Source organism: Streptomyces sp. NPDC001744, assembly GCF_042892575.1.
Classification (GTDB): domain Bacteria; phylum Actinomycetota; class Actinomycetes; order Streptomycetales; family Streptomycetaceae; genus Streptomyces.
In genome coordinates this window covers 55687-113357 of sequence record NZ_JBIAUG010000009.1, presented here as the reverse complement: position 1 = coordinate 113357, position 57671 = coordinate 55687, and the positions used below count along the sequence as shown (strand labels likewise).

Below are 57671 nucleotides of genomic sequence, written 5' to 3'. Positions count from 1 at the left end.
CTCGACCTGGCCTCGGTCAACCAGTACCTGGCCGGTACCGGGGACGGGGTCTCGACCCTGCCGGCCACCGAGTGGTGGCTGACCACCGCTCCCGGAAAGACGGACGAGGTCGCCGCGGCCCTGCGGGCCCGCCCCGACGCGGACCCGTCCCAGGTGCTCGTACGGGACGAGATCGCCGCCGAACTCCTGGGCGACCCGCTCGGCGCGGGCCCCCACGCGGCCCTGATGGCCGTGGCCGCGGCCGCCGCCGCGCTCGCCGCCGTCGGCTTCGCGGTCGGTTCGGCCGGCGCGATGCGGGAACGGTCGGCCGAGTTCGGGGTGCTGCGGGCGCTCGGCACGCCGCAGCGGCGGCTCGCCCGGCTGATCGCCGCCGAGCAGGGGTTGCTCGTCGTCATCGGCCTGCTCGTCGGCATCGGACTCGGGGCCGTCCTGGTCCGGGCCGTCGTCCCGCTCGTCGTCCTCACCGGCCAGGCCGCCCGGCCCGTCCCGCCGGTCCTGGTCGAGCTGCCCCTCGGCCGGGTCGCCCTGCTGGTCGCCGGGGTCGCCGTACTCCCGCTGGCCATCGTCGCCGCCATCGCCCTGCGCCGCACGGACCCGGTCGTGACCCTGCGTCACCAGGGGGTCCAGTGATGCCGGGGCCGGACAGGAACGGGAAGGGGTCCCCGGGCGCGGACGGTAGGCCGGGCGCGGACGGAAGGCCGGGCGCGGGCGGAACCCCTCCCCCGGCCCCGGAAGGCCCCCGCGGGAAGCGCGCCCCCGCCCCGCACGGGGACGGCACCGACAAGTCCGACGCACGCAGGAAGGCCCCCGACATGCTCCGGCACCGGCCCCGGTCCTCCGGGTCCTCCCGGCCCGACGGACCCGGCAGACCCGTCCCCACCGTGGCGCCCTGGGTGCGGACCCGGCTGCGGACCGCGCCCTGGGCCGCCGCGTCGCTCGCGCTCCTCGTCCTGGTCACCGCCTACCTCGCGGCGGCGCTGCCGCGCGCCGTCGACCGGTACGAGACGGAGGGCCTCCGGCACGACATCGCGTACGCCGCGCCCCGCAACAGCGTTCTCGAAGTGACCTCGCCGGTCCCCCTCATCGGCCCGTCCCGGTACGAGGAGGTCCTGTCCCCGGCCGTCCTGCGGAAACAGCGCGACGCGCTGCGGACCCTGCTGCCCGCCCCGATCCGGACCGACCCCGGTCAGAGCGTCCACGGCATCCGTACGCTCGACCGGCTCACGGCGCTCGATCCGTGGCTGCCCAGCCCCGACGGCATCCCCCCGGAGTTCGTGCTCTCCGGCCCGTCCGACCTGACCCGCCACGCGACGCTCCGGCAGGGCCGGCTCGCCGGGGGCACCCCCTCCCGCCCGGAGGCGGTGGTCACCCCGGGGACCGCCGAGTCCCTGCGCCTGAAGCCCGGTTCGGTCGTCCACGTGCCGAGCCGGACCGGCGGCGAGCAGATCGCCGTCACGGTCACCGGCATCGTGGAACCGCGCGGCCCCGAGACCGCGTACTGGGCGGTGGAGCCGCTGCTGCGGACCCCGGCGCTGGCCACCATCTTCATCAACGGCGAGGTGAAGCGCTACTGGCAGGCGGCGCTGGTCCTCTCCCCCGTCTCCGCGCCCGTGGTGTCCGCCACCACCGGCGAACAGGAGACCTTCTTCCGGTTCATGCCGACGGCCGGCCACCTCACCGGCCGGGACACCGACCGGCTCGCCGCCGCGCTCGACTCCGCCGCCGCCGGCCCCGACCTGGTCAGGATGCGCGAGGTCATGGGGGGCAACGGCGCCCTCGCCACCGGTCTCGACGAGATCCTCGGCTCGTACCGCTCGATGCGCGACGCGATCGACTCGGTCGTGGCCGTCGCCGTCTTCGGCATCGGCGCGGTCGCCGCCGTCGTCCTCGCCATGACCGGCGGCCTCTTCGCCGCCCGCCGCGACGGCGAGCTGTCGCTGCTCCGCTCCCGGGGCGCCTCCCTCACCGGCATCGGCCTGCGGCTGCTCGGCGAGACCTCGGCGGTGGTCCTGCCGGCCGCCGCCCTCGCCCTCGTCCTCGCGGTCGTGACCGTCCGGCCGCCCACCGGCGGGACGGGCGGGGTACCCCTCGGGCCCTCGCTGCTCGCCGCCTCGGTCGTCGCCCTGGTCGCGATGCTGGTCCTGCCGCTGCGGGCGGTCGTGCTGCACCGGCGCCCGCGCCCGCACGGCGGCCGTGACGACCTGCTGACCGCGCGCCCCTCCCGGCGCCGCACGGTCCTCGAACTCACCCTGCTCGTCCTGGCCGTGGGCGCGGTCGTCTCGCTGCGGCTGCGCGGCACGGGCGACGCGGACGACCACCTGGTGAGCGCGGCTCCCGTCCTGGTCGGCCTGATCGCCGCCACGGTGCTCGTACGGGTCTATCCGCTGCCGCTGCGGTGGCTGGGCCGCCCGGCCCGGCGGCTGCGCGGGGCGGTCGGCCCGCTGGCCCTGGCCCGCGCGGGACGCTCGCCCTCGGCGGGGACGCTCCCGCTGCTCGCCCTCGTCCTCGCGCTGACCACGGCGGCCTTCGGCGGCTCCGTCCTCGCCGGTGTCGCCGACGCCCGCGACCGGGCGGCGCTCCTGGCGACCGGCGCGGACGCCCGGATCGGCGGCTCCGTCGAGTGGACCCCGCTGCCGGCGGACCTCACCGAGGCCGTGCGCGGCACGGCGGGGGTGCGGGACCTGGCGCCCGTGCAGATCGAGTACGGGGTGGACCTGCCGTCCCACGAGGGCACCTCCGCCCCGCCGATGAGCACGGTCCTCGTGGGCGTCGACCCCGCCTCGTACACCCGGCTCGCGGAGCGGACCGGTTTCGGCCCGTTCCCGGCGGGGCTGCTCGCCTCGACGGGGAAGGGCGGCGAGGGCACCACGGGCGACACCGACCGGGTGCTGCCCGCGATCGCCTCGCCGTCGGTCGCCGAACGGCTCGGCCGCGAACCGCTGGGGATCGTGGCGGCGGCCGGCACGTTCAGGGTGAAGGTGGTCGGCGTCCGGCCGTCCACCCCGGCCCTGCCCGGCGAGGACTTCCTCCTCGTCAACGGCGCCGACCTCACCCGCCGGGCGGCCACCGCGCTGCTCGTCACGGGGCCGGTGGACGGGACCGCGCTGCGGAACACCGTGAAGGCGACGTCGGACGCCCTCGCGGTGGCGACGCGGAGCGAGAAGCGGAACACCTACGTGGACTCGCCGCTCCAGTCGGGCGCCGAGCGGATCTACCTGGGCGCGATCGGCGTGGGCGCCGGCTACGCCGTGGTGGCCGTGCTGCTCTCCCTCCTGCAGAACGCCCCGGAGCGGAACACCCTGCTCGCGCGGTTGCGGACGATGGGCCTGACCCGCGGGCAGGGGCGGCGGCTGCTCGGTCTGGAGGCGCTGCCGCAGGCGTTCCTCGCGGCGATCGGCGGCGCGCTGGTGGGCTGGGCGACGGTGCCGCTGCTCGCGCCGGGCATCGACCTGTTCCAGCTGGCGCTCGCGACCGCCCCGGGCCTCGCCCCGCTCGACGGCGCCCCGCTGCGGGCGGACACGTGGTCGCTGCTCGTGCCCGCCCTCGCCGTCGTCGTCCTGACGGGGCTCGCGGCGGCCGGGCAGGCGTGGTGGGCGGGGCGCAGGGGCTCGATCAAGGAACTCAGGGCAGGAGACGCACGATGACGGAGACCGGGACCCGGGACGGGGCGGCGGGGACCGCCCCGGACGCCACGCTGGAGGAGCTGGAGCGGCGGGCGACGGCACGGCGCGACCGGCCCTCGTACGGTCATGACGCGCTCATCGCCTGCGACCGGCTGGTCCGCATCTTCACCACGGACGGGGTGGAGGTGCAGGCGCTCCAGGGGCTCGACCTCCTCGTGAAGGAGGGCGAGCTGATGGCCCTGGTCGGCGCGTCGGGTTCCGGCAAGTCGACGCTGATGAACATCCTGGCGGGCCTGGACGTGCCGACCGCCGGCGCGGCCCGGGTCGCGGGGTGCGACCTGCTCGCGATGGACGGCCGGGCGCGGCTGCGCTACCGCCGCGAGGTCGTCGGCTTCGTCTGGCAGCAGACCGCCCGCAACCTCCTGCCGTACCTGACGGCGGCCCAGAACGTGGCGCTGCCGATGCAGTTGCGGGGCCGGTCGAAGGGGCGGCAGAAGGCGGAGCGGGCCGAGGAACTGCTCGCCATGCTGGGCATCGCGGAGGCCCGCGACCGGCGGCCGCACCAGCTCTCCGGCGGGCAGCAGCAGCGGGTGGCCATCGCGGTCGCCCTGGCCAACAACCCGGCCGTGCTCCTGGCCGACGAGCCGACGGGCGAGCTGGACTCGGCCACCGGCGAGCAGGTCTTCGCGGCCTTCCGCCGCGCCAACGAGGAGCTGGGCACGACGATCGTGATCGTCACCCACGACCAGGCGGTCGCCTCCGAGGTGCGCCGTACGGTCGCCATCCGCGACGGCCGCACCTCCTCGGAGGTGCTGCGCCGCACGGAGGTGGACGACCAGGGCCAGGAGTCCCTGGTGGCGCGGGAGTACGCGATGCTCGACCGCGCGGGCCGCCTCCAGCTCCCGGCGGAGTACACCCACGCCCTCGGCATGGAGCACCGCGTGGCGCTCGAACTGGAGCAGGACCACATCGGGGTCTGGCCGGACGACGCGGAGCGCTGACCGGCCGGGGCGCGCGGGCTCCGGTGAAACCGGGGGGCGGCGGCGCGCGTCCCACTCCCCGGAGGTGATGTCCATGTCATCCACGGAGCCGAGGGGCCGGGCGAAGCCGGCGGGACGGGCGGAACCGGGGGGCTCGCCGGAGCCGGCGGACCCGGCGCGGAAGGTCCGGTCCTGGGGGGTCGTGGCCCTGCCCGTACTCTGCGCGGCCGCGCTCTACGCCTGGTCGGCCTGGTGCTTCGGGGGCGACTCCGCGCCGCCCGTCGCGGTCGCGGTCGCGGCCGGCGGGGCGGCCGTCCTCGCGGCGGGGGTGGCGTACCACCGTCTCGTCGACGGGGCCATGGGCCTCTTCGGCGCGTTCGCGCTGGTCGCCGCGCTCCTGCTGACGGTGGCCGTCGCCGACCGGACCGCCGCGCGCGGGGCGGTCGCCGACTGCGCCGTCGTGAACGTCCGGGAGGAGAGCTCCACCTCGGTCGGCGAGGGGGGCGCCACCAGGACGCAGTACGTCCACGCGCTGCGCTGTCCGGGCGGCTATCCCTCGTCCCTCACGGAGGACCGCCGCCTCGCCCCCGACGGCGGGAAGGTCCGCGTGTCCTACGACCCCCGGAAGCGGGTGGAACCGGTGCTGGAGGGCGCCCGCACACCATGGGTCCAGGCGGTCCTCGCCGTGCTCCTGCTGGCCGCCGCCACGGCGGGGGCCCGGCGGTTCAACCGGTGGAGCCGTCCGGCGGCGTGAGTCCGCCCGCCGGCCGGGCCGGACGCCCGGGGGCGACGGACAGGGACACGGGAGCGGTGCGCAGGGCGATCGAGCCGTACGGGGTGCGGAGCCGCAGCCACGGCCCGGAGGCGAACAGCGCGACGGCGGCGTCCGGGTCGGAGGGCGGCAGGAAGCCGAGGGAGTGCGCGGCGTGGACGGCCCGCAGGGGCAGACCGGTGGTGCCGAGGGTCCGGGACCAGATCTCGCGGCCGATCCGGTCGCGTTCGGACCGGGTGCGCCGCTCCCCGGGCAGCTCCTCGTCCCGGGCGCGGAACTCGGCGACGGCCGCCGCCACCGCGCCCCGCATCCCGGCGGCGTCCGGCAGTCCGGCGACCGGCCGCCAGCCGGCGCGCGGCGGCAGCACGCCCGCCCAGGGCGGCCCGGTGACGGAGTCCGGCACGACCGCCTTGCCCGCCGACTCCTCGATCCCTTCGAGGAGTTCGCCGGCCGAGACGGTGACGTCGAGGTCCGCGGCGTCGGCGAGCCGGGCCGTGCGGACGGCGAGCACCTCGAACGACGGGGGCCGCCCGAAGACGGCCAGCGCCCCGCCGCCGCCCTGGAGGCGGACGGCGGCGGCCCGGTCGTAGTGGACGAGCCGGGTCAGGAAGGCGGCGAGGGCCGCCGCCTCCCTGGCGTCGGCGAAGTGCAGCGGCGCGAGGACGGTCATGCGGTGACGGTCATCCCGTCGTCCACGTACTCCTCCAGGAAGGAGCGCTCCTCGGCGGTGATGCGCCGGGGCCGCTGCGCCTCCAGGTCGAAGGGCACGACGACCGTGGACGCCCGGACGTACACGACGTCGGGGTCCTTGATCTCGTACGCGATCGTCAGCGACGCCGCGCCGATCTTCGTGACCCACGACTCGACGGTCACCGGCTCGTGCCGGTGGACCAGCGGCCGCAGGTAGTCGATCTCGTGCCGGGCCACGACGGATCCGCCGGAGAACGAGGGGGAGCCGTCCCCCGGCGCCAGCCGGAACATGAAGTCGATCCGCGCCTCTTCCAGGTACCGCAGGAAGACGACGTTGTTGACGTGCCCGAAGGCGTCCATGTCCGACCAGCGCAGGGGGCAGCTGTAGAGGTGCCTGGTCACCGACCTCAGCCTCGGGTCAGCTTCTTGTACGTGGCGCGGTGCGGACGGGCCGCGTCCGGGCCGAGGCGCTCGATCTTGTTCTTCTCGTACGACTCGAAGTTGCCCTCGAACCAGAACCACTTCGAGTCGCCCTCGTACGCCAGGATGTGCGTGGCCACCCGGTCCAGGAACCAGCGGTCGTGGGAGACGACCACGGCCGCGCCCGGGAACTCCAGGAGCGCGTTCTCCAGGGACGACAGGGTCTCGACGTCGAGGTCGTTGGTCGGCTCGTCGAGGAGGAGCAGGTTGCCGCCCTGCTTGAGGGTGAGCGCGAGGTTGAGGCGGTTGCGCTCGCCGCCGGAGAGCACGCCGGCCGGCTTCTGCTGGTCCGGGCCCTTGAAGCCGAACGCGGAGACGTACGCCCGGGACGGCATCTCGACCTGGCCGACGTTGATGTAGTCCAGCTCGTCGGAGACGACGGCCCACAGCGTCTTCTTGGGGTCGATGTTGGCGCGGCTCTGGTCGACGTACGAGATCTTGACGGTCTCGCCGACCCGGATGGAGCCGGAGTCCGGGGTCTCCAGACCCTGGATCATCTTGAAGAGCGTGGTCTTGCCGGCGCCGTTCGGGCCGATGACGCCGACGATGCCGTTGCGGGGCAGGGTGAAGGAGAGGTCGTCGATGAGGACCTTCTCGCCGAACGCCTTGGAGAGGTTCTCGACCTCGACGACGACGGAGCCCAGGCGCGGGCCCGGCGGGATCTGGATCTCCTCGAAGTCCAGCTTCCGCATCTTGTCGGCCTCGGCCGCCATCTCCTCGTAGCGGGCGAGACGCGCCTTGGACTTGGCCTGGCGGCCCTTGGCGTTGGAGCGGACCCACTCCAGCTCTTCCTTGAGGCGCTTCTGGCGCTTCTCGTCCTTCCGGCCCTCGACCTTGAGGCGCTCGGCCTTCTTCTCCAGGTAGGTGGAGTAGTTGCCCTCGTACGGGTGGGCGCGGCCGCGGTCGAGCTCGAGGATCCACTCGGCGACGTTGTCCAGGAAGTACCGGTCGTGGGTGATGGCCACGACGGTGCCCTTGTACTGGGCCAGGTGCTGCTCCAGCCAGTTCACGGACTCGGCGTCGAGGTGGTTGGTGGGCTCGTCGAGCAGGAGGAGGTCGGGGGCCTCCAGGAGCAGCTTGCAGAGCGCGACGCGGCGCTTCTCGCCACCGGAGAGGTTGGTGACCGGCCAGTCGCCGGGGGGGCAGCCCAGGGCGTCCATGGCCTGCTCCAGCTGGGCGTCGAGGTCCCACGCGTTGGAGTGGTCCAGGTCGTCCTGGAGCTTGCCCATCTCCTCCATGAGCTCGTCGGTGTAGTTGGTCGCCATTTCCTCGGCGATCGCGTTGAACCGGTTGAGCTTGCCCTTGATCTCGGAGACGCCGTCCTCGACGTTCTCCAGGACCGTCTTGGACTCGTCGAGCTTCGGCTCCTGCATGAGGATGCCGACGGAGTAGCCGGGCGAGAGGAACGCGTCGCCGTTGGACGGCTGCTCCAGGCCGGCCATGATCTTCAGCACGGTGGACTTACCGGCGCCGTTCGGGCCGACCACACCGATCTTCGCACCGGGCAGGAAGCTCAGCGTCACGTCATCGAGGATGACCTTGTCGCCGTGCGCCTTGCGCGCCTTGCGCATGGTGTAGATGTACTCAGCCAAGAGAAACCGTCCGGCAAAGAGTGAGTGGGCAGATACACCCATCTTGCCTGACCACCGCCCCCGGGTGGAAACCGGTGATCCGGGGAGCGGACGGCGGGAGGGGCGCCGCGGGGCCTTCCGGGGCCCGGACGTGCGACGACCCCGGCCGCGGGCGCGGTCCGGGGTCGTGCGGGGGTCACGGAACGGGCGTCGTGTGACGCACCTCACTCCGCGGGAGGAGCTTCGGCCGGGTGCCGGGCACGGGCCCGGCACCTGCGGCCCCGGCTCACTGGCCGGCGGTCTTCTTCTTGCGGAGGAAGAACACCGCGCCGCCGCCGATCACGACGAGCGCGGCGGCGATGCCGGCGATCATCGGGGTGGCGTTGGAGCTGCCGGTCTCGGCGAGGTCGCCGCCGCCGGTGGTGCCGGTCGTACCCGTGGTGCCGGTGGTGCCGCCCGTGGTGTCACCGCCGGTGGTGCCGGCCGGGGCGGACGGGGAGGGCGTGGCCGTGGCGGAGGGCTCGGTGCCGGGGGTCTCGCTGGGCTTCGGGCCGGGCGTGGCCGTCTTGCAGTCCAGGACGCCCTCGAAGGTCTTCTTGAACTGGTTCGGGCCCGTGATGGTGAAGTTGTACGCCTCGTCCTCGGCCAGCGGGACCGGGATGGTCTTCGTCTCGCCACCGGCGACGGTGTACGAGGTGCCCTTCAGGTCGAAGGTCCAGTCCTCGTCGCCCTCGTTGGAGGCGACGACCTCCAGGCCGCCCTTGGCGCAGTCCTTGGCGACCGTGACGGCCGGGACCGCACCCTTCTTCGCCCAGGTCGCGCTGGCGGCGGCGGTGACGGTGGAGTTGCTGGAGCCGGCCAGGATCATGGTCTGGCTCGGGTTGTCACCGGCGGCGACGAAGGCGCGGCCGAGCGGGACCTGCGTGGTGACCGCGGCCTTGATCTCGGCGCCGCCGTCCGCGGTGCCCTTCGGGACGTCGACGAAGATCTCGTCGCCGTCCTTGGCCGTGGTGACCGCCTTGCCGTCCTTGTCGACGATGCCGACGCCGGCGGCGGCGCCCGGCGCCACGGACAGGGCGACGGGGTTCTTCTCGTCGCCGCTCTTGGGAAGACCGGCTCCGACCTTGATCGGGCCGAGGCGCTCACCGGGCCTGCCCGAGACGGAGGACGGGGACAGGTTGAGCGAGGGCTTCGGCTCCGCCACCGCCTGGGCGTTCTCGATCAGGTACGTGGTCAGCTTCTGCGCCTGCTTGTTGGTCGGCTTGGCCTCGACCTTGTCCGAGAAGTGCCAGATCGCGGCCTGCGTGGCGGCGGCGGCGGTCTTCTCGTTCAGGCCCTTGGCCTTGACCTTCTCCGCGAGCGACCCGACCGGGACGTTCGGGTAGGAGTTCTTCAGGATCCAGAGGATCTTGCCCGCGTCGGGGTTGTTGTGGAGCGACGACTGGTCCCAGCCGACTTCCTTGTACTTGTTCTTGTAGACCGCGTCGGTCCGGAAGTCGATGCAGTAGGTCTGCAGGGTGCCGCCGTTGTCGACCTTCATCTCGAAGAGGCCGCCGTCGGGGGTGGAGACCTCCTCCTTGCCGTTGACCTTGTCGATGACCTGGACCTCGGCGTAGATCTTCAGGTGACCGAGCACCGCGGTGGCACCGCCGTTGCCGGCCGGGCCGTCTTCGGCCGCGGCCGGTCCCGCGGTGGCTATCGCGCCGGTGGCGACGAGCCCCGAGACCAGAGTGGCAGCGGCGAGGCGGCGCGCAGTGCCCCGCCCACGAACTGAAAACATGGAATTCCCCTCCGGGCGAGCGGCTCCGCGAACCAGCGATGATCCGCGTGGGGGGAGCGCACGCCAACAACTCACAGACTCGATGGGCTCACGTGCCGCATGAGTACTCGGGAATCCTAGGGACGAAAGGCCCCCTGGTGCCCGGGCATACGACCAGATAACCATTCCGAATCGGAATCGTTATCACGGACGGTTGACGGGTCGACAAATCGCTATGACGCAAGGTCAACCGGTCGTCACCAAACGGGATTTCACGCCCGATTCCTCCCTCTCCACGGCCTCCGTCGGCACCGCATCGATTCCGGCCGTTTCCCCCGCTTCCGTCCCCACCCCGGACACCGGTCCGGCCATCGCCTCCGCGGCCGCCTTCCCGGCCGCGCCCGGCACCGCTGCCCCGGCCGCGCCCGGCACCGCTGACACCGCCGCCACCGCCGTCGTCCACGGGTCCGGCTCGGGAACGGGAGGACGACCGGGGCCGGCATCGGGGAGGGGGCCGGAGTGCGGCTCCCGGTCCGGCCGCGACCGCCGTTCCGCCCTCGCCGCGCGCCGGAAGGCCGCCGTCCCCCGGTTCAGGTCGTGGCCCACGGCCAGCGCGTCCACGTCCACGAAGGTCTTGCGCTGCCCGTCGCGGTCGTCCTCCCGCACCCTCAGCCGGCCGTGCACCACCAGGGGTTCCCCGACCGAGACCGAGGCGGCGAGATTGGCCGCGAGGGAACGCCAGGCCGACACCGTGTAGAAGCTGGTGGCTCCGTCGGTCCACGTGCCCCGCTCCCGGTCCCAGCGGCGCGCGGTCACCGCGAAACGGAACCGGGCCGTCCCGCCCGTCACCGTGTCCCGGTACTCCACCGCCGTCGCCACGTTGCCGACGAGCGTCACCGTCGTCTCGTTCATGATCCGCCTCCATCCGTCCCCGCGAGGACCGTCCTCCGGATGGACACCATGCTGGAGCGGACCGGCACATCCCGCTCACGCCTGTGGACAACTCCGCGCCGGGGGACAACTCCCTCGCCCGGAAGGGTGAAGCGAGGCGGGAGGAAGACGGAGACGGAGACCACGGGGGCGGGGGCGCGGCAGACCGCGCCCGCACGACGGGGCCCGCCCGCACGACGGGGCGCGGTAGGGCGTGTGTCGAAAGTCCCGTCCGCCCGGCACACACGCCCTACCGCGCCCGCGCCCCCGCCCGCGTGGCACCGAACCGCGTCGTACCGGAGCGGCTTCCGCCCACGATCCGGGCCGGTGGCCGCGTACCCACCACCGTGGCGTACTGCTCGCGCACCTCCCGGTACCGCACCAGCTCGGCGGCGACCGGGTCGAGCACCCGGGCCCGGCCGCAGGCGGCGGCCGCCTCGCGCAGACGGCGTTCGGCCTCCTGTCCGTACCGGCGGGCCGGCCCCCGCACCGCGCCCTCGCAGGCCCATTCGACGAGCGGGCCGCCCGCGATGCCGGCGATCATCACGAGGACCGGCGGAAGCAGCCCCGGTTCCACGACGCCGATGATCTGCCCCAGCAGCCAGAGCGCGCCGAAGATCTGCAGAAGCGTCATCAGCGCCTGGACGAGGACGGCCGCGGGCCACCACGCGGGCCGGGGCGGCCGGGCCACCGGGTCCCCCATGGAGACGGCGAGTTCGTCCAGGGCCTCGGGCAGCCCCTCCGCGCCGCGCGCCGCCGCCTCGCGCACCGCCTGCGCCCACGGCGCCGGGAGCCCGCGCGAGGCGTCGTCGGCGACGATCCGCACGGCCTGCTCGACGCGCTGGCGCGCCGTCAGCTCGTCCTCGACCGGGGAGACGAGGCGCGGGTCGGTGGAACCGTGCGCGCGCAGCCGCTCGTACCAGCGGTAGAGCCGCAGCCAGGGGGTGCCGCAGGCACGGATGGCACCCCGGCGCCAGACCCGCTCGGCGGCCTCGCCGGCCGCCTGGGCGCCGACGGCGACGGCGAGCCGGTCGGTGAAGGCGTCCCGGGAACGTTCGTCCAGGCCGGAGCGTCCCTCGGTGACGTACGCCGGGCGCAGCCGGGTGGCGGCTGCGTCGATGTCGGCGGCGAGCCGGCGCGCGGGGGCGGTCTTCTCCTGGACGAACCCGGCGACGAGTTCGCGCAGTTCGGGGACGCCCTCGCCGGTCAGGGCGGAGAGGGCGAGGACGGTGGCACCGGGCTCCCCGTGCTCGCCGAGCGCCATGCCGTCCTCGTCCAGGAGGCGGCGCAGGTCGTCCAGGACGAGGTCGGTGGCCTCGGTGCCGAGCCGGTCGATCTGGTTGAGGACGACGAAGGTGACCTCGGCGTGCCCGGCGAGCGGGCGCAGGTAGCGCTCGTGGAGGATCGCGTCGGCGTACTTCTCGGGGTCCACGACCCAGATGACGGCGTCCACGAGGCCGAGGACCCGGTCGACCTGGTCACGGTGGGAGGTGATCGCCGAGTCGTGGTCGGGCAGGTCGACGAGGACGAGGCCCTGGAGCCCGGTGTCGGCCGTGCCGCCCGCGAGGGGCCGGCGGCGCAGCCGGTTGGGGACGGCGAGCCGGTCGAGCAGCCCGGCCGAGCCCTCGGACCAGCTGAGCGCGAGGGGGGCGGACGTGGTGGGGCGGCGCAGCCCGGTCTCGGAGACGGGGACGCCGGCGAAGGCGTTGAAGAGCGTGGACTTGCCGCTTCCGGTGGGTCCCGCGATGGCGATGACGGTGTGCCGGGAGGAGAGCCGCTGGCGGGCGGCCGCCTCGTCGAGGACCCGTCCGGCCTCGGCGAGGACGTCGCTCTCGACTCGGGCGCGGGAGAGGCCGACGAGTTCGTGGAGGGCGTCGAGGCGGGCGCGGAGGGGGCCGCCGAAGTGCCCGCCGGGGGGAGGCAGCGCGTCCTCCTCGTCGTCCGCTCCCCCGCCCGTCCCGCCCGGGGGCTCCTCCGGGGCGATCGCGCGTTCGGCCGCGCGGCGCGCGATCAGTCCGTCGTCCCAGCGGCCCCGGTCCCGGTCCCCCTCACGGCCGCCGTCCGGGCGCCCCCGGCTCCCGCGACCGTCGCCCGACCGCTCACGACCCTGTCCGGGACCCTTTTCGCGGCCACCGTCCGCGTACTCACGGTCCCGCCCGGAAGCTCCTTCGCGACCACCGTCCACACGCTCACGCCCGGAAGCTCCTTCGCGGTTCCGTCCGGAATCCTTTTCGCGGCCCCTTCCGGAATCCCTTTCGCGATCGGCCGCCGACCGGCCGCGATCATGCCCGGCACCCGCTTCGCGCCCCTCTCCCGAACGCTCGCGACCACGTTCCCGGCCGGGGTTCTTCTCCCGGCTGTCGTCCAGCAGCACGTCATTTCTCCTTCTGCAGTACGGAGAGCGCGGCGATCAGCTCCGCCTGCGGCTCGGGGGTCACGTCGAGCGCGTCGAGGGGGGCGAGGCGCCGGTCGCGCTCGGCGTGCAGGACGCGGTCGACGTACGCGAGGACCAGTTCGCCGCCCTTGTCGCGCAGTCGCAGGGCGGTCCGGGCGCCGAGGAGTTCGGCGAGGCGTTCGCCCGCGGGCCGGGCGCGCCGTCCGCCGAGGAGGGAGGCGGCGAGAAGGGCGGCGACGGTGTCGGCCTCGGGGAGGACGCCGCGGGCGCCGGCGGGGCGTTCGACGTTCCGTACCTCCTCCTCGGCCAGCTCTTCGAGGACGCGGCGCCAGCGGCGCACCTCCACGCCGATCCGTTCCCCGGTCTCCCGGTCGGCGCAGCTCCGCACCGGGCCGAGGGCGTCGGCTGCGGGTTCGTGGCGCCAGCCGTCCCGGACGCGCTCCTCGGCGGCGGAGACGGCGCAGTGGAGGAGGGCGGCGAGGGACTCGGCCAGGGCGTCCAGGAGCTCCTCGGAGGTGCTGTCGCGGGGGTAGGCGCGCCAGCGGGTGCGGGCGTCGCCGGCGAGGACGGCGCCGCGGCCGAGCTGTTTGCGCACGCGCCGGCCCTGCTCGCGGTAGGCGGTCTCGACCACGCCGCCGAGGCGGACGGCGGCGGCGTACTGGGCGGCGACCGCGCCGGCCAGCTCGGGCAGCCGGGTGTCGAGGGAGTCGATGACGCCGGAGGCGGTCCGGTCGGCGGCCTGCTGGTGGGCGGCGGGGTCCCCGGCGCGGTGGGCCAGCCAGCCGCGCAGGGCGGCGACGGCGCTGTCGGGCAGCAGTCCGCTGCCGCCGCCGGTCGACTCGGGCAGCTCGGGGATGGTGAAGCGGGGCACGTCGCCGAGCCCCGCCCTGTCGAGCAGCGCTCCGTACTGACGGGACACCTCGCCGATGACCTGGTGGGGGACGCGGTCGAGGACGGTGACGAGGGTGACGTCGTACTCCTTGGCGGTACGGAGCAGGTGCCAGGGCACGGCGTCGGCGTACCGGGAGGCGGTGGTGACCATGACCCAGATGTCGGCGGCGCACATCAACTCGGAGGCGAGGAGACGGTTCTCCACGACGAGGGAGTCGATGTCGGGCGAGTCGAGCAGGGCGAGGCCCCGGGGCACGGCGGCGGCCGTCTCGACGCGCAGGGCGTTCTCCTCGGGAGCGGGTTCCTCGACGGGGTGGTCCTCGTCGGCCTGGGGCAGCCACACGCGGGTGAGCTGCGAGAGGACGCGCGTTCCGGCGAACCAGTGGTGGTCCTCGGGGTGACACACGAGGACGGGCGTCCGGGTGGTGGGCCTGAGCACCCCGGCCTCGCTGACGCGCCGCCCGACAAGGGAGTTGACGAGCGTGGACTTCCCGGCCCCGGTGGAACCGCCGACGACGGCGAGGAGCGGGGCGCCGGGGTCCTTCAGGCGGGGGACCAGGTAGTCGTCGAGCTGGGCCAGCAGTTCGGTCCGGTTCTGGCGGGCGCGTGGTGCGTCGGGGAGGGGGAGCGGGAGACGCACGGCGGCGACACGGTCGCGCAGGGCGGAAAGTGCGTCGATCAGCTGAGGCCGTTCGTCCAAGGTCACCACATGCGAAGAATGCCCAATTTATGAGTGTTTTTGAAGCGTATGGGGGCCCTGCGCGCCGAGGAAAAGGACGGCGACCGGAACCTCGGGCATAACGAGTGCACAACACCCGCCCCGAGCGATGCGAAAAGCGCTGCGCGAATCGCACCTGCCTGCGATTATCGTTCCGCTTCACCGAACCTCCACATCGTGCCACGCAGGTGAAGCAACCGGGCCAAGGCGAACGGAGCCCTATCCTTGTCCCGGCGAGGCCCCACCCCACCCACCAGGGGCTCCCGCCGCACGATCACCACCCGGCCCCCGTAGCTCAGTGGATAGAGCAGGTGCCTTCTAAGCACTTGGCCGCAGGTTCGAGTCCTGCCGGGGGCGCAAGATCGGGGCCCTCCTTCGGGAGGGTCCTTTTTGCTGGCCGGGGGAGGTTTCGGCCTACGGGGGGCGCCGACGACGAAGTATGCGTTCCGCTCCGTCAGGCCGCTACCGGATGCGACCGGGCAGAGATCTACGGGGCAACCGGGAGGTCCCCCGCTCGAACGAGCAGCCGACGCGTGTCCACTCGGCACCGCACGACTCGTGAGGGCTCGCGCCGAGAAGAGCGTCGCGGGCGGTCGTCCACGTCGGCACGGGCGCGGGGCCGTATCCGGTCCTGTCGGCTCCTTCCTCGCCCGTCTCCGGCGAACTGTGTCCGTCGGGACCGAAGTCAGCCGCTCTGCCGTCCGGCCCAGTCGCACAGCGGTGACCCTCGGCATTCCTGCAACGGACACCGAAACCGTCCCGTTGCGCGTGAGTTGCCCCCCTCTCGGCTGGGACACTTGCTCACATGAACGAGGTGCGCTGCGAGCGATGCGACAACGTCATCGGCATGGGATGTGCCTGCCCTCCTGATGGCAGCGTGCCCAAGGCGCGCCCGGAGGAACGGCGTGTTCGACAGGAGTGGCGGCAGTTCCCCGGCAACGCCATCCTGATCAAACAGAATGGCAAGGCGCACGTTCCGGGCGCCTGCGACCACATGGCAGAGGACGAGGTCCGGCCCCCGAGGTGGGGCTGGATTCTCGATTCGTCCCCCGGAGACTGGGACCGCATCAGCGAAGGCAACCCGGCCGCCGCCACCGGGGGAAACACGCAGCTGCGGGCGACAAGCCGGTGCATGACGTGCATGGGGACCCTCGGCGGCTGACAGTCTGCGCTGCGGGACGGCCCGGAGGGCCGACGGCTTGCCGTCGGCCCTCTTTCCTTCCGCGGTTCTGGGCACGCCGGACGCGGCACGGATCGGTTCGATGGCCAAACGACCGGGTTCGGTGCCAACGGACAAACTGACACAGCGGAGGAGCTCGGCCGCAGCCGAGTTCCTCTGCTCCGGTGGCACAGCCGCTTCCCGTGCCCGCCGGGCGCGGATGTGATGATCCTTCCCCTGGCCACCTGGCTCGACAGCACCGACTTCGCCCGCTACGCGCTCATCCCGGAGGAACTGCTCCCGGCATGGGAGGGGAACGGGGCAGAGGGCGTGATCGACGAGTACGTCTCGTCCTTCCGGCCGGCCGGTCGCGACGTCCTGACGCTCGGCGCCGAGCCGCTGTCCGTCACCTGGCTCGCCGAACCCCTCACGTTCGCACGCTGGTACGAGGCCGACGACGACACCGGTCTGCTGCCCGCGGTCCACGCCGCCATGGCAGCCGACGGACGGGAGGACGCCCTCTCCTCCGAACTCGGGGGCGGTACGTCCTGACCGACGCCGCCTACGAGGCCGACAGGATCCTCGAATCCCCGCAGGACGCACAGCAGCGGCCGGAGGCGCTTCGCGTCGAACTGCCGCCGGGCCGTCACCGCGTCCAGTCGCCGACCGTCGCTCCCGACCCGGCGTCGCGGTTCACGCTGGAACGGCTGCTGCCCGAGTGACCGGGGTGCGGGCGCTCGTCGTTCCCGGTGCGGCCCGCTGAGGCCCGGGGCCGCGTTCCGCCGGGGTTGAGTGACTGTCCCCTCGCACGTGAGTACGCGTACTCACGCGCGAGGGGCGGTCCGATCAGAAGCTGTGCACATGAGACGACTTCCCTTCCCGGCCCGCCCGTTCGCCCGTTCCTCGCGCCGCCCCCGGCTCACCCTGGCCATGACGGCTCTCGCCGTGCTGGCGCTCGGCGCGTGCGGCACCGAGAAGACGACCGTCGGCGGAGAGCGGACCGTGCGGACGGAGGCCGTGGAAAGCCGGCAGCCCGCTCCGGCCCTCGCGGAGATCCAGGAGCGGATCGAGCGGACGTGCCCCCCTCCGGGCGCCCCGGCCGGGGCGCCGCCGAGCCCGGCGGCGGCACCGCACGGCACGGAGGCGCCGGCCGACGCGCTCGTGCCGACCGCGCCCACGGCGGGACCGGACGTGGAGCTGAGCGCGCGTGACTGGTGCGCGAGCAACCTTCACGAGGAGCGCATCGCCGATGCCCTCCTGGAGCTGGCGGACCCCACCCCCGCGAAGGTCGGGGCGATCCTGAACGGCCTCGGCTACGCCGGCGAACGCGTCCACGGCGTGAAGCAGTCCGGTGCGACCACGCAGTTCTTCCTGGACCTGCGCGAGAAGGGCGGGCGGCTCTGCCTGAAGGGCACGGCGGCCGGCCGGGAGACCGTCGTCGACAAGTGTGTGGCCCCCGCGACCGGCCCGTTCACCCCCGGAGGCGGCGGCCGGTGACCACCGGCCCGGCCGGGGCCGTACGGGAAGAGCCGTACGGGAGCGGGGCCGTACGGGAAGGGCCGTGCGCCGGGCCGCGGGTCGGCGGGGCGCGGGGCGTCCGCAGGCGTCACCGTACGGGCAACCGGGTGTCATCGGAGCGGCATCGGAGCGGGTGATGGCGGAGGCATAACGGATCGAAGGGGCGGGTTCCTAGGTTTCTCGTCGCCGGCCGAGAACGACCGGTTCGAACAGGCGAGACGGCAACCGGCCTCAAGGGACCGGACCGTGTGCCGCCGGTGACCCGAAGGAACCGAACGTGCGCAGAACCGCGCTCCCCGCAGTGGCGGCAGTGTCACTGGCACTGCTCCTCCCCCAGTCGGCCGTCGCCGAGGAGATCCCCTCCCCGGCGCTGGAGACCGGGGAGACCAAGCTGATCGGTCCGGGCATGTACCAGTCGGCCGACGACAGCTTCCAGATATCCGAGAACGACGTGTCGTACGGCCTGATGAGCCGCACCCACACGGTGGACGGGAGCGGTCCGGGCGTCGCCCAGGCCCAGGACGCCCCGGCCGCCCGCGCCGACCTCGGGGTGTTCGGTCCCAGCTGGGAGGCCGAGTTCGTCGGCGGACAGCTGAACCGCAAGCTGGTCCCCGGCTCCGGTTCGATCACCACCACCGACCTGGACACCGCCGAGTCCGTCCGCTACGACCTGACCGACTCGGTGGCCGGCGCCAACGGTGGCGGCATCAACACCTACAAGGCGTCCGACGGTTCCACGCTGGTGGAGAACGTGCAGTGGGACGACCTCGCGGGCGTGCTGAGGACCACGGTCACCGAGACGCTCAACGTCGACCTCACCCGGGTCGCCTCCGACGACGACGTGCCGCTGGACTCCACCGGAAACCCGATCCCCGCCGCCTCCCTCAAGCCGTCCTACACCTGGAAGCAGGTCGGCGGCAGCGGCGACACCTGGCGGGTGACGGCGGTCGGCAACACCGCCTTCAAGCAGACGACGGTCACCTACGACAGCACCGGCCGCGTCTCCACCGTCAAGGACCCGGCGCGTGCCGACACCCCCGCGCAGACGGTGAGGGTCAACTACGCGACCGCCACCACCGCCGCCGGCCAGACCCTCGGCGATGTCGCGGGCCAGGTCAAGGACATCACCGTCACCGTCGGCCAGACCGTGCAGACCCTGGCCCGCTACTCGTACGACGGTTCCGGCCTGCTCCGCAAGGTCGTCGATCCGGCGTCCGGCGGCCAGCTCAACACCTACAGCTACGACGCCTCGGACCGGGTGGTCGCCGCCTCCGCCGAGGACGGCGCGTCCTGGCAGCTGACCTACTCCGGTGACACGGCCGCCCCGCAGTCGGTGGAGACCACCGGCATCCGCCCGGAGGCCGGCAGCGCCGTCCAGGGCGCCCCCAGCCTGGCCCAGGGGGAGGGCGTCGCCCCGGCCTCCGAGGACTTCGCCGGCGGTGAGATCACCTCCGCCCAGGCGTACCCGAGCTACTGCTCCCGTCCCGAGACGTGGATGTGGTACCAGTACAGCGGCTGCGCGACCAAGGTCGCCCACTACGGCTGGCGCAACCCGAGCTGGAAGAAGACCCCGACCGGCGCCTGGGTCATGGGCGTCTACAAGGACCACTGCACCAGCGCCTCCGACAAGCCCGGCGGCTGGGACTTCCGTACCGCCTGCGACTCGCACGACTACGGCTACGGCACCATCGGCAACAGCTACAAGGGCTACCGCTACTACCTGGACCGCAACAAGGGCATCGCCACCGACGTCGCGTTCTACAACATGCTGTACTACAACACCTGCCCGGCGTACTTCTGGAAGAGCGCCTGCCGGTCCACCGCGTACACGTACTACGTCGGGGTCTTCTACGGCGGCCACCCGAAGAACGGTGCCGACGCCACCTGACGGGCGGCGCGTTCGCAGGGGAACCGGGCGGCCGGGCGACCGACGCCGCCGCCCGGTCCCCGCCGCGGGGTCCGATCGCACGGCCCCACACCCCTGAACTTCCGGCCCTGGACTCGCGGGCCTCATCAGCGAGTCACCCCCTCCCCCCTTTTTTTACCGCCGCGGCACCGCCCGCCCGGTGCCTACTCCCTGGAGCATGTCGTGAAGAGATCCGCTGTGGCCGTCGCGATGGCCTCGGGCCTGTTGCTCGGTGCCCTGCCGGCGGGCCTGGTGCCCCTGGTCGGGGCGGCCCCGGCAGCCGCCGCCGACGGGGTCCCGGTGGACCCGGCGCTGGAGACCGGCACCTCGGGCGGCGGCACGGTCCGGGTGAACGTGGTGACCCAGACCCGTTCCGACGTGGCCACGGCCGCCACCGCGGGGGAGACGGAGGTGGCGTACGACCGGCTGCCGATGGTCACCCTCACGGTGGACCGGGCGGGACTCACCGCGCTCCGCTCCAACCCGGACGTGGTGAGCGTGACGGAGGACGTCCCGGTCGCCCCGATGCTGGACAACTCGACGGTCCGGATCGGCGCGGACAAGGCGTTCGCCGCCGGCGCCACCGGGGCGGGCACCGCGGTCGCGGTGATCGACACCGGTGTCGCGAAGAACCATCCCTTCCTGGGTGGCCGGGTGACGGCCGAGGCGTGCTTCTCGGTGAACGACGAGAGCTACGGCGCGACCAGTCTCTGCCCGAACGGCGAGGCGTCCCAGGAGGGCGCCGGCAGCGCCGACGCCGACACCGGCAGCTGCGCGGAACTGGGCGCGGCCTGCTCGCACGGCACCCATGTGGCGGGCATAGTCGCCGGCAACGGAAGCGGTCTGAGCGGCGCCCCCGGGCGCGGGGTGGCTCCGGGCGCGAACATCGTGGCCCTGCAGGTGTTCTCCCGCTTCGACTCCGACGACTACTGCGGCGCGGGCAACAGCCCCTGCGTACTGAGCTTCACCAGCTCGCAGATCAAGGCGCTGGAGAAGGTGTACGCGCTGAAGCAGTCCGGAACGGACATCGTCGCGGCCAACATGTCGCTGGGCGCGGGTCGTTGGACCACGGCCTGCGACACCGACCCCCGCAAGTCCGTGATCGACAGCCTGTACTCGGTGGGCGTGGCGACGGTGGTCGCGGCCGGCAACAACGGGTACGGCGACGCGGTCAACGCCCCCGGCTGCGTCCCGTCGGCGGTGACGGTCGGCGCGACGACCAACGACGACCAGGTGGCCTCGTTCAGCAACCGCGGCCCGCTCCTCGACGTGATGGCGCCCGGCGCGGCCGTGGTGTCCTCGGTCCCGGGCGGCGGCTACGCGGCGAAGAGCGGCACCTCGATGGCGGCCCCGCACGTGGCGGGAGCCCTGGCGGTGCTGCGCCAGAAGTACCCGGCGGAGAGCGTCGCGAACCTGGTGGCGAAGCTGACCGCCACCGGTACGCCGATCACGTACACCGGGGCCGTCACCCCCCGGATCGACCTCGGCAAGGCCGTTCTCGGCACGGTCGCCCCGGAGCCGGCGCCGGCCGCCCGGCCGCGTCCCTCCCAGGTCTTCGACGACACCGACCGGCCCATCCCGGACCCGGGCACCCTGGAGGCCCCGCTGACCGTCACCGGGGTCCCGGGCAACGCGCCCAAGGCGCTCCGGGTCGAACTGGAGGGCAGCCACGACTGGCGCGGCGACCTCAGGATCGACCTGGTGGCCCCCGACGGGCGGCTGTACCGCCTGAAGTCCACCTCCTCCACCGAGACGGGCGGCGCGCTCGGCGCCTTCACCGTCGACGCCTCCGCCTCCCCCGCCTCCGGCACCTGGAAGCTCCAGGTCCAGGACGCCTCCGCCGGCGGGAAGGGCACCCTCCTCGGCTGGTCGCTGAACTTCCCCACGCCCTTCGCCATGACCGGCAACCTCAGCGTCCCGGACGGCGGATCGGTCACCTCCGGCCTCGCGGTGGCCGGCATCGGCGGCAAGGCCCCGGCCGCCCTCCAGGTCGCGGTGGACGTCACCCACGAGTGGCGCGGCGACGTCCGGATCGACCTGCTCTCCCCGGACGGCCGGACCTACCCGCTGCGTACGACCTCCACCGCCGCCACCGAGAACGGCGGGGTGCTCCGCGAGACCTACCGGGTGGACGCCTCCGCCTCCCCTGCGGACGGCACGTGGACGCTGAAGGTCTCCGACCCGTACACCGGCTCCGTCGGCACCCTCAACGCCTGGTCGATGACGTTCCCCGCGTACGAGGTGCAGACCCCGCACGCGGTCCCGGACCCGGGCACCGTCGAGGTGCCGGTCACCGTCACCGGCATCGCGGGCAACGCGCCGAAGAACCTCCAGGTGTACCTGCACGCCACCCACACCTGGCGCGGTGACCTGGACGTCCACCTGGTCGCCCCGGACGGCAAGGTGTACCTGGTCAAGGAGTCCGTGGAGGAGGAGGGCAACGGCGTGATCCAGCAGGTCTTCACGGTGGACGCCTCCGCCTCCCCGGCGAGCGGGGTGTGGAAGCTCCGGGTCGAGGACATCTCGGCCGGCTCCTCCGGGACGCTCGACCACTGGACCCTGAAGTTCTGACCGGTCCTGCCCGACCGCTCCGGACGCCCCCGTCCCGCCCCCGCATGCGCGGCCCCCGGCTCCCCCGGCCGGGGGCCGCGCCCTTTCCCCAGGTCGAGAGGGAGGAGGAAGGGAGGGGAGGAGGAGGGGAGGAGGGGGACGGATAACGGACCGATAAGGACTCGAAGCCCCGCTCTCCTAACGTCTGCCGATGTCGGAGCGAGTCGCCCGGGGAACGGACCGGCAAGGGGCCGGGGTCCGGTGGGCGAGGGACGAGAGGGAGTGGGGACATGGAGAACGGACGTCTGGTCAAGGCGGTCGTGGCGATCGCGGCGGTCATCACGGGTGTCGCACTGGCCGCCGGTACCGCGGTGGCAGCCGGTACCGCGCCGATCGGTGGGACGGGTGGGACGACGGTGTCGGCCGCGGCCGGCGGGACGACGGTGATCGTGCGGACCGAGCCCTGGGACTGAGCGGCCGCCCGGTCACACCTCCTGCGGGAGCACCGGGCCCGCTGCCCGCGCCTCCCCGAGTTCGGCCCGGAGCAGGTGCAGACGGCCCATGAGGACGGTGCTGCCGGTCTCCTCGGCCAGGGCCAGGGCGGCGGTGAGGTCCTCGCCGGCCCGGTCGGCGCGGCCGGCCCGCAGACGGGCCTCGGCCAGACCCAGCAGGACGTAGGCCATGCCCAGCCGGTCGCGCTTGACGCGGACGATTCCGGCCGCCTCGGTCAGGGCCTCCTCCGCCTCCGGCAGCCGCCCGGCCGCCAGCAGGGCCCGCCCCAGCCGGTGGAACGCCTGGGCCGCGCCCCGGGTCGCGCCCAGCCCCCGGGCCAGCGCGACCGCCTCCCGGCCGAGGCGTACGGCCTCCTCCGGGTCCCCCGCGTCCAGGGCGATCTGGGCGAGGTTGTTGAGCGCGTGGGCCTGCGCGGAGAGGTCCCCGGCGGCCCGCAGCGCGGGCAGCGCCCCGTCCAGGAGCGCGCGCGCCGCGTCCGCGTCGCCCCGCTGGCGGACCACGACGGCCATCTTGCAGGCGTTCAGCGCGGCCCCGTAGACCTCGCCGCCGGCCCGCAGGACGCCGTCCGCCTCCTCCAGGAGCCGGACCGCGGCCTCCGACTCGCCCCGGTAGAGCAGGGCGGCGCCCAGCTCACCGAGCATCACGCCCTCGCCCTGCCGGTCCCCGGCGGCCCGGGAGGCCGCCAGGCCCTCCTCGCAGAGGCGGCGCCAGTCGTCGGTGTTGCTGCGGATCTCGCAGAAGCCGACGGTGGAGGCGGCCAGGTCCCAGGCGAGCGCGGCGAGTCCCAGCCGGGCGGACTGGGCGACGGCCGCCACCAGGCAGTGGCGTTCGGAATCGAACCAGTCCAGCGGGCGGTCCAGCAGGTCGTCCAGGAGGTCCCGGTCGACGTGCGGGCGGGGAGCAGGGCCGTGCACCACGGAGTGGTCACCGCCGTACTCGCGGCGGTGGGCGGCCTCGGCGACGGTCAGCCAGCTGTGCAGGGCCCGGTCCCGGGCCGCCTCCGCGGCCGGGCGGTCGGGGTCCTCCCGGGCGCGTTCCCGCGCGTAGAGGCGGAGCAGGCTCTGGAAGCGGTAGCGGTACTGGCCGGTGGCGTCCGGGCCGGAGACCTCCAGGAGGTGGGCGTCGGTGAGTTCGTCCAGGTACTGCTCGGCCGTCTCCACCGGGCAGTCCAGGAGGGCGGCGACGGCCCAGGCCGGCACGTCGGGAACGTCGAGCAGGGAGAGCCGCCGGTACACGGAGGCGAGGCGCGGCGACAGGCAACCGTGGCTCAGTTCGAAGCTGGCCCGGACCCGGCTCCCGCCGAGGCTGAGCTCGTCCAGGCGGCGGTGTTCGTCGGCGAGCCGGTCGGCGAGGCGGCGCACGGTCCAGTGCGGGCGGGTGGCCAGCCGGGCGGCGGCGATGCAGAGGGCGAGCGGCAGTCCGTCGCAGAGTTCGGCCAGCCGCGCCGTCTGCGCGCGGGAGGCGGCGGTACGGCCGCCGGTGACGATCCGGTCGAGCAGGGCGGTGGAGTCCGCCCGGTCCAGCACCCCGAGCGGCACCCGGACGGCGCCGTGCCGCAGGACCAGCTCCTCCATGCTCTCCCGGCTGGTGACGAGCACGCAGCAGCCGCCGTTGGCCGGCAGCAGCGGGGCGACCTGCGCGAACGAGGAGGCGTCGTCCAGGACGACGAGGACCCGGCGGCCCCGCAGCAGCCTGCGGTAGAGCGAGACCCGGGACGCCTCGTCGTCGGGCAGCCGTTCGCCGGGCGCGCCGAGCGAGCGCAGGAGGCGGCCCAGGACCTCGCCGGGGGCGGCCGGGGCGGACCCCAGGTCCGCGTGGAGGCAGCCGTCCGGGAAGGAGGCGGCGGCGCGGTGCGACCAGTGCACGGCCAGCGCGGTCTTGCCGATGCCCGCCACCCCGGTGACCAGGGCGACCCGGGGCGGCTCGCCGTCGGGGCGGCCGTCGAGCAGGGCGTCGAGGACCTCGGTCTCGGCGGTGCGGCCGGTGAAGGAGGGGATGTTCGGGGGGAGGTCGGACGGGACGAGGAGCGGGACGGGCCCGCGGTCGGCGGGGGCGGGGGCCTCTGCCGGGGAGACCGCCGGCGTGGTCTCCGGCCGGCCCTCCGGCTCCCCGGCCGTGGCGGACGCGACGGACTCAGCGGGCCCGGTGGGCCCGGTGGGCCCGGTGGGCCCGGTGGGCCCGGTGGGCCCGGCGGGTACGACGGGCCCGGGGACGGTCGGCGGGGCCGCGATGGCCGGGTCCTCGCGGAGGACCGCGTGGTGCAGTTCCCGCAGCGCGGCGCCGGGTTCGAGCCCCAGCTCGTCGATGCTGAGCCGGTGCCCGACGCGGAAGGTGTCCAGGGCGTCGGCGCGGTGGCCGGAGCGGTACTGGGCGAGCATCAGCGAGTGCCGGGTGCGCTCCCGCAGCGGGTGCTCCCTGACCAGGGCGGCCAGTTCGGCGGTGAGCTCCTGGTGGCGGCCCAGGGCGAGCCGCAGCTCGGCGTGGCCGTCCAGCGCGGTCAGCCGCTGCTCCTCCAGCCAGCACGCCTCCTGCTCCAGCGCGTAACCGGTCAGGCCGTCCAGGGCGGGGCCCCGCCACAGGGCGAGGGCCCGCCGGTAGGCGTCGGCGGCCTCCGCCGAGCGGCCGGAGCCCGCCAGCGCGGAGGCGTGCCCGGTCAGCGAGAGGAAGTCGGTGAGGTCGAGCGCGTGGCCCTCGGTGTCGAGCCGGTACCCGGGGTGGGAGGTGACGATGGCCTCGCCGTCGGCACCCGCCTCCCGGAACAGCTTGCGCAGCTGGGCGACGCAGATGGAGATCTGCGTCCGGGCGGTGGGCGGCGGCGAACCGTCCCAGACGGTCTCGGCGAGCTCGTCCACCGAGACCGTGCGGCCGTGCCGCAGCAGGAGCAGGGCCAGCACCGCGCGCTGACGGGCGCCGCCGAGCCGGATCTCCCGGTCCTCGCAGGTCAGCCTGAGCGTCCCGAGCAGACCGAACCGCATCGACGCCAACCCGGGCCCCCCTCCCTGAAAGTTGTCATGATCATAATGTGTGGAACAGGGGTTCGACAGAGGGAACGGGCCCCTTCCGGGCGGCCCGGACCGTCGATAAGCGGTCGATACCGGGAGGATGAGCCGTCCGCCTACGGTCGCTCCCCATGACGCCCATCCTGGAGACAGCACTGCTCGGGCCGGTCCGCGTCCGGGCCGTGCCGGGAGACACGGAGAACGCCCTGAACGGCGCGAAGCCCCGCACGGTCCTCGCCGCGCTGCTGCTCGCCGAGGGACGGGTCGTCCCGGACGGCCGCCTGATCCGCGCCCTGTGGGGCGAGCGCCCCCCGGCCCGCTCCGTCGCCCAGCTGCACACCTACGCCTCCCGGCTGCGCGCCCCGCTCGACGGGGCCGCCCGGGTGGAGCGGGTGGGCCGCGGCTACCGCCTGTCGGCCGCCCCCGGGCGACTGGCCTGCGACCACCGCCTGTTCGCGGAGCGCGCCGCGCTCGGCGGCACGCTGCTGCGCCGGGGGGACGCGCGACAGGCCGCCGCCGTCCTGCGTTCGGCGCTCGGCCTCTGGCAGGGCGAGGCCCTGGCCGACACCACCGAGCAGCTGGCCCAGGAGGAGCGCCCCTGGCTGGAGGAGGCCCGGCTGACCGCCCTGGAGGACCGGGCCGAGGCGGACCTCGCCACCGGGCTGCCGCACGGGCTCGTCGCCGAACTGACCGGGCTGGTGGCCCGGTACCCGCTGCGGGAGCGGTTCCGCTGCCTGCTGATGACCGCCCAGTGCCGTGCCGGCCAGCCCGCGGCGGCCCTGCTCCAGTTCCACTCCGGCCGGGAACTGCTCGCCGACCGGCTGGGTGTCGGCCCCGGGCCCCTGCTCACCCGCGCCTTCCAGCAGGTCCTTGCGGGCGAACTCGCCGCCTGAGCAACGCGGTCGGTCCCCTCAGGCGAGAATCAGGGGAAGCGCCGCCGGGGCGTCCGGCACGCGGACGGGGTCTTCCAGCGCCGCCAGGACGGCGTCCACGGCCTCGTACGTCCACTCCGGGTGCCCCTCCCCGTCCGCCCGCCACAGCCAGAGGAGGGCGGCCCCGGCGTAGCAGAGCGCGTAACGGGCGGCGAGGCGGCCGGCGACGGGCCCCTCGGAGGGGTCCCCGCACTCGGCCAGCTCCCAGTGCAACCGGTCGGCGGCCTCGGCGAGCCGGTCCGCGCGGGCGGCCATCGCGCTCCCCTCCGACTCCCGGCTCAGCGCGGGCAGGGACTGCACCAGGACGCAGCCGCGCCCGTCGTCCGCCCCGGCGGCCGGGTCCTCGTCCGTCCCGTCGGCCGGGTCCGGGGCGGCCGTCTCGCCGGGGAGTCCGGCCGCCGCGCGGAACAGGGCCCCGCCGTCGGTCCGTTCACCCGCGAAACCGCGCACCAGCTGCGGAATCCGTTCCAGGAGGGCGGCGGGCGGCCCCTGGAGCACGGCGGAGGTCACCGCCGCCTGGCCGGGCAGCAGCCGTAAGGTGCCCTCGGCGTAGTCGAGTACGGCGTCCCATGCTGCCCCCATGCTCGCTCCTCCCACCGGACCCCGGGGTCGCGGGGTCGAAGGACCAACGTCGCGGAGGAAGCTGCACGGATTCTGTATTTTCTCCGCACTCACCGCCGCCTCCGGCCGGCGCGCGGGCCCGAAGGCCCGAAGGTCCGACGGCGAGGCCGACGAGGACGGCGGACCTCGCCGTTGCGCGGCCGACGCGGAACAGGCCCCGGACGCCCTCCGGAGCCCGCTCCTCGCGGAGGTGAACGATCAAGCTATCCCAGCCGGATGCCGCCGTCCGGACCGCGTCGGCCACTCGGCTCATTGCCGTCGGCAAACAGGCCGAAACCGATCAGCGGCACCGCGCCGGAGTCGGTGCCGCGCCGGAGTCGGCACCGCGCCGGGGTCGGCGCCGCCGAGGGGTGGCCCGGCCCCGCCCACGCCGGAACGCCGACGCCCCCATCGCAACACGCCGGGCACGGATAGGGTGTTGGCGTAACGACATCGCGCTCGTCCAGGAGGTCACGAGTGGGGCCAGAACCTCCGGCGATTCGCGTCCCGGTCGGGGAGGGGTCGGACCGGTGGGCGAGCCGAACGGCTCACCGGCGGGTCCTGCTGGTGGTCCACAACGTCACCTCGGCCGGCCGCCTGCTGGATCTGCTGCCGCTGTTCCACGACGACTTCCGGGTCCAGGTACTGGTCACCTCGACGGGCTCGTCCGCCTTCCAGGGCGGCATCCGCGAACTCTTCCGCGACCTCCAGCTGCCCGAACTGCCGTGGCGCCAGGCCCTTTCGACTCCGGTGGACCTGGCCGTCTCGGCGAGCTTCGGCGGCGAAATCGACCTGATTCAGGGGAATTTGACCGTACTTTCGCACGGGGTTGGATATACTAAGAGACTGGGCAAGCCGGGAGCCGGGAGCCGGGAGCCGGGAGCCGGGAGCCGGGAGCCGGGAGCCGGGAGCCGGGAGCCGACGTTCGGTTTGTCGCCGGAGTGGCTGTTGTCCGACGGGAAGCCCTTCGCCGACGGTCTCGTCCTCTCCCACCCCGAGCAGCTGGAACGCCTCGGCAGGATCTGCGCGGAGGCGGTGCCCGCGGCCGTGCTCGCCGGGGACCCCTGCTTCGACCGCATGCTCGCGGCGCGCCCGTACCGGGACAGGTTCCGGCGTGCGCTGGGGGTGCGCCGGGGGCAGCGGCTCGTCGTCCTGAACTCCACCTGGAACCCCGAGGGGCTGTTCGGCAGCGGCGGGCAGGACGTCCTGCCCGGTCTCCTCCCCCGGCTCACCGCCGAACTGCCCGCCGACGACTACCGCCTGGCCGCCGTCCTCCACCCGAACATCTGGTACGGGCACGGCCCCGGCCAGGTCCGCGCCTGGCTGGACCGGGCCCGGCGCGGCGGGCTGACCCTGATCGACCCCGTGCACGCGTGGCGACAGGCCCTGCTCGCCGCCGACCTCGTCCTCGGGGACTTCGGCGCGGTGTCCTACTACGCCGCCGCCCTGGGCACCCCCGTACTGCTGGCCGCCGACGGGGCGGGCCTGCTCGACGACGAGGCACCGCTCGCGGAGTTCGTCCGGCACGCGCCCCGGCTCGATCCGTACGGCCCGCTGCTCCCCCAGGTGGAGCGGGGGATAGCCGCTCACCGTCCGGACCCCGCTCCGGCCGGGTTCGTCACCTCGGAGCCGGGTCGGTCGGCCGCACTGCTGCGCCGGCACTTCTACGCCCTGATGGACCTTCCCGAGCCTCCCGGCCCCGCGTCCCTGGAGCCGCTTCCGCTCCCCCCGTACACCCCGGGGAGGACGACGGCTCCCCTGCGCGTACGGACCCGTGTGGAGGGGACGGACCTCGTGGTCGAGCGGTCCACCGGGCATCCTCCCGGGGCCGCCGGCGACGCGCACCTCGCCGTGCACGAGGAGACCCGGCACCCCGGTGACCTCGACGTGGCGGACGTGATCACCCGCGACGGACCGGCGGACGACCCCCGGCTGGGCGGTCCCGGCGCGTGGGCCGACGAGGTGCTGCGCCTGTACCCGCACTGCTCGACGGCGGCGTACGCGACGGGCCCGGACACCTGCTTCGTACGCGGCCGGGGGCACGGCGCGTTCCTGCTCGCCGCCGGGCCGGGGGCGGACGCCGACCCGGCCGCGTACGCCTCCGCCCTGCACGCGTGGCTGGCGTACGGCGGAACGGTCCCCGCGCGTGGAGTCGTCCTCCGGATGCGCACGGCCGGGGGCCCGCACCCGTTCCTCGTGACCCCGGCCGTCTGACCCCGCCGTTCGGCCCGGCCGCCCGGCCTACCGGTCCGCGGACACCGCGCACCGCCGCCGCAGACCGGCGAGGTAGGCGCGGTGCGGGGCGGCGGAGGCCGGCAGCAGCGTCTCGGCCTCGGCGATCCGGGCCAGGGCCGCCGTGTCGTCGCCCGCCTCGTGCAGGGTCTCGGCCAGGTCGGTGAGGGCGCGGGCCCGGTTGTACGCCTCCGGCGGCGCGCCGGTGCGTCCGGCGAAGAAGTCCACGGCACGCTCCAGGCACCGGCGGGACTCGTCCGGCCTCCCCATGCCGCGCAGGGCCCGGCCCCGGTGGCGTTCGACCAGCGCGAGGGCCCTCGGGAGATCGGCCACGCCTTCCTCGCCGGGCCCGATCCTCCGGTAGACGGCCTCCGCCTCGGCGAACCTCTCGTACGCCTCCTCGTACTCCCAGCGGTTGAGGCTCAGCAGGCCCAGCAGCTCCACGGCCGACGCCTCGCCCCGCAGGTGGCCGGCGGCCCGCTCGTACGTGACGGCCGCGCGGGCCGCACGGGCCGCCTGTTCCCACCGGCCCGTCTCGCCCAGGCAGTGGGCCAACTGGATGTGGAGCGACGCCGCCATCCGCTCGTCCGCGCGGTTCTCCTCGGCACACCGCGCCGCGTCCCGGAGCGCCGGGAGCACCTCGTCCCAGTAGCACGCCTTCAACTGGAGCGGCCACAGGGAACGGGCGAGCCACAGAGCGGTGTCGGTCCGCCCGTGCTCCTCGGCCACGACGACCGCCCGGGCCACGTTGGCGACCTCGGCGGCCAGGACCGCGAGACCGTCGGGGACGGATCCGGAAGCGGCCCGGTACTCCTCCGGCACCTCGGTCCGCCAACTCTCCGGCAGGGCCGCGCGGGACGCGGGCAGGACGAGGCCGAGCAGGGCGTCGAGCACCCGGACCACGGCGTCCGCGCACGCGCCGAGGCCGTACTCGGCGGTGGCCGTCTCGGCGAGCTGCCGTCTGATCTCGGGACGGAAGCGGTACCTCAGGTCCGGAAGGGGTTCCAGCAGTCCGACGTCCGCCGCCTCGTCGAGCAGCCGGGCGGCCGTCGCCTCCTGGACGTCGGCGGCCGCCGCCGCGATGCCCGCGCCGAAGGAGGGCCAGCCGCCGAGCGCGGTGAGCCGGCACAGGCGCAGCGCCTCCGGACCGAGCCGGAGCGACGCGACGTGCGCGGCGGTACGGACCGGGTGGCCGGTCCACGGCCCGGTCCCGTCCCCGGGCGTGGGACCGGGCTCGTCCCGGGTGAGCAGCCGGGCCTCCGCGTGGAGGGCGAAGGCGTTGCCCCGGCAGCGTTCGAGCACCTCCGGCAGGCACGCCTTGACGCGTGCGGCGTGCTCCGGCCCGGCAACCTTCCGCACGAGCCGCCTCGCGTGCCGGTCGGTCAGCGGCGGTACGGCGACGCGCTCGGCCTCCAGCAGCAGCGGCGGCCCGGAGACGACCACCACCAGCAGGACGTCGGGGGTGGAGGGCACGAGGGCACGGACCTGCGCCGGCGAGGCCGTGTGGTCGACGACCACGAGCGCCCTCCGCCCCGCGGTGAGCTGCCGGTACAGCCGCTCGCGGCCCGCCTCGGTGGCCGGTATCCGCTCGGCGTCCACGTCCATCTCGCGCAGCAGCCGCAGCAGGACGCCCGCCGCGTCCGGGCCGCTCTCCCCGGACGTGCCGCGCAGATCGACGTAGTACTGCCCGTCCGGGAACCGGTCGCGCGTCTCCGCTCCCAGCCGGAGCGCCACCGAGGTGGAACCGCTTCCCGGGGGACCCGACAGCAGGGCCACCCGGGGCCGGCCCTGCCACGGCCGCTCGGCCTCCCGCACCAACTGCCTGAGCGCCTTCTCCTGGTTCGTGAACGCCCACGGCGCAGGGGGCATCGCCCCCCGCGACGGCTCGACCGCCGGGTCCGGGGAGCTCTCCAGCATCAGCGCCCACTCGCCGGCCCGCCGCGGATCACCGCTCAGCCGCGCGTGCACGCGCCCCGCCAGCGCCCGGCGCTCCTCCGCACCGGACGGCAGCGGGGTCTCCCGCCCGAGCGTCCGCCGCACCAGCGCCCCCGCCGACAGGGACAGGTTCTTGCCGATCTCCCCCGCGGCCCCGTTCCCCACACTCAGCAGGAACGTGGTCAGCGCACTGAGCGCCACGACCTCCAACACGTCGGCCCCTCCCCCTGCTCGCCGGCCCCGTCATCGCCGGACTGTATCGCCGCGGCTGCGGATCGCGGAAACACCCGCGCCGCGGCAACTCCCCTGACTGGCGCGATACATGTGGTGCCCGAGTACATCGGAACCGGAAAGGCGAACCGTCCGCCACCAAGAGAGCCGACTCTGTCACTTCGTCGCACCGGAACGACGCCGTACGGCACACGAGCGGGCAGCATCGCTCACTGCCTCCGGGAGGCGGAGTTCCCCGGAACCGCTGCCGTACGGGAGGGCGGCGCTCCCCCGTCCCGCAGACCGGCCGCCTCGGTCACGGGGGGCTCAAGCGGGCATCCTCAGTACGAGAAGAGGGGCGGTGGTGGGCCGGGGGGAGCCTCCGGAGGGTTCGAGGGTGAGGCCGAGGGCGGTGGCGCGGGCGGGATCGCCGTCGACGAGGACGGAACCGTCCCGGCGGACGAAGCCGGCGGGTCGCATGGTGCCGTCGTGCTGGAGCCACAGCTGGTAGGTCTTGCCCGGCGCGGGGGCCGGGAGACCGGTCGCGGTGAACACGGCCTCGTTCCGGCTGCTGGAGGTCACGAGGGTGGCGAGCGCGCCGTTGGCGGCTCTGCCGTGGACGGTGCCGGCGTCGGGCGCGGCCAGGACGCCGCTGAGGGTGTCGAGGCTCTGCTGGACCTGCCGGGCCTCCTGCCGTGCCCGGTCGGCCTCCTGGTGCTGCCGGACGGCGAGTCCGGCGAGGACCGCGGCGGTGACGAGGCTCGCCGCGAGTCCCAGCGGCAGGGCTCCGCGGCGCAGCCGGGCGCCGGGACCCGCCGCCGTGGGCGGGGCGTGCAGCCGCGGGGGCAGCTGCCGTACGCCGTCGACGGCGTCCAGGGTGCGCCGCTTCAGCGCGGCGGGAGGTTCCTGGGCCGTGGCGGCGGCGAGGCGGGCGGTGGTGGCGTGGAACTCCGCCACCTCGTGCCGGCACGCCTCGCACCGGTCGAGGTGGCGGGTGAAGGCGCCGGTCTCCCCGGTGTCGAGGGCGTCGAGGGCGTAGGCGCCGGCGAGGGTGTGGATGTCGGACGCGTGGTGTTTCACGTGGTCACCCCCATGCAGTCGCGGAGCCGGACGAGCCCGTCGCGCATGCGTGTCTTGATGGTGGGAAGAGGAGCGCGCAGGGTTTCGGCGACCTCACGGTAGGTGAGTCCCCGGTAGTAGGCCAGGGTGACGGCCTGGCGCTGGAGTTCGGTCAGGCCGCGCAGGCACCGGCGGACCTGCTCGCTCTCCAGCCGGGTCTCGACCTGCTCGGCGACGTCGTCGTAGGGGGTGTGGTGGTCGCGGACCGCCCGGGCGTGTTCGCGGTCGGTCGCGGCCTGGGCGGAGCGGACCCGGTCCACCGCCCGGCGGTGGGCGATGGTGGCGGCCCAGGCGGTGACCGGGCCGGCGTCGCTCCGGTAACGGGCCGCCCGGCGCCACAGGTCGATCATGACCTCCTGGGCGACCTCCTCGGACTGCGCGGGGTCGCGCACGATCCTGAGCACGATCCCGAAGACCGTCGGGGCGAGCGCGTCGTAGAGGACGGAGAAGGCTTCCTTGTCGCCCTGGGCGACCCGCCGCATGACCTCGGGGAGTTCGGGGGCGGCGGCGCTCCCCGCGGCGCGGCGGAAGGGGAGGGGCCCGTTCACCGGATGTCCCCCGCCGGGTGCGGCCGGGCGGGGCCGCCGGGCGGGGCCGGTCGGGGCGGGGCGGTCCGTCGCATGCTGGTCCTTCGTCTCTGGAGCCCGGTCCGGCGGGCGGGGGCGCCCGGTTCTCGGAGCCGGGGGTGTCTGTGAACGTTCTTCGGAGCGGGCACGCGTGCGGATGGGTGCCGTTTCGTCACCCTCGGGTCCGCCGCTCGTCCGATCGGGGGAACGCGGCCGTCCGGACCCGACCGGGTGCGGGGCCGCCTGAGGCCTTCGCCGCGTCTCCGCTCCCAACGAGCCCCGCCGTCAAGGAACATGACGACCACCACTCCTTCGGATGAGGGACCCATCCGCGGCACGGTGGTCTCCGAATCCCCTCCGTGAGCAACTTCCGCACCATCATCGGCAGGGCGTGGCCCGGCGCGACGGCCGGTCTCGTCGCGGGGTCCTGCGCGCTGGCCGTGGCCGAGCTGGTGGCCGGTCTCGTCCGTCCGGCGGCCGGGCCGGTCACGGTGGTGGGCGGGGCGGTGATCGACAGGACACCGGCCGCGGTGAAGGACTTCGCGATCCGCGCGTTCGGCGAGGACGACAAGACGGTCCTGCGGCTCGGCATCCTCGCCGCCCTCGCCCTCGTCGCGGCGGGCCTGGGCCTGGTGGCCCCGCGCCACCGGCGCGCGGGCGCGGCCGGGATCCTGCTGTTCGGCCCGGTCGGGGCGGTGGCGGCCCTGAGCCGCCCGGACGCCGGCCCCCTCGACGTGCTGCCGTCCGTGATCGGCGCCCTGGCGGGGGCCGCGGCGCTGTACCCGCTGGCGGCCAGGGCGTCCCCCGGAAGCGGCACCGCCCCGCCGGAAAGCGGGGGCGGGGGCGGCTGGGACCGGCGCGGTTTCCTCACCGCCGCCGCCGTCACGGCCGGGGCGTCCGCGGGCGCCGGCGTTCTCGGCCGGCTCCTCGACGGACGGCAGGCCCGGAGCGCCGTCGCCTCGCGCGACGACCTCGTCCTGCCCCCGCCCGCCTCGCCCGCCCCGGCGCCGCCCGCGGGCGCCCGGTCGGCGGTCCCCGGCGTCAGCCCCTTCGTCACGCCGAACGCCGACTTCTACCGCGTCGACACCGCCCTCGTCGTCCCGAGGGTCGACGCCGGCGCCTGGCGGCTGCGGATCCACGGCGAGGGCGTCTCCCGCGCCCGCGTCTACACCCTCGCCGACCTCCTCGCCCGCCCCCTGGTCGAACGGGACATCACGCTCACCTGCGTGTCGAACGAGGTCGGCGGTCCCTACGCGGGCAACGCCCGCTGGCTCGGCGTCCCCCTGGCCGGTCTGCTGGCGGAGTGCGGGGTGAGGCCGCCGTCGAAGGGCGGCAGGGCCGACCAGCTCGTGGCCGGTTCCGTGGACGGCATGACGTTCGGCTCGCCGGTGGAGGACGTCATGGACGGGCGGGACGCGATGCTCGCGGTCGGCATGAACGGCGAACCCCTCCCCTTCGAGCACGGCTTCCCCGTCCGCATGCTCGTGCCCGGCCTGTACGGCTACGTGTCGGCCTGCAAGTGGATCGAGGACATCGAACTCACCACTTTCGACGCCTACGACCCGTACTGGGTGAAGCGCGGCTGGGCCCGCCGGGCGCCGGTCAAGACCCAGGCCCGGATCGACACCCCCGGGCCCTTCGCCCGCCCGGCCGCCGGCGCGGTCACGGTCGCCGGCGTCGCCTGGGCCCAGCACCGCGGCATCGACCGCGTCCAGATACGGGTCGACGGTGGCCCATGGGAGGACGCCGAGCTCGCCGCGCAGGACACCGCCGACACCTGGCGCCAGTGGTCCCACCGCTGGAACGCCACCCCCGGCGGTCACACGATCACCGTCCGCGCCGTCGACGGCACCGGGCGGGTCCAGACCGCACGGCGCACCCGCACCGTCCCCGACGGCGCCAGCGGCCGGCACAGCGTCTTCGTCACCGTCACCTAGACCGCCGCCGAGCCGCCGGATCACTGCCGGACCCCTCTCCGGTCCACCACCAGGCCACCGTCGGCCCCCTCCGGTCCACCACCGGACCGCCTCCGAACCACCGCACCGGCCCCGTACGCGCCGGTCGGACAGCGGCACCCCGATCCACCGGAAGCCGCCCGGCTTCCGCCCCGGAGCCCTCCGGGGCGAGGAAAACACCGAGGAGCAACTCGCATGAACACCCTGCGCATCCGCCACGGCGCGCTCGCCGTGACCGCCGCCGTCGTCCTCCCCCTCTCGCTCACCGCCTGTTCGGACTCCGGCAGCGACACCAAGGCCGCGCCCCCCGCCTCGGCCGCCGCCGACCCGGCCACCGGCACGTCCCCGCAGAAGGACGCGACAGCGATGGACGAGCCTTTCGGTCCGGCCTGCGCCGGCGTGCCGAAGAACGGGGCGGGCTCCTTCGACGGGATGGCCAAGGACCCCGTCGCGACCGCCGCGTCGAACAACCCGGCCCTGTCCACCCTGGTCACGGCGGTGAAGCAGGCGGGTCTCGTCGACACGCTCAACAACGCGCAGAACATCACGGTCTTCGCGCCGACCAACGGCGCCTTCGCGAAGATCCCGAAGGCCGACCTCGACAAGGTACTCGCCGACAAGGCCACGCTCACCAAGATCCTCACCTACCACGTCGTCGGCGAGAGGCTCGCCCCGAAGCAGCTGGAGAACGGCTCCTTCGGGACCCTCCAGAAGGGCATGATCACCACGAAGGGCTCCGGTGAGGACTACACCGTCAACGACACCTCCAAGGTCGTGTGCGGCAACGTGAGGACGGCCAACGCCAACGTCTACATCGTCGACACCGTCCTCATGCCGGAGTAACGGCCCGCCCGGACACCCCGAGCGGCCCGGTCCCCGCCCGCGCCGGGGCCGGGCCGCGGCGGCCACGGCGGTCGCGGCGGTCGCGACTGCCGTGGCGGGTACGGGGGCGACTGCGTCCGCGTCCGCGTCCGCCGGAGTGATCCGCGCCACTCCCCGTCACAGGGAACGGCCGGGCGGTGTCTTGATGCCGAACCCCCTGGAGCGGAGGAGACATCATGAGCGAGAACACCGGAAGCACGAAGAACACCGACGTGGTCGTGATCGGCGGCGGGTACGCCGGTGTCATGGCGGCCAACCGCCTGACGCTGCGCGGCGACGTGGCGGTGACGCTCGTCAACCCCCGCCCCTCGTTCGTGCACCGGGTACGCCTGCACCAGCTGGTGGGCGGGACCGGCGAGGCCGTCGTCGAGTACCGGAAAGTACTGAACGGGCGGGTCCGGCTGGTGGTGGACACGGCGGTACGGATCGACGCGGCCGGGCGCACCGTGACGCTGGCGGACGGCGGGACCGTCGGCTACGACTACCTGGTCTACGCGGTGGGCAGCGGGAGCGCCGGTCCCCGGGTGCCCGGGGCGGCCGAGTTCGCCCTTCCGCTCGCCTCCCTGGAGGAGGCGGAACGGCTGCGGCCCGCGCTCGGCGCGGCGCCCGCGACGGCCGGGGTGGTCGTGGTCGGAGGCGGCCCGACCGGCATCGAGACCGCCGCCGAACTGGCGGAGGCCGGGCGCGCCGTGACCCTGGCCTGCGGCGGGGCGCTCGGACCGTACCTGCACCCCCGGGGCCGGCGGTCGGTCGCCCGGCGGCTGGCCCGGCTCGGGGTGACCGTGCTCGACGGGCCCGGTACGAGGGTGACGGCGGTGACCCGTGACGCCGTGCGGCTCGCCGACGGCCGCGAGCTGCCGAGCGCGGTGACCGTCTGGACGGCCGGGTTCGGCGTGCCGGACCTGGCGGCGCGCAGCGGGCTGAGCACCGACGCCCTGGGCCGGCTGCTCACGGACGAGACGCTGACCAGCGTGGACGACCCGCGCGTCGTGGCGGCCGGGGACTCGGCGGCACCGTCGTGCCTGCCGCTGCGGATGAGCTGCCAGGCCGCGATCCCGCTGGGCGCGCGGGCCGCCGACACCGTGCTCGCCCGGATCGCGGGGGAACGGCCCGGCCCGCTCCGCGAGTTGTTCGCCGGGCAGTGCGTCAGCCTGGGCCGGCACGACGGCATCTTCCAGTTCGCCCGCGACGACACCGCGATGTGGTTCCACATCGACGGCGGTCCCGGCGCGAAGCTCAAGGAGACCGTGTGCGCGGGCGTCGTCAAGCACCTGGCCGGCGAGGCGGCCGAACCCGGCTCGTACCGCCTGCACCGCCTCCCGGGCGGTACGAGGCGCCGCCGGCTGCTGCGGGCCGGAGAGGCGGAGCTTGCCCCCGCGCCCCTCCGGGAGAAGGATCGCGGCGCGGACGCCCTCCGGGAGGGCGCAGACGGACGGAGCCGGGCGTGAAGGGGGCGGGATCGGACGTGAAGGACGCGGAACCGGACGCGGAGGGAACGGACGAGGAGACGTACGGCGGGAAGCGCGAAGAGCACGACATGAACACGGGCGCGGGCACGGGCGCGGGCACGGGCGCGGGCGCGGGCGCGGACACGGGTGATCGCGCCACCGATTCCGCGACCGAGGCGTTCGTCGCCCATCGCAATCTGCTCTTCACCGTCGCGTACGAGATGCTGGGATCGGCGGCCGACGCCGAGGACGTCCTCCAGGAGACCTGGCTGCGCTGGATCGAGGTCGATCCGGAGGGGGTCCGCGACCGGCGCGCCTACCTGGTCCGGATCACGACCCGGCAGGCGCTCAACCGGCTGCGCGCGACGAGCCGCCGCCGGGAGGCGTACGTCGGCCAGTGGCTGCCCGAACCGCTGCTCACCGCGCCGGACGTGGCCGAGGACGTCGAACTCGCGGAGAGCGTGTCGATGGCGATGATGCTCGTCCTCGAAACGCTGTCGCCGACCGAACGCGCCGTCTTCGTCCTGCGCGAGGTCTTCGACGTCGCGTACGACGAGATCGCCGCCGCCGTCGGCAAGAGCCCCGCCGCCGTCCGCCAGATCGCGCACCGGGCCCGCCTGCACGTGGACGCGCGCCGCCCGCGCCGGGTGGTCTCCCCGCGCGAGGCCCGGGCGGCCACGGAGTCGTTCCGGCGCGCCCTCGAGACGCGGGACCTCCAGGGCCTCCTCGACGTGCTCGCCCCCGACGTCGTCCTGGTGAGCGACGGCGGCGGCGTCAAGCGGGCCGCGGTACGGCCCGTCGTCGGCGCCGACAAGGTGGCCCGCTTCTACCTCGGCGGCTCCCGCAGGGCCGGGTTCACGGTCACCTGCGAACCCACCGAGGTCAACGGCAGCCCGGCGCTCGCCGTCCTCCTGGACGGGGAGTTCGACGGCGTCATGACGATCCGGGTCGAGAACGCCCGCGTCACGGCCCTGTACTACGTCCGCAACCCCGAGAAACTGAGCCGCGTCACGTCCGAGACCCCGCTCACCCTGCGGTGAACCGGTCCCCGCCCACCAGCGGGCCCGGTGGACGGGGACCCCCTCAGCTCCCCCGCCCCGGCCGTACCGTCGAGGCGCACCGGGGTGGGGCCTCGCCTTCCACTGGACGACTGTTCCTGGTCAATACCCCCTCGGGGGTGGCCCGTTACGATCGGATCGAGCTGCCTCGGGCGGGTCGGAACGGGGCTGGTCCCAACCAGGCCGACGTCGCCGTCCGCAGCAACGAGTGGCCCCCGCGCATGGAGCCGTGCGCACCGGCCCGTGCGGTGTTCGCCGGGTACGCGGCGGAGCACGGCGGTCCCGCGGAGTTGCGCGTGCTCCTCGACGCACCCCACGTGCCCGCCAAGGCCAACCTGCTGCTGCGCCGGCTGGACACGGGCGGGGCCGGCGCCCGTTGCGTGCCCCTGCCCGATCCGCTGCGCGGGGGCGCCTCGCGGTAGGAGGCGTCCCCGCGCGGTGGAGGCGGAGGGCGGGTGGAACGGCAACCGGTGCGACGGGCGTCGTTCGGCCAACGGGCCAGGTTCGGCCAGCGGCCAGGTTCGATCAGCGGCCCGGTTCAGCGGACGGGGCGGTTCAGCCTCACCTCGACGAGGGTGGTCTCCACACCGCTGTCGACCAGGCGGCCCCGGGCGTCGAAGGCCCCGGGGCCGTCCGTCATGCCGAAGTCGTTGTCGTTGAGCAGGACCAGGGTCGAGGAGCCCTCCACCGCGACGCCCTCGATCTTGCCGGGGACGCCCTTCACCGTGTTGAGGTCGATCACCAGGTCCTTCTTCAGGACCACGCGCGCCGCCGCCCGGTCGTCGAGCTGTTCCAGGGTGGGCGCGTTCGCGGTGTCCCAGGGGGAGCCCAGGATGTCGTCGGAGCGGCGGAGGCGGACCTCGTAGAGGCGGGCGGCCTTGTCGGTGCGCTCCTGGACGAGGAGGCGGTCGCCGCCGAGCGCGACGAGCGCGGACAGCTTCAGTTCGGAGGTCTTGGTCTGGCCGGGCTCGACCGTGCCGACCGGGTCGAAGCGGTAGGCGTACTCGGCGGTGACCCGGTTCTCGCGCGGGGAGAACCGCAGCAGGCGGGTGGTGCGGGACTCCTCGCCCGCGGCCTTGTCGGGGTTGAGCAGCGGGCTCTGCAGGCCGAGGACGAGATCGCCGCCGGGGAGCAGCGCGAGGCCCTCGAAGCCGCGGTTGACCTTGCGCTGGAGGAAGACCGCGGGCAGCGACTCGACCACCGGGTAGTCGGTGCCGGTGAGGTTCAGGCCCTTCGGGACGTGGCGGGCGAGGACCCGGCCCTTCGCGGAGACGTGCACGAGGGAGGGGCCGTACTCGTCCACCAGCCAGAAACCGCCGTCCCGGTCCCGCACGATGCCCTCGGTGTCGAGGCCGTTCGGGTTGTACGGGAGCGGGGTGGAGGCGTCGTACGTGTACGGGGCCTCGTCGCGGCCGGGCTGGTTGGGCAGGCCGGTCACGGGGGCGCCGTGGGCGGTGGTGATCGGGACGGCCTCCAGGACCCGGAGGCGGCCGCCGGTGGCGCGGACCTTCACGATGGCCGGGTCGAAGCCGGGCACGGGGAAGGTGCGGCGCTTGTCCTTGCCGACGGCTATCTGGCCGTTGGGGCCCCGGTCGGTGACGGTCCAGTACTCGCCGCGCCGCCCGGCCGGGTAGAGGTCGCTGCCGATGCCGCCGAGGTCCACGCCCCGGTCGTCCGTGACGCTGCCCCGGACCAGACCGTTGCTGAAGGCGGCCAGCGGGACGTCGGGCAGGGTCGCGGTGGAGACGACGCGGCCGGCGGGGCCGGTGTGGCCGCGGTGCGCCGACGCCCCGTCCGCCGTGCCCCCGACCACCGCGAGGGCGAGCGCGGCGGACAGCGGCAGGACCACGGCGGCGGGTCGGCGGCGCGGAAGGCGCGGAATCATCTGGGTGAACTCCCTTGGACACATGGTGGTCGTCGGTGACGACGACCCCATGGTCCTTTTCCGGCCACAACGCGGGGCGACGCGCCCGCGACGCCGGGGCGAGCCCCGGGTGAACGCCCGGGGTGTCCGGGGCGACGCCTCCGGGGCGGCGCGCCGGAGGCGGGGCCCGGCCACCGGGGCGTTCCCGGCGCGCGCCTCAGTAGCGGTCGAGGATCAGCCGCGTCTTGAGGATGTCGCCGTGGTACAGCCAGCCCTTGGAGTCGGCGAGGGCGACGGCGTCCGCGTGCAGGTCCGCGGCGTCGGCGGCGGAGTCGGTCTTGAGGGACAGTTCCACGACGTACTCGGTGCCGGTGCCGTCCGCCCCGACCACCGGCAGCACCTCGATGCTCGCGTCGTCGGAGGCACCCCACGCCCCGCCGTACACCTTGGCGGTGACCGGTCCGTGGGCGCGGGACTGCTGGAGGACGCCCTTGCCCCAGCCGGCGCTCCCCCAGTCCGCCAGTTCGCCGGGGACGTCGTTGACCAGCCAGCCGCGGCCGGTGGTGCTCGTGGGGAGGGTGGTGCCCGCGTAGCCCTTGGCGCTGTGGCTCTTCTCGGTGCTGAAGCTGAGGGTCTGCTTGGCGTAGCCCCAGTCGACCTCGGCCTTGTAGGCGGTGTCGCCGCTGTCGAACCCGGCCGCCTCGGCCGCGTCGAGCGCGGCCCCGATGTCGCCGTTCGTGACGGGGAAGCGCTTCTTGTACGTCTCCTCGAACGACGACCCGTCCTTGTGACGGAGCCGGACGCTCCACCCCTGGGCGTCGAGGGCGAGACCGTCGGTGTCGTAGTAGGCGTACGAACGGGCCTTGGCGGAGCCGGTGATGCCGAAGGCCGCCTTCACGGCCGCGCTCGGCGCGTGGGAGGCGTCGAGGGCCGCCGCCGTGAGGTTGATCTTCACCTCGTACGTCGGGACGGCGGGGGCGGCGTGCGCCGGGGCGGCCGGGACGAGGAGCGCCGCGGCGGCGGCGAGGACGACGGCGGAGGCGGCGGGGCGCGGGGCCCGCGAAGTGAGGGTCATGCGGTGATCCTCACGCGGCCGGGTGAGGATCGCGTGGCGCCGGGGCGTGGCGCCGGTGAACCGGGGGCGTCCGGGAGCGGGCCGGGGGTACGGACGGGAGCGACCGGGCACGACGGGCGGGAACGGCCGGGGTCCGGCGAGCGGGAACGGGCCGGGGCACGGCGGGCGGGAACGCACCCGAGCCCGGCGAGCGGGAGCGGGCCGGGGCACGGCGGGCGGGAACGCACCGAAGCCCGGCGGGCAGAAGCGGACCGGAGCCCGGCGGGCGGGAACGCACCGGAGCCCGGCGGACGGGCCCCGCTACCGCAGCAGCAGGTTCGTGCCGACGTCCCGGGGGACGGCCTCGCGGATCGGTGTGCTGCCGGGGCCCGGGCGGCGCATGCCGGGGATCGGGACGTGCCGGGTGCGGTGGAGGAGGACCGTCCCGTCCTGCCGCCAGGCCTCCGTGTAGCCGTGGGCCAGGAGGAGTGCGACGCGCCGCCGCTGGTCGCCGGTCGACGCGAACGGGAAGGTCCTGTTCTCCGTGCGGAGGAGGACCCAGTCGGCGCCCCGGGGGGTCTCGTCGGCGATCACCACGTGCGTACGGGCGGTCAGCCGGGGGGCGACGGCGTTGTCCGCCTCCACGGTCGCGCCGTCCGGGACGAGTTCCGCCCCCGCGGCGAGCGGGCGTTTGTCCGGGGACGGCCGCCAGGAGTCCGGCCGGACCAGGAGCCCGAGGCCGAGGAGCACGGCCGCCGCCGAGGAGAGGACGACCGCGGCGGCGGTCCAGCCCCGGACGGCGGCGGTCCGGCCCCGGGCGGCGGCGGACGCCCCGCCCCCGGCCGGGCCGGGCGCGGCGCGCTTCCCGTACGCCCTCCCCAGCGTCTCCAGGGCCGCCGTGAGGAGGACCGGCCAGAGGAAGGCGTCGTAGTGGTTGATCACCGGCCAGTGGTTCGGGTTGTCGGAGAGGACCCGTTCCGCGAGGAGGGGCACGGCGAGCAGGAACGTCGGGGAGCCCAGCGGGAGCAGGGCGAGGGTGCCCAGGATCCAGACCGTCATGACGACCTTCACGAAGGGCGTGACGGCGACCTGGAGCAGGACCCGGGGGGCGGTGGCGACGTGGGCCAGGGCCGCGCCCGGGTCGGCGCCGAGCCGCCCGTACGACCAGTAGTAGCCCTCCGGCCCGCCCATCGCGGGCAGGAACCAGGTGATCGCGGCCGCCGACACCAGCGGCCCGGCCACGGCGAGGACGGCCCCCGTGGCCCGGCCCCGGCGGTGGCCCTCGCGGTGCGCGCGCACCGCGAGGACGAGGCCGAACGCGCCGGCGACCAGGCCCATGTCCTCCTTCGCCGTGCACAGCGCCGCCGCCCAGCAGGCCGCCGCGCCGTACCGGTGGGCGAGGCCCCGCTCCAGCATCAGGAGCGTGAACGGCACCGCGAAGGCGACCTCGTGGAAGCCGTTGTACGAGGCGTTCAGGAGCGGCCAGCCCACCGCGTACACCAGCGCGCCGAGGTCGGCGGCGCGGCGGGCGGCGGCCGGTCCGGCGTCCGCGAAGGAGTGCCGGGCGACGCGCCGGACCACCGGCACGCCGGCCGCGAACAGCGCCGCCTGCGCGAGGATCAGGACCCGGGGGTCGTCCCACAGCCAGTAGAGCGGCGCGAGGAGCGCGAGCGCGGGCGTGAAGTGGTCGCCGAGGAGCGAGAACCCGGGCGGGAACTCGTGGTGGGTGTTCTTGATCGGTGACCGGGGCAACTCGAAGTGGGCGTAGGCCCGTACCGCCTGGTCGAAGATGCCGAGGTCGAAGCCGGTGGCCCGCAGCGCGGTCCACGACTGCAGGCCGAGGCCCGCGCAGACGAGGAAGCAGAGGAGGGTCGGGGCCGCGCCCCGGCGGCGGAGGAGCGGGAACGCGCCCCGACGGCCGGCGGCCGGGGCCGCGTCCCCGCCGCCGGGGGCGGGGGCCGCTCCCCGGCGGCGCGGGAGGCGCGGGAGCGGGACCCCGCCCCGGCGGCTCCGGGGCCCGTCCCCCGTCCCCTCCGGCGGTCCGGGCGTCTCCCCGCGCGGACGCGGCACGCCGCCGGCGGTCCCGCTCGGCGGGCCGGGCGGGGTGGACGGGGGCGCGAGTTCCATGGGACCGACCCTAGCGGTGTGCCCCACCGCCCGCCGGGGAGGCAGAATCGGGCCATGGCGATCACCGCACGCACGCTCAACCGGGCCACTCTGGCACGGCAGTTGCTCCTCTCCCGTGAACCGGTCGGTGTCGAGGAGGCCGTCCGGCGGGTGGTGGCCCTCCAGGCGCAGTTGCCGGGTTCGCCGTACGTGGCGCTGTGGAACAGGGTCACGGACTTCGACCCGGAGGAGCTCGACCGGGCCGTGGACGGCTTCCGGGTGGTCCGGTCGACGCTGATGCGGCTGACCCTGCACCTGGTGCACGCCGGGGACTACCGGTCCTTCCGGGAGGCCATGGAGCCGACGCTGCGCGGCTCGCGGCTGCACGATCCCCGGTTCGTCGCGGCGGGGTTCACCGCCGCCGACGCCGACGCGCTGCTCCCCGGGCTGCTCGCGCACGCCGGGGAGGCGCGGACCGGGGCCGAGCTGCGGGAGCTGGTCGGGCGGGGCCGGGACGGGCCGGTGGAGTCCGTGGTGTGGCGGATGGTGCGGCAGTACGCGCCGCTGTGGCACGTGCCCTCGGGTCCGCCGTGGTCGTTCGGGACCGCGCCGTCCTTCGTCGCGGCGGCCGGACCGGTCGCGCTCGCCGACCCGGAGGCGTCCGCGGCCGGCCTGGCCGTCCTGATCCGGCGCTACCTGGAGGGGTTCGGCCCGGCGTCCGTGGCGGACATGGCGCAGTTCACGCTCGCGCCCCGGCGCCTGGTGCGCGAGGCCGTGCGGACCCTGGAGGGGGAGCTGGAGCGGAGGGAGGGGGACGGCGGCACGGTGCTGTACGACGTGCCCGGGGCGCCGCTCCCCGACGAGGAGGTCCCGGCCCCGCCGCGCCTGATGGCGATGTGGGACAGCACCCTGCTGGCGTACGCGGACCGCGCCCGGATCATCCCGCCCGCGTACCGCCGGCAGGTGATCCGCGTGAACGGCGACACCCTGCCGACGCTCCTGGTCGACGGGTACGTGGCCGGGGTCTGGCGGCCGTCCGGCGGGGGGATCGAGGTCTCGGCCTTCCACCCGCTGCCCGCCGGGGTCTGGGAGGAGATCGCGGCCGAGGCCGGGGCGCTGGCCGGGCTCCTCGCCGCCCGGGACCCGCTCGTCCACCGCCGCTACGACCACTGGTGGGCCAAGGGGCTTCCGGCGGCCGAGACGCGGGTGCTGCCGGGGCGCTGACGGGCGGGGCCCGGCCCCGGGGCGAGTGCGTACGAGAAGGAGCGCGGGGGCGCGCGGAGACGTACGGCCGCGCTCTCCGGAAGGCGGCGGGGCGAGACGTACGGGCACGGCTCCCGGACCGGGGCGTTGACCGCGGCCGGCCCGTATCGCCTCGCTCCGCGATGGTCCGGCCACGCAGGGCGACGGGTCAAAGCCGGGACGGCGAGTCCGTCAGATCCGCCGGGGGCGTTCCGGACGGCCCCGGCGGGGTCCGCCGGGAGGTGGCGGGGAGGGCTCTGACCTGCGCGGAGACGGGGGTAGGTGGTCCGGCCACCATCCGGGGGCCGATTCGGGTGCCGGGTACACCTCGCCCCCGGGGGCGGCGGCGGGCGACGGTGGTGGGGCAGCGGGAGGGAGCTGCTCAATCTTCGGGCAGGAGTGTCGTGAGTACATCCGTCGCAAGCAAGCGCAGTGCCGTCACCGGGGTCGTCGCCCCGGCCGTGCCCCTGGGCGTCGCCGGGCCGGCCGGCCCGCGCGGGGACGTCTACGCCGAGCTGTGTGCCACGCTCTTCTCCGGCTTCCCGCGCCGCGACCAGCGCCTGAAGGCCGAGCAGTACCTGCACGGCCTGCTCACGGCGCAGGGCCGCAAGTCGATCCGGAACATCGCCGCGCAGATCGGCGGACCGGCGGTCGAGCAGAGCCTGCACCACTTCGTCTCCAGCTCCACCTGGGACTGGCAGCCGATGCGGGCGGCGCTCGCCCGGTACCTGGAGCGGTCCGGTCACCCGCAGGCGTGGGTGGTGCGGCCCATGCCGATCCCGAAGGCCGGCGAGCACTCCGTGGGCGTGGTCCGGCGCTTCGACCCGGAGCGCGGGCAGGTCTTCCACGGCCAGCAGGCGTTCGGGGTGTGGTTCGCCGGGGAGGAGCTGAGCGTCCCGGTCAACTGGCGCCTCTTCCTGCCGGACCCCTGGGTGAACGACCGCACGCGGCGCGACCGCGCCGAGGTTCCCGACGAGGCGGGCGGGGAGACCCTGGAGGAGTGCGCGGTCGCGGCGGCGCTCGACACCGCCCGCTGGCCCGACGTCACCCGCAGGCCGGTCCTGATCGACATACGGGGCGGGGCGGGCCGGTCGGCCCTGGCCAGGCTCGCCGGGGCCGGGGTGCCGGTCGTGGCCCGGATCGGGCCGGGTTCCCGGCTGGCGATCGCGGACCGTTCGCTGCCCGGCTTCGGGGCGGGCCCGCTCCCCGCCGCCCAGATACTGGAGTCCCTCAAGGGGCTGCGCAGGCCGGTGAGCTGGGTGGACACGGTGGCCGGCACGCGGACCTCGCGGACCTCGCTGGCGGCGGCCGTCCGGGTCGCGCTGCCCTCGCCGGGCGGGGAGCGGATGCGTCCGCTGGTCCTGCTCGGTGAGTGGGACGACCCCCGGCGGCCCCCGTCCCGGGTGTGGATCAGCGATCTGACGGGTTCTCCGGTCGGTTCCCTGCTGCGTCTGACGAAGCTGGCCCGCCGGGTGGAGCGGGACTTCGCGGAGATCGGGGAGGGGGCGGGGCTGCGGGACTTCGTGGGCCGCTCGTTCCGCGGCTGGCACCGTCACATCACCCTGGCCTCGGCGGCCCACGCGGCGACGGTCCTGGCGGCCGGACGGGCCGCGGACCACCACCGCGGGTCCGGGTACGGCGTCCCCGGCTACGGGGCGCGGCGCTCCGCGAGCTGAGGGCCGGGGGCCCGCCCGGCCGTCAGGGGGCGGGCTCCGGCGGGGCGGCCGGCGGCCGGGGCCGTTCGGGGGCGACCCGGCCCCGGGCCAGGACCTCCCGGGTGCGCTGGAGGCGCAGCGCGAGCTGCACCTCCAGGACCTGGCCGGGCTTCTGCCATTCGGGGCCGAGGAGTTCGCCGATCCGCTCCAGGCGGCGGGAGACCGTGTTGGGGTGGACGTGCAGCGCCTCGGCCGCGTTCGTCGGGCTGCCGCCGGAGGCGAAGTACGCCTCCAGGGTGCGCGTGAGGTCGGTGAACCGCTCGGCGTCGTAGTCCAGTACGGGCCCGATCGCCGCCTCCACGAAGCCGTCCACGTCGTTGTCGTCGGAGAGCAGCAGCCCCAGGAAGCCCAGGTCCTGCACGGAGGCCGCCGAGCCGGTCCCGCCGAGGGCGCTCATCGCGTCGAGGCAGCGCCCGGCCTCCCGGTGCATCCGGCCGACGCCGTCGGGGCTCCAGCCGGGACCGGCGGAGGCGACGGAGACGGGGTGCCCGAGCAGCGGGGACAGTTCGGCGGCGACGGCCTTCGCGGCGGCCGAGGCGTCGACGCCCGGCAGCAGCAGCACGATGCAGCCGCCCTGCACGGTCTTCAGACCGGAGAGGCGGTACGCGTACGAGGACGCCCACACGACCGCCCGGCCCTGTTCGCCGCCCTCCGGCCGGGCGAGCACGAGGACGTGCGGCCGGCGCAGGTCGACGCCGAGGCGGCGGGCCCGCTGGGCGATCTGCTGCGGCGCGTGCGGCGGGTCCGCGATGAGGTCGTCGAGGAGTTCGTCGCGGACGGGTCCTTCGGCGACGGCCGTGGAGCGCCGCATGAGGAGGAGGAAGGCGACGGCCTGGGCGGCGAGTTCGAGGAGCCTCTCGTCCTCGCCGGTGAGCCCGGTGGCGGCGTGGACCACGAGGCCGCCGAGGTCCTCGGAGCCGGCGATGACGGGGGCGACCCAGGTGTCGTCCCCCGCGGGGATCGGCCGGCGGCGGGCGTGGGCGTCGAGCGACGCCTTCGCGACGGCCTCCTCGTCCAGGCCGGGGATGTCCCCGGCGGCGGCGAGGCACCGGCCGCCGGGGTCGCGGACCAGCACGGTCGCGTCGAGGGCGTCGGCGGCGGCCTTGGCCACGTTGCACAGGTCGCCGCCCGCGAGGACGAGGTTCATGATGCGGCCGTGGGTCTCGCTGATGTGCCGCACGCGGGCGAGCCGGGTGCGCGCCCGCGCGCTGTCCCGTTCCAGTTCCGTGAGTTCGGCCCGGGTCCGGTCGAGGAGGCCGGCCTTCTCGACGGCGAGGGAGGCGAGGTCGGCGAGCGCGGCGAGGAGCCCGATCTCCTCGGAGGTGTGGTGGCGGACGCGCCGGTCCGCCCCGAACAGGGTGCCGACGACGGTGTCGCCGCTGCGCAGCGGGACGGCCACGATCGCGTGCAGCCCCTCGGCGCGCAGGGCGGACTCGGCGGCCTCGTCGAAGGCGGGGGCGTGGACGCCCGCGTCGAGGGAGCCGGAGGGGGCGAACCGCTCGTCGGCGAGGTAGTCCGGGGTCCAGACGGGTTCGCCGTGCAGCTGGACGGCGCCGCCGAGCCCGTACCCCTCGGCGATCCTGAGCCCGGGGGCGAGGCGCGGGCCCTCGGCGCGGCTGGCGCGGGTGCCCTCGGTGGTGTGGACGTAGGAGGCGCCGTGCGGGCCGCTCAGTGTGATGTACGCCAGGTCGAGGCCGAGGAGCCGGCGGGCGCGACGGGTGATGACGCGCAGCAGGCCGTCGAGGTCGTAGGAGAGGGTCAGGTCCCGGGCGGTGTCGGCGAGGGCGGTGAGTCCGGCCTCGCGCCGCGCGGCGTGCGCGCGTTCGGCGTGGACCCGGCCGGCGAGGGCGACGGCCCGCTCCAGGCGGTCGAGGCCGTCGTCGTCGAGGCCGTCGCGCCGGGCCCCGTCCAGGAGCGCGTCGAAGCGGGCGGGCGGGGCCTGCCCGGCGAGAAGTTCGAGGACCGTGAGCAGCGCGTCGGCACCACCGGTCCCGTCCGCGCCGTGCGTGGTCATGGTCCGGACCCCCGTGATCGAGCGAAATCGGGCACCTGGGAGGAAACCCGTCCTGCCCGCCGAAACTAATTCGGCTTCGGAGACGGGTCAACGGTGAGTTGCGGCACTTCATTCCGTTTGGCGCTCCGGGGGCGGCCGCGCGGCGTCCGGGACGACCGCCCGGCGGCCGGGCGGCGGGGCGTCCGCCGGGTCGTGCGCCGGTTCCCGGCGGGCCGTGCGACCGGGCCGGGGACGGCTCCCGCCCGGGGGTCAGCCGAAGGCGCCGGCCGGGACGAGCCGGGGCCTGGCGGGGGCGTACTGGCCGGGGACGCGGAAGCCGAACACGGGGCGCGCCTCGGCGTCCCGCACGGCCAGGACCGAGCGCTGGAGGCGGCGCAGCCGCGCCGAGGGCTCCATGCCGCCCTCTCCCTGGAGGGCGAGGCGCAGCCGCTCGTACACGGTGAGGGCCTCGTCGTGCCGGCCGCAGCGGGTCAGGGCGGCCATGAGGTGTGCGTGGAGGGGTTCGTTGGCGGGGTGGCGGGCGACGAGGCCGGTGAGTTCCGGGACGAGTTCGGCGTGCCGGCCGAGGCCCAGCTGCGCCTCGATCCACTGGTCGAGGACGCTGAGCCGGGAGGTCTTGAGCCGCTCGATCTCCCTGCGGAGGCGGGGTCCGGCGGCGACGCCCGCGTACGGGTCGCCGCGCCACAGGGTCAGGGCCTCGCCGAGGCGCAGCGCGGCGCGCGGGAGGTCGCCGGCCTCCATGGCCCGGTAGCCGGCGCCGGCCGCGCGCTCGAACTGCCAGAGGTCGTGGGCGCCGCCGCCGGTGTCGAGCCGGTAGCCGCCGGGCTGGGAGACGAGGATCGCCTCGGCGGTGCGCCGGTCGGACCAGCCGGGTCGCGGTTCGGCGGGGGCGGCCCCGCGCAGGGCGCCCGCGATGAGCGCGCGCAGCCCGGCTATGTGGGACTGGAGTTCGGCGCGGGCCCCGCGCGGCGCGCCGGACGGCCACAGCTCCTCGGTCAGGACCGTCACGGGGACGACCTGGTCGGCGCTGGCCGTGAGCAGGGCGAGCAGCTGGCGGGGAGCGGCGGCCGTCGGGGTGATCGACACCCCGTTCTCACGGACCGACAGTCCCCCCAGAATCCGGACGTCCACCTTGCCCCCTCAGTGCCTGTGCGGTGCCTGCGCGCGGGATGACTCCCGATGATTAGAAAAGACCCCCGTAGGCATGTCAATAAGAAACCGTGAGGTACGGAACCGTGCTCCCGGATATCGGGGTCATTCACCCCCTATGTCCGCCTATGAAGGCGACACGTTTTCGTCACTGGCTCAGATCGCGCCGTCTCGAAAGATGGTTTCCGGACTCGCAGGTACGCTTTCGAGCGATCTCCGTGGGACACGGAGGGGCCGGGGAAGGCCGGTTCGCGCCAGGAACAGCCGCCACGGTCGGTTTCGGGCCGGGGCCGGGAGCCCGGCCCTCGCCGGCCGGAGCGGGAGCGGCCGGCGGCGACGCGGCGGGCGCGCGGGTCGCGTCGCGGGCCGGGTGACGCGGGCCGGGCGGGACTTTCCGGACACGGCCTAGAGCACGGCGGCGGTGAGCAGGCCGAAGGACAGGACGATCAGGACGGTGCGGGCGCGGTGGAAGCCGTTCCACCGCGCCTCGAAGGCGGTCCGGACCGCCGACGGATCGCCCTCGGGGGCGCCTCCGGGAACGTTCCCGGAGGCGGCGAGGGCCGTGTTGAGGGGGATGTTGCCGCCGAGGGTGACCAGGTGGTTGAGGACCGCGCAGACGAGCCCCGCGAGGACGAGCCGTCCCTGCGCGTCCGTGCGTCCGTCGACGGGGACGAGGAACGCGGCGGCGGGGAAGGCGACCGCGCCGAGGAAGACGGAGAGGAACGCCGCCCTCGGCACGCACTCGTTGATCCCGCGCATCGCCGTGACGAACTCGGCGTCCGCCAGCCGGGCGAGCGCGGGCATGATCCCGGTCAGGAAGATCAGCATGAATCCGGCGTAGAGGCCGGTGGAGACGACGGCGAGGGCGAGGAGGAGGGTGGGCATGCGGTCATTCTGGCCGCCCCCCGCCCCCTTTGTGATCCGTACGCGTCAATCCGGGAGCCGGGCGGCACGCCGGGCGCCCGGGCGGGGACGACCCGGCCGGGGGCAACCGGGCAGGGGCGACCCGGCCGACGACAATCGCCCGCAACCGCCCGCGTCTGCCCGCGTCCCGCCCGGCGCGTCAACCGCGCGCGTCAGCCGTACGCGTCACCCGATGCGACGGTTGTACGGTTCCGGCGCCGCCCCCGTTCCGTACGGACCGAACTTCCGACCGGGCGGCCCCGCGTCCGTGGTAGGAGACCGTTTCCGGCCGCGCCGGGTGCTCACGGACCGCACGGCGCCCCGCCATCTCCCCTCTCCTGCAAGGAACTTGACCCCGAGAACGGTACGCCGCCGGGGAGGGACGACGGAGAGGGGGGAGAAGGGTTCCCACCGCGACGGCCGGGGCCCCCGTGGCATGGATTCGCCATCCTCCCCAACAGGGGTTGTCACCGTGTGCAGTCACATGCGTACATGGAGTGGACATCGATCGACGGGGGAGGTCACCGGTGGCAGAGAGCGCGGGCTCCGTGACACTCGCCCGTTCGGCGATGAACCGGGCCACGGCCGAGGGGCAGCGGCCCGCGGGACGCCCGGTCCGGGGCGCGCGGCGCATCAGTGCCGCGCTCGCCGGACTGGCCGCTTCCACCCGGCACGAACTGCTGACCTTCGACGACCCGGTGGCGTCCACCGCGTACGCGATCCCCGAACCGTTCCTGGAGCTGGCGGCGGCGTGCATGCGGTCCGCGGCGGAGCGGGCCGACGAGGTGAGGCGAATCGTTCCGCGACACGCCCTGCCCCGGCTCGAAGGAGGGCCCCGGCTTCCCGGGCGGGCCCGCCTGCTGGAGTCGATCCCGTTCAAGATGATCCTGGTCGACCGGACGGTGGCGGCGATCCCGCTCGATCTGGAACTGCTCTACAACGGCCTGCTGCTGATCCGCGACCCGGTGGTGGTGCGGGCCCTCGTCCGGGTCCACCGCGTCTGCTGGTCGATGGCCGAAGAACCGTCGTCCCCGGTGCCGTCCCCGTCGCCGCCGCCGGACGACCTGCCGCCCCAGCTCCGCCCGGTGCTCGACGCCCTCCTGTCGGGGCTCACGGACGAGGCGGCGGCGACCCGGCTCGGCATGTCCGCGCGGACGTACAGCCGGCGGGTGGGCGAGCTGATGGCGGCCCTCGGCACGACGAGCCGCTTCCGCGCGGGTGCGGAAGCGGCTCGGAGGGGGTGGCTGTGACGGGCCGTCGAACCGCCGGCCCGGCACGACCCGGGGTCTTCGGGCCGGGCCCTACGACACGATGTCCTTGCGGGCGAAGCCCCGGAAGGCGAGGGCGAAGAGGACCAGGGCGTACGTCAGGGAGACCGCCGCGCCCTTCACCATGCCGCCCCATTCCGGCTGGGGCTGGAGCGCGTCGATCCAGGCGAACTGCCAGTGCGCGGGCAGGAACTCGCGCCAGTCGCCGAGTGCGGTGACGGCGTCCAGGACGTTGCCCACGACGGTCAGGCCGACGGCGCCGCCCACCGCGCCGAGCGGGGCGTCGGTGCGGGTGGACAACCAGAAGGCGAGTCCGGCCGTGACCAGTTGGGAGGCGAGGACGAAGGCCACGGCGACGCCGATCCTGAGCAGCGCGTCACCGGCGGGCACCGCGCCGCCGGTCGGCAGCCGGAGCGGCCCCCAGCCGTAGGCGACCGTGCCCGCCGCCAGGGCCACCAGCGGGAGGAGGACCATCGCGGCGGCGCTGTAGCCGAGGGCGACCGCCAGTTTGGAGGCGAGCAGCCGGGACCGGGGCACGGGCGCGGCGAGGAGGTAGCGCAGGGAGGACCAGCTCGCCTCGGAGGCGACGGTGTCCCCGCAGAACAGCGCCACGGGGATGACGAGGAGGAAACCCGCCGAGACGAAGAGGCAGGTGGCCGCGAAGTTGACGCCCGAGGCCGTCGCCGTGTCCATCAGGGTGACGCGGCCGGCGCGGCCGTCGTCCCCGGGTCCGCCGATCGCGAAGGCCGCGATCAGGACGAACGGCAGGGCGGCCAGGACCGCGCCCATCACCAGGGTGCGGCGCCGTTTCCACTGGCGCAGGGCCTCGACGCGCAGGGGCAGGGTGCGTCCGGGCCGGTAACCGGGGGCGGACTCCGCCGCGCCGGCGGGGCTCCCGGACGGCGGGGCGCTGGGGACGGTGCTGCTCATGCGGCTCCTCCTCCGATCAGGGTCAGGAACGCGTCTTCGAGGCGCCGGTGCGGACCGACCCCGGTCACCGGCACCTCCAGCCGGACGAGTTCGGCGATGAGGGCGGTCGCGTCGGCGCCGTCGAGGCGGACCAGGAGTCCGCCGTCGGTGCGGGCGGCCGAGCCGACGCCGGGCAGGGCCCCGACCTTCTCGACCAGGGCGTCGGGGACGGGGGCGCCGTCCGGTCCGCCCTCCGCGAGGGTCACGAGGAGGGTGTCCCCGGAGCCGGTGATCTCCGCGACCGGTCCGGCCTGCACCAGTCGCCCCCGGTCCATGACGACGAGGTGGGTGCAGGACTGCTCGACCTCGGCCAGGAGGTGGCTGGAGACGATGACGGTACGGCCCCCGGCCGCGTACCGGATCATCACCTCCCGCATCTCGCGGATCTGCGGCGGGTCGAGTCCGTTGGTCGGTTCGTCCAGGATCAGCAGGTCCGGCAGGCCGAGCATGGCCTGGGCGAGGGCGAGCCGCTGCCGCATGCCCTGCGAGTAGGTCCGCACGGCGCGTTCCAGGGCGCCGCCCAGGTTCGCGATCCGCAGCGCCTCGTCCACGTGGGCGTCCCCGGCGGGACGGCCGGTGGCCTTCCAGTACAGGTCGAGGTTCTCCCGGCCGGACAGGTGCGGCAGGAAGCCCGCGCCCTCCACGAAGGCGCCGACGCGGGAGAGGACCGGGGCGCCGGGACGGATCGCCTGGCCGAAGACCCTGATCTCGCCCTCGTCGGGGGTGATGAGGCCCATCAGCATGCGCAGGGTGGTGGTCTTGCCGGCGCCGTTCGGGCCGAGGAGGCCGAGGACCTGTCCCCGCTCGACGCGGAAGGAGAGGTCCTCGACGCTGTACCGCTCGCCGCCCTTGTACTTCTTCGACAGGCCGGTGATCAGGAGCGGTACGGCGGCGAGTTCCGGGTCGGGCGCGGGGGCGGCGGTCCTGCGGCGGGCCGTGAGCAGCAGGGCGGCGGCGACGGCCAGACCGGCCAGCGGCAGGCCCCACACCCACCGGGGCAGGGCGGCGGCCCGGGTGGTGAGGCCGGGCGCGGTGGGGACGGCGAGCGGCCCCTCGACGGCGACGGTGTACGCGGCCGGGGCGGCCGGGGAGGCGTAGCCGAGGTCGGTGGCGGCGACGACGAGCCGCAGCCGGTGCCCGGCCTCCACCTCGTGGTCGATCGCGGGCAGCGTCAGGGTGACGTCGCGGCCCGCCCGGGCGTCCTCGACGCGGACGGGGGCGACGAGCTGGGCGGGCAACACCTGTTGCCGCCCGTCGGGACCGACGTCGTACACCTTGGCGAAGAGCACGGCGGAGCCGTCCTCGGCGGTCGAGGCGACCTTGACGCGGACGGTCGGCGTGCCGGTGATCCGGACCGTCTCCGTCTGCGGCGCCGCGTCGAAGCGGGCGTGCTGGCCGGGGAAGTCGAGGGAGAGGCCGACGCCGACGGAGGAGAGGCCGGAGAGTCCGCCGCCGAGACCGGGGACGGCCGAGACGGCGGGCGGCGCGGCGCCCGGCGGGTTGGCGAAGGTCTGCGGCGGCCCGCCGAGGGGGAGGTTCGTGGGGGCGGAGACGAGCCCCGGGTAGCGGTCGGCGGTCGCGGCGCGCAGGGTGGCCCGGCCATCGGTGGAGTCGACGCCGCCGGTGCGGCTGACGCGGAAGGCGGGGCCGGTGTCCGCGGAGGCGTCCCGCTTCAGCCAGCGGTCGAACCAGGCGCCGATCCGCCGTTCGACGCGCCCGGTCTCGCCGTCGCCGCCGTCGTGGCCCCCGGCGATCCAGTCGACGGCGACGGGGGCACCGTTGGCGGTGAGGGCGCGGGCCATGGCGTCGGACTGGGCCAGGGTGAAGAGGGAGTCGGTCTGTCCCTGGACGAGGAGGGCGGGCACCTTGATGCGGGAACCGACGGCGGAGGGACTGCGGGCTTCGAGGAGCGCGCGGGCGGCGGCGTCGGGCTTCCCGGAGACGGCGACGCGCTGGTAGAGGGAGCAGAGCTCGGCGGTGAACCGCCCGCAGGCGGCGGGCTTTCCGGGAGCGGGGGCCTTTCCGGCCCCGGAGGCCGGGGCCTTCCCCGACCCGGTGCCGGAACCGGTACCGGGGCCCGGGGTCTCCCCCGGCCCGGTGCCGGTTCCGGCGTCGGGCCCCGTGCCGGTCCGGCCGGCGGCTCCGGTCCCCGCCCCGTTCCCGGAAGAGAAGAAGATTCCGGCCCAGAGCTTCTTGAAGACGCCGTTCGGGAAGAGGGCGTCGGCGAGGTTCCAGTACGTGATCCGGGGGGCGATCGCGTCCACGCGCGGGTCGTGCCCGGCGGCGAGGAGGGAGATCGCGCCGCCGTAGGAGGCGCCGGTGACGCCGACGCGCGGGTCACCGGCCTTGTCGAGCAGGACTTCGGGGCGGGCGGCGAGCCAGTCGATCAGCCGGCTGACGTCCCCGACCTCGTGTGCGGGGTCGTTGAGCCCGATCTCCCCGGTGGAGGCGCCGAACCCCCGGGCGGACCAGGTGAGTACGGCGTATCCGTCCCGGGCCAGCCCCTCGGCCTGGGCGCGGACGTCCTCCTTGGAGCCGCCGAAACCGTGCCCGAGGAGGACGGCGGGCCTGCGCCCGTCCCCGTCGCCGGTGAAGTACGAGGTGTCGAGCCGTACGCCGTCGCCGTCGAGCGTCCGGTCCGCGCGGTGCACGGGCGGTGGATCGTCCGAGGCGACGGCGGTCCAGGTGCCGGCACCCGCGAGGACGGTGAGCACGGCGGTGACCGCGGCCCACCGGGGAAGTCGGAGTCGCATGCCGCCGAGCCTAGGCGGTGCCGTCCCTTCCCCGGCGTGCGGTGCCCGGCGCCCTCCTCGGCGAAGGCACGGAGTTCGCCGAGGAACTCGCGGGAGCGATCGGCACCGAGTTCGGCGTCGAGCGGCAGGAGTGCGCCCCTGGCGGCTTCCTGGTCGTAGGTCCGTGGAAGGGCCGCGGTACGGCGACGGCCCCGGGACGTGGTGCGCCCCGGGGCCGTCGCCCGTCCGCGTCGTCAGTGGTTGCGCGGGAAGCCCAGGTCGACGCCGGTCGGGGCCTCGGAGGGGTCGGGCCAGCGGGTGGTGACGACCTTGCCGCGGGTGTAGAAGTGCACGCCGTCGTTGCCGTAGACGTGGTGGTCGCCGAAGAGCGAGTCCTTCCAGCCGCCGAAGGAGTGGTAGCCCACCGGCACCGGGATCGGGACGTTGACGCCGACCATGCCGGCCTCGACCTCCAGCTGGAAGCGGCGGGCCGCGCCGCCGTCGCGGGTGAAGATCGCGGTGCCGTTGCCGAACGGCGAGGCGTTGATGAGGGCGAGGCCCTCCTCGTACGTCCCGGCGCGCAGCACGCAGAGCACCGGGCCGAAGATCTCGTCCCGGTACGCCTTGGCCGTGGTCGGCACGTGGTCCAGGAGGGACAGGCCGATCCAGTGGCCGTCCTCGTGGCCCTCGACGGTGTACCCGGTGCCGTCGAGGACGACCTCGCAGCCCTCGTCCGCCGCGCCCCGGACGTAGGAGGCCACCTTGTCGCGGTGGGCGGCCGTGATGAGCGGGCCCATCTCGGAGGCCGGGTCGGTGCCGGGACCGATCTTGATCTTCTCGGCGCGCTCGCGGATCTTCTCGACCAGTTCGTCGCCGACGGAGCCGACGGCGACGACCGCCGAGATGGCCATGCAGCGCTCGCCGGCGGAGCCGTACGCCGCCGAGACGGCCGCGTCGGCCGCCGCGTCGAGGTCGGCGTCCGGGAGGACCAGCATGTGGTTCTTCGCGCCGCCGAGCGCCTGGACGCGCTTGCCGTTGGCGGAGGCGGTGGTGTGGATGTGCCGGGCGATCGGGGTCGAGCCGACGAAGGAGACGGCGGAGACGTCCGGGTGCTCCAGGAGCCGGTCCACGGCCGTCCTGTCGCCCTGCAGGACGTTGAAGACGCCGTCCGGGAGGCCCGCCTCGGCGAGGAGTTCCGCGATCCTCAGGGACGGGGAGGGGTCCTTCTCGCTCGGCTTGAGGACGAAGGTGTTGCCGGTCGCGATGGCGATCGGGAACATCCACATCGGCACCATGGCCGGGAAGTTGAAGGGCGTGATGCCGGCGACGACGCCGACGGGCTGGCGGATCGACGCCACGTCCACGCGGTTCGACACCTGCGTGGAGAGCTCGCCCTTGAGCTGGGTGGTGATGCCGCAGGCCAGGTCGACGATCTCCAGGCCGCGGGCGACCTCGCCGAGCGCGTCCGAGTGCACCTTGCCGTGCTCGGCGACGATCAGGTCGGCGATGTCGTCGCGGTGGGCGTCGAGCAGCGCGCGGAACCTGAAGAGGATCGTGGTGCGCTGGGCCAGGGAGGAGGTGCCCCAGGTGGCGAAGGCGGCCTTGGCGGCGGCCACCGCCGCGTCGGTCTCCTCGACGGAGGCGAGCGCGACCCGGGTGGTCACGGCGCCGGTGGCCGGGTCGGTGACCGGCCCCCAGTTGCCCGACGTGCCCTCGACGGTCTTGCCGCCGATCCAGTGGCCGACGGTCTTGACGGTGTGCGTCATGACGAGATGCTCCTTCAGAGATGGCGGCGCCGGGCGGCGGCGTGCCGGTCGTACTCCTCCCGGGCCTTGACCGCCGACGGGCGGGTCGAGGTCTCGGCCACGGGCACATCCCACCACGCCCGGGCGGAGGGCGGGCCCGACACTGTGTCTGCCGTTTCGGTCTCGACGTAGACACATGTGGGGACCGTCGCGGCCCGCGCGTCCGCGAGGGCTTGCCGCAGGTCACGCACGGTGCGGGGGCGCAGCACCCGCATGCCGAGGGAGGCCGCGTTGGCGCCGAGGTCGACGGGGAGCGGCGGTCCGGTGAAGCCGCCGTCCGCGTCCCGGTACCGGTAGTCGGTGCCGTACCGCTCGGCGCCGACCGCCTCCGAGAGGCCGCCGATGGAGGCGTAGCCGTGGTTCTGGAGGACGACCAGCCTCAGCGGGAGGCGTTCCTGCACGGCGGTGACGATCTCGGTGGGGTTCATCAGGTACGTCCCGTCGCCGACGAGCGCCCAG

Annotated in this window: 42 protein-coding genes and 1 tRNA gene (2 of these 43 only partly in view); 21 read left to right on the top strand and 22 right to left on the bottom strand. The window is 74.9% G+C overall.

What is annotated here, in order from left to right:
- The 4 genes from ACFYZY_RS13555 to ACFYZY_RS13540 all read left to right on the top strand — a co-directional run.
- Window positions 1–630, top strand: partial view of an FtsX-like permease family protein gene (locus ACFYZY_RS13555; RefSeq protein WP_388693038.1) — the end only. 2733 nt of this gene lie to the left of the window's left edge; the window shows 630 of its 3363 coding nt (coding positions 2734–3363); its start codon lies off the left edge, out of view; it ends in the stop codon at window positions 628–630.
- Between the two features lie 182 nt (window positions 631–812).
- Window positions 813–3644, top strand: coding sequence for an FtsX-like permease family protein (locus tag ACFYZY_RS13550; RefSeq protein ID WP_388693036.1), 2832 nt, complete (start codon window positions 813–815; stop codon window positions 3642–3644).
- On the top strand, window positions 3641–4624 hold the full coding sequence (locus ACFYZY_RS13545) for an ABC transporter ATP-binding protein (RefSeq protein WP_388693035.1): 984 nt from the start codon (window positions 3641–3643) through the stop codon (window positions 4622–4624). Before ACFYZY_RS13550 ends, ACFYZY_RS13545 begins: the two co-directional genes overlap by 4 nt.
- Window positions 4625–4697: 73 nt before the next feature.
- On the top strand, window positions 4698–5357 hold the full coding sequence (locus ACFYZY_RS13540) for a hypothetical protein (protein WP_388693033.1): 660 nt from the start codon (window positions 4698–4700) through the stop codon (window positions 5355–5357).
- Here the strand turns inward: ACFYZY_RS13540 and ACFYZY_RS13535 are convergent.
- The 7 genes from ACFYZY_RS13535 to ACFYZY_RS13505 all read right to left on the bottom strand — a co-directional run bounded on the left by ACFYZY_RS13535 (window position 5329) and on the right by ACFYZY_RS13505 (window position 14800).
- On the bottom strand, window positions 5329–6045 hold the full coding sequence (locus ACFYZY_RS13535) for a hypothetical protein (RefSeq protein ID WP_388693031.1): 717 nt from the start codon (window positions 6043–6045) through the stop codon (window positions 5329–5331). The genes ACFYZY_RS13540 and ACFYZY_RS13535 overlap by 29 nt on opposite strands.
- The gene (locus tag ACFYZY_RS13530) at window positions 6042–6467 is read right to left on the bottom strand and encodes an acyl-CoA thioesterase (RefSeq protein ID WP_388693029.1); all 426 of its coding nucleotides are present in this window, start codon (window positions 6465–6467) and stop codon (window positions 6042–6044) included. Before ACFYZY_RS13530 ends, ACFYZY_RS13535 begins: the two co-directional genes overlap by 4 nt.
- Before the next feature lie 5 nt (window positions 6468–6472).
- Window positions 6473–8137 carry an energy-dependent translational throttle protein EttA gene (ettA, locus tag ACFYZY_RS13525; protein WP_388693027.1) on the bottom strand — a complete coding sequence of 555 codons (1665 nt, stop codon included), beginning with the start codon at window positions 8135–8137 and terminating at the stop codon, window positions 6473–6475.
- A 265-nt stretch (window positions 8138–8402) separates the two neighbouring features.
- Window positions 8403–9896, bottom strand: coding sequence for a Cys-Gln thioester bond-forming surface protein (locus ACFYZY_RS13520; RefSeq protein WP_388693026.1), 1494 nt, complete (start codon window positions 9894–9896; stop codon window positions 8403–8405).
- Window positions 9897–10121: 225 nt separating this feature from the next.
- The gene (locus tag ACFYZY_RS13515; RefSeq protein WP_388693024.1) at window positions 10122–10787 is read right to left on the bottom strand and encodes a single-stranded DNA-binding protein; all 666 of its coding nucleotides are present in this window, start codon (window positions 10785–10787) and stop codon (window positions 10122–10124) included.
- 268 nt (window positions 10788–11055) lie between these two features.
- The gene (locus tag ACFYZY_RS13510) at window positions 11056–13176 is read right to left on the bottom strand and encodes a GTPase (protein WP_388693217.1); all 2121 of its coding nucleotides are present in this window, start codon (window positions 13174–13176) and stop codon (window positions 11056–11058) included.
- Between the two features lie 4 nt (window positions 13177–13180).
- Window positions 13181–14800: a dynamin family protein gene (locus ACFYZY_RS13505; RefSeq protein ID WP_388693022.1), complete on the bottom strand. Its 1620-nt coding sequence runs from the start codon at window positions 14798–14800 to the stop codon at window positions 13181–13183.
- Window positions 14801–15093: 293 nt separating this feature from the next.
- On the opposite strand from ACFYZY_RS13505, the gene ACFYZY_RS13500 reads away from it, so the two are divergent.
- The 7 genes from ACFYZY_RS13500 to ACFYZY_RS13470 all read left to right on the top strand — a co-directional run bounded on the left by ACFYZY_RS13500 (window position 15094) and on the right by ACFYZY_RS13470 (window position 22415).
- Window positions 15094–15166: transfer RNA gene (locus ACFYZY_RS13500), tRNA-Arg, on the top strand.
- Window positions 15167–15614: 448 nt separating this feature from the next.
- A complete protein-coding gene (locus ACFYZY_RS13495) occupies window positions 15615–15971 on the top strand; it encodes a hypothetical protein (RefSeq protein WP_388693020.1) in 357 nt (118 codons plus the stop codon).
- Window positions 15972–16193: 222 nt separating this feature from the next.
- Entirely contained in the window at window positions 16194–16520 is a 327-nt protein-coding gene (locus ACFYZY_RS13490) for a hypothetical protein (protein WP_388693018.1), read from the top strand.
- 309 nt (window positions 16521–16829) lie between these two features.
- Window positions 16830–17465: a hypothetical protein gene (locus tag ACFYZY_RS13485; protein WP_388693016.1), complete on the top strand. Its 636-nt coding sequence runs from the start codon at window positions 16830–16832 to the stop codon at window positions 17463–17465.
- Between the two features lie 298 nt (window positions 17466–17763).
- A complete protein-coding gene (locus ACFYZY_RS13480; RefSeq protein ID WP_388693014.1) occupies window positions 17764–19374 on the top strand; it encodes a phospholipase A2 in 1611 nt (536 codons plus the stop codon).
- Window positions 19375–19575: 201 nt separating this feature from the next.
- Window positions 19576–21963, top strand: coding sequence for a proprotein convertase P-domain-containing protein (locus ACFYZY_RS13475; RefSeq protein ID WP_388693012.1), 2388 nt, complete (start codon window positions 19576–19578; stop codon window positions 21961–21963).
- A gap of 269 nt (window positions 21964–22232) precedes the next feature.
- Window positions 22233–22415 (top strand): hypothetical protein, encoded by a 183-nt coding sequence (locus ACFYZY_RS13470; protein ID WP_388693010.1) that lies wholly within the window; start codon window positions 22233–22235, stop codon window positions 22413–22415.
- Window positions 22416–22427: 12 nt separating this feature from the next.
- On the opposite strand, the gene ACFYZY_RS13465 is transcribed toward ACFYZY_RS13470, so the two are convergent.
- Complete coding sequence (locus ACFYZY_RS13465) at window positions 22428–25430, bottom strand: BTAD domain-containing putative transcriptional regulator (RefSeq protein WP_388693216.1); 3003 nt, start codon at window positions 25428–25430, stop codon at window positions 22428–22430.
- A gap of 155 nt (window positions 25431–25585) precedes the next feature.
- Between ACFYZY_RS13465 and ACFYZY_RS13460 the strand changes: the two genes are divergently transcribed.
- Entirely contained in the window at window positions 25586–26347 is a 762-nt protein-coding gene (locus ACFYZY_RS13460) for a BTAD domain-containing putative transcriptional regulator (protein ID WP_388693009.1), read from the top strand.
- Window positions 26348–26365: 18 nt separating this feature from the next.
- Here ACFYZY_RS13460 and ACFYZY_RS13455 read toward each other — a convergent pair whose 3' ends face one another.
- Entirely contained in the window at window positions 26366–26968 is a 603-nt protein-coding gene (locus ACFYZY_RS13455) for a hypothetical protein (RefSeq protein ID WP_388693007.1), read from the bottom strand.
- Between the two features lie 585 nt (window positions 26969–27553).
- On the opposite strand from ACFYZY_RS13455, the gene ACFYZY_RS13450 reads away from it, so the two are divergent.
- On the top strand, window positions 27554–29200 hold the full coding sequence (locus tag ACFYZY_RS13450) for a hypothetical protein (protein ID WP_388693005.1): 1647 nt from the start codon (window positions 27554–27556) through the stop codon (window positions 29198–29200).
- Window positions 29201–29227: 27 nt separating this feature from the next.
- On the opposite strand, the gene ACFYZY_RS13445 is transcribed toward ACFYZY_RS13450, so the two are convergent.
- From ACFYZY_RS13445 to sigK, 3 genes are all read right to left on the bottom strand, one after another.
- Complete coding sequence (locus ACFYZY_RS13445; protein WP_388693003.1) at window positions 29228–31366, bottom strand: ATP-binding protein; 2139 nt, start codon at window positions 31364–31366, stop codon at window positions 29228–29230.
- A gap of 324 nt (window positions 31367–31690) precedes the next feature.
- Window positions 31691–32443, bottom strand: a complete 753-nt coding sequence (locus tag ACFYZY_RS13440) for an anti-sigma factor domain-containing protein (protein WP_388693001.1) — start codon at window positions 32441–32443, stop codon at window positions 31691–31693.
- The gene (sigK, locus tag ACFYZY_RS13435) at window positions 32440–33030 is read right to left on the bottom strand and encodes an ECF RNA polymerase sigma factor SigK (protein ID WP_388692999.1); all 591 of its coding nucleotides are present in this window, start codon (window positions 33028–33030) and stop codon (window positions 32440–32442) included. Before sigK ends, ACFYZY_RS13440 begins: the two co-directional genes overlap by 4 nt.
- A gap of 368 nt (window positions 33031–33398) precedes the next feature.
- Between sigK and ACFYZY_RS13430 the strand changes: the two genes are divergently transcribed.
- From ACFYZY_RS13430 to ACFYZY_RS13410, 5 genes are all read left to right on the top strand, one after another.
- Entirely contained in the window at window positions 33399–34985 is a 1587-nt protein-coding gene (locus ACFYZY_RS13430; protein ID WP_388693214.1) for a molybdopterin-dependent oxidoreductase, read from the top strand.
- Window positions 34986–35198: 213 nt separating this feature from the next.
- Window positions 35199–35846, top strand: a complete 648-nt coding sequence (locus tag ACFYZY_RS13425) for a fasciclin domain-containing protein (protein WP_388692997.1) — start codon at window positions 35199–35201, stop codon at window positions 35844–35846.
- Between the two features lie 215 nt (window positions 35847–36061).
- On the top strand, window positions 36062–37333 hold the full coding sequence (locus ACFYZY_RS13420) for an NAD(P)/FAD-dependent oxidoreductase (protein WP_388692996.1): 1272 nt from the start codon (window positions 36062–36064) through the stop codon (window positions 37331–37333).
- Window positions 37334–37422: 89 nt separating this feature from the next.
- Window positions 37423–38373 (top strand): RNA polymerase sigma-70 factor, encoded by a 951-nt coding sequence (locus tag ACFYZY_RS13415; RefSeq protein ID WP_388693212.1) that lies wholly within the window; start codon window positions 37423–37425, stop codon window positions 38371–38373.
- 137 nt (window positions 38374–38510) lie between these two features.
- Complete coding sequence (locus ACFYZY_RS13410) at window positions 38511–38813, top strand: hypothetical protein (protein WP_388692994.1); 303 nt, start codon at window positions 38511–38513, stop codon at window positions 38811–38813.
- Window positions 38814–38929: 116 nt separating this feature from the next.
- On the opposite strand, the gene ACFYZY_RS13405 is transcribed toward ACFYZY_RS13410, so the two are convergent.
- The 3 genes from ACFYZY_RS13405 to ACFYZY_RS13395 all read right to left on the bottom strand — a co-directional run bounded on the left by ACFYZY_RS13405 (window position 38930) and on the right by ACFYZY_RS13395 (window position 43436).
- Entirely contained in the window at window positions 38930–40276 is a 1347-nt protein-coding gene (locus ACFYZY_RS13405; RefSeq protein WP_388692992.1) for an esterase-like activity of phytase family protein, read from the bottom strand.
- 196 nt (window positions 40277–40472) lie between these two features.
- Window positions 40473–41330 (bottom strand): hypothetical protein, encoded by an 858-nt coding sequence (locus ACFYZY_RS13400; protein ID WP_388692990.1) that lies wholly within the window; start codon window positions 41328–41330, stop codon window positions 40473–40475.
- 300 nt (window positions 41331–41630) lie between these two features.
- Window positions 41631–43436, bottom strand: coding sequence for a DUF2079 domain-containing protein (locus ACFYZY_RS13395; RefSeq protein WP_388692988.1), 1806 nt, complete (start codon window positions 43434–43436; stop codon window positions 41631–41633).
- Window positions 43437–43490: 54 nt separating this feature from the next.
- On the opposite strand from ACFYZY_RS13395, the gene ACFYZY_RS13390 reads away from it, so the two are divergent.
- Together ACFYZY_RS13390 and ACFYZY_RS13385 are read left to right on the top strand one after the other, a co-directional pair.
- Complete coding sequence (locus ACFYZY_RS13390) at window positions 43491–44639, top strand: winged helix DNA-binding domain-containing protein (protein WP_388692987.1); 1149 nt, start codon at window positions 43491–43493, stop codon at window positions 44637–44639.
- A 422-nt stretch (window positions 44640–45061) separates the two neighbouring features.
- The gene (locus ACFYZY_RS13385; RefSeq protein WP_388692985.1) at window positions 45062–46333 is read left to right on the top strand and encodes an IS701 family transposase; all 1272 of its coding nucleotides are present in this window, start codon (window positions 45062–45064) and stop codon (window positions 46331–46333) included.
- A gap of 22 nt (window positions 46334–46355) precedes the next feature.
- Here the strand turns inward: ACFYZY_RS13385 and ACFYZY_RS13380 are convergent, their stop codons facing one another.
- The 3 genes from ACFYZY_RS13380 to ACFYZY_RS13370 form a co-directional block, all read right to left on the bottom strand.
- Window positions 46356–48386, bottom strand: a complete 2031-nt coding sequence (locus ACFYZY_RS13380) for a helix-turn-helix domain-containing protein (RefSeq protein WP_388692983.1) — start codon at window positions 48384–48386, stop codon at window positions 46356–46358.
- A gap of 249 nt (window positions 48387–48635) precedes the next feature.
- Window positions 48636–49517, bottom strand: a complete 882-nt coding sequence (locus ACFYZY_RS13375; RefSeq protein WP_388692981.1) for a BTAD domain-containing putative transcriptional regulator — start codon at window positions 49515–49517, stop codon at window positions 48636–48638.
- Window positions 49518–49940: 423 nt separating this feature from the next.
- Window positions 49941–50420, bottom strand: a complete 480-nt coding sequence (locus ACFYZY_RS13370) for a DUF1772 domain-containing protein (protein ID WP_388692979.1) — start codon at window positions 50418–50420, stop codon at window positions 49941–49943.
- A 545-nt stretch (window positions 50421–50965) separates the two neighbouring features.
- On the opposite strand from ACFYZY_RS13370, the gene ACFYZY_RS13365 reads away from it, so the two are divergent.
- Window positions 50966–51688: a DNA-binding response regulator gene (locus ACFYZY_RS13365; protein ID WP_388692978.1), complete on the top strand. Its 723-nt coding sequence runs from the start codon at window positions 50966–50968 to the stop codon at window positions 51686–51688.
- Window positions 51689–51739: 51 nt separating this feature from the next.
- Here ACFYZY_RS13365 and ACFYZY_RS13360 read toward each other — a convergent pair whose 3' ends face one another.
- The 4 genes from ACFYZY_RS13360 to iolD all read right to left on the bottom strand — a co-directional run.
- Window positions 51740–52636, bottom strand: coding sequence for an ABC transporter permease (locus ACFYZY_RS13360; RefSeq protein WP_388692976.1), 897 nt, complete (start codon window positions 52634–52636; stop codon window positions 51740–51742).
- Complete coding sequence (locus ACFYZY_RS13355; RefSeq protein WP_388692974.1) at window positions 52633–55428, bottom strand: alpha/beta fold hydrolase; 2796 nt, start codon at window positions 55426–55428, stop codon at window positions 52633–52635. Before ACFYZY_RS13355 ends, ACFYZY_RS13360 begins: the two co-directional genes overlap by 4 nt.
- Before the next feature lie 233 nt (window positions 55429–55661).
- Window positions 55662–57173: a CoA-acylating methylmalonate-semialdehyde dehydrogenase gene (mmsA, locus tag ACFYZY_RS13350; protein ID WP_388692972.1), complete on the bottom strand. Its 1512-nt coding sequence runs from the start codon at window positions 57171–57173 to the stop codon at window positions 55662–55664.
- A gap of 14 nt (window positions 57174–57187) precedes the next feature.
- Window positions 57188–57671, bottom strand: the 3' portion of a protein-coding gene (gene iolD / locus ACFYZY_RS13345) for a 3D-(3,5/4)-trihydroxycyclohexane-1,2-dione acylhydrolase (decyclizing) (protein WP_388692970.1). 1370 nt of this gene lie beyond the right edge of the window; the window shows 484 of its 1854 coding nt (coding positions 1371–1854); its start codon lies off the right edge, out of view; its stop codon occupies window positions 57188–57190.

What these genes read in the sequence shown, in the direction of transcription:
- ACFYZY_RS13550 (WP_388693036.1), top strand. Translation starts at nt 813, where the DNA reads ATGCTCCGGCACCGGCCCCGGTCCTCCGGGTCCTCCCGGCCCGACGGA.
- ACFYZY_RS13545 (WP_388693035.1), top strand. Translation starts at nt 3,641, where the DNA reads ATGACGGAGACCGGGACCCGGGACGGGGCGGCGGGGACCGCCCCGGAC.
- ACFYZY_RS13540 (WP_388693033.1), top strand. Translation starts at nt 4,698, where the DNA reads ATGTCATCCACGGAGCCGAGGGGCCGGGCGAAGCCGGCGGGACGGGCG.
- ACFYZY_RS13535 (WP_388693031.1), bottom strand. Translation starts at nt 6,045, where the DNA reads ATGACCGTCCTCGCGCCGCTGCACTTCGCCGACGCCAGGGAGGCGGCG.
- ACFYZY_RS13520 (WP_388693026.1), bottom strand. Translation starts at nt 9,896, where the DNA reads ATGTTTTCAGTTCGTGGGCGGGGCACTGCGCGCCGCCTCGCCGCTGCC.
- ACFYZY_RS13515 (WP_388693024.1), bottom strand. Translation starts at nt 10,787, where the DNA reads ATGAACGAGACGACGGTGACGCTCGTCGGCAACGTGGCGACGGCGGTG.
- ACFYZY_RS13495 (WP_388693020.1), top strand. Translation starts at nt 15,615, where the DNA reads ATGAACGAGGTGCGCTGCGAGCGATGCGACAACGTCATCGGCATGGGA.
- ACFYZY_RS13490 (WP_388693018.1), top strand. Translation starts at nt 16,194, where the DNA reads ATGATCCTTCCCCTGGCCACCTGGCTCGACAGCACCGACTTCGCCCGC.
- ACFYZY_RS13485 (WP_388693016.1), top strand. Translation starts at nt 16,830, where the DNA reads ATGAGACGACTTCCCTTCCCGGCCCGCCCGTTCGCCCGTTCCTCGCGC.
- ACFYZY_RS13470 (WP_388693010.1), top strand. Translation starts at nt 22,233, where the DNA reads ATGGAGAACGGACGTCTGGTCAAGGCGGTCGTGGCGATCGCGGCGGTC.
- ACFYZY_RS13465 (WP_388693216.1), bottom strand. Translation starts at nt 25,430, where the DNA reads ATGCGGTTCGGTCTGCTCGGGACGCTCAGGCTGACCTGCGAGGACCGG.
- ACFYZY_RS13460 (WP_388693009.1), top strand. Translation starts at nt 25,586, where the DNA reads ATGACGCCCATCCTGGAGACAGCACTGCTCGGGCCGGTCCGCGTCCGG.
- ACFYZY_RS13455 (WP_388693007.1), bottom strand. Translation starts at nt 26,968, where the DNA reads ATGGGGGCAGCATGGGACGCCGTACTCGACTACGCCGAGGGCACCTTA.
- ACFYZY_RS13425 (WP_388692997.1), top strand. Translation starts at nt 35,199, where the DNA reads ATGAACACCCTGCGCATCCGCCACGGCGCGCTCGCCGTGACCGCCGCC.
- ACFYZY_RS13420 (WP_388692996.1), top strand. Translation starts at nt 36,062, where the DNA reads ATGAGCGAGAACACCGGAAGCACGAAGAACACCGACGTGGTCGTGATC.
- ACFYZY_RS13415 (WP_388693212.1), top strand. Translation starts at nt 37,423, where the DNA reads ATGAACACGGGCGCGGGCACGGGCGCGGGCACGGGCGCGGGCGCGGGC.
- ACFYZY_RS13405 (WP_388692992.1), bottom strand. Translation starts at nt 40,276, where the DNA reads ATGATTCCGCGCCTTCCGCGCCGCCGACCCGCCGCCGTGGTCCTGCCG.
- ACFYZY_RS13400 (WP_388692990.1), bottom strand. Translation starts at nt 41,330, where the DNA reads ATGACCCTCACTTCGCGGGCCCCGCGCCCCGCCGCCTCCGCCGTCGTC.
- ACFYZY_RS13395 (WP_388692988.1), bottom strand. Translation starts at nt 43,436, where the DNA reads ATGGAACTCGCGCCCCCGTCCACCCCGCCCGGCCCGCCGAGCGGGACC.
- ACFYZY_RS13390 (WP_388692987.1), top strand. Translation starts at nt 43,491, where the DNA reads ATGGCGATCACCGCACGCACGCTCAACCGGGCCACTCTGGCACGGCAG.
- ACFYZY_RS13380 (WP_388692983.1), bottom strand. Translation starts at nt 48,386, where the DNA reads ATGACCACGCACGGCGCGGACGGGACCGGTGGTGCCGACGCGCTGCTC.
- ACFYZY_RS13370 (WP_388692979.1), bottom strand. Translation starts at nt 50,420, where the DNA reads ATGCCCACCCTCCTCCTCGCCCTCGCCGTCGTCTCCACCGGCCTCTAC.
- ACFYZY_RS13360 (WP_388692976.1), bottom strand. Translation starts at nt 52,636, where the DNA reads ATGAGCAGCACCGTCCCCAGCGCCCCGCCGTCCGGGAGCCCCGCCGGC.
- ACFYZY_RS13355 (WP_388692974.1), bottom strand. Translation starts at nt 55,428, where the DNA reads ATGCGACTCCGACTTCCCCGGTGGGCCGCGGTCACCGCCGTGCTCACC.
- mmsA (WP_388692972.1), bottom strand. Translation starts at nt 57,173, where the DNA reads ATGACGCACACCGTCAAGACCGTCGGCCACTGGATCGGCGGCAAGACC.